Raw genomic sequence first — 57,671 nt, 5'->3', positions numbered from 1 at the left:
CATTGCTCACGCAAGGCGGGAAGGACCGAAGCCCCAGAAAACGACGGCGGCGCGGCGGTGGCGCCAGAAACCGCAAATCGGGCGACGGAATGGAGGGCGGCACGCCAGCCGAACGCACAGACGCCGAAGCGGGCCACGAAGGCTCGCACGAAGACTGACGCAGCGTTTGCTGAAGCCGTCGAACGATAGTTGCAGGAAGTTATGCCATGACGGTTGCTTATCTCGGCCTCGGCGCGAATCTCGGGGACGCGCGCCAGACCCTGAAAGACGCGGTGGTGTGTCTCGCACAACAGCACACCATCACCGTGCTCGCCAAGTCGAGCCTGTATCGCACTGCCCCGATCGACGCGGGCGGTGACGACTATTTCAACTGCGTCGTGAAGCTCGACACGACGCTTCCCGTGCGGCACCTGCTCGCGCTGTGCCACAAGATCGAACATCAGTTCGGCCGGGAGCGTCCCTTTCGCAATGCGCCGCGAACGCTGGATCTGGACATTCTGCTGTACGGCGATCAAGCGATCGACGAAGCCGATCTGATCGTTCCGCACCCACGCCTCGTCGAACGCGCCTTTGCGCTCGTTCCGCTCGTCGAAATCGACGCCGCGCTGATCATCCCGCGCCACGGGCGCGCCGATGCGTTGCTCGACGGCGTGCGCGAGCAGCGCATCGAGAAAGTGAAAGGGCCGTGTCAGTGCCCGATGCTCAATGCACTCGCCTCCGGCGGCAACACGACGGCCAAGGGTCGCTGCGAATGAATTCACCCCCGCTCACCGTCACCGCGCCGCAATTGCGGCCTCCATTCGGCTATCTCGCCATTGAAGGACCGATCGGCGTCGGCAAGACCTCGCTCGCGCGGCGGCTCGCGCAACGCTGGTCGATGCAGGAACTGTTCGAGCGCCCGCAGGACAATCCCTTTCTCGAACGCTTTTATCGCGACACCGCGCGCTATGCGTTGCCGGTGCAACTGCACTTCGCGTTGCAACGCGCGCAGCAGGCGCAGGAAGTGAACGCGGCGCAAGTGGCGGGCATGCCGCTGATCGCCGATTTCATGACGCAGAAGAACGACATCTTCGCGCGTCTCACGCTGCAGGAAGACGAGTGGCAGTTGTACCGCGCGCTCGCGGCACGGCTCGAAGTGAGCGCGCCCGCGCCGGACTTCGTCGTGTATCTGCAGGCCAGTCCCGAGGTGCTGTTCTCGCGCATCCAGAAGCGCGCGGTGCCCATGGAGCTGCAGATTTCCGACGCCTATCTGCACGCGCTATGCGACGCGTACAACGAATTCTTCTATCACTACGACAGCACGCCGGTGCTGACCGTCAACGCCGAACATCTGAATCCGCTCGACTCCGACGCGGACCTTGCGCTGCTCGCCGAACGCATCGAAACCATGCGCGGCCGCAAGGAATTCTTTGTCAAAGGCACGTCGCTTTAAGCGGCGCGCGCCCTTCTCTTTTCAACGGATCGACCCATGAGCTATTTGCAGGAAACAAGCCGGAACGCCATCACCGTGCCGAAACTGCAGGCAATGCGCGACGCCGGCGAGAAAATCGCCATGCTGACCTGCTACGACGCGAGCTTCGCCGCGCTGCTGGATCGCGCGGGCGTCGACGTTCTGCTGATCGGCGATTCGCTCGGCAATGTGCTGCAAGGGCAAGCCACTACGCTGCCGGTTTCGCTCGCCGACATCGCGTATCACACGGCTAGCGTGGCGCGCGCGCGGCCGTCGGCGCTGATCGTCGCGGACCTGCCGTTCGGCACGTATGGCACGCCGGAAGAAGCCTACAAAAGCTCAGTCGAATTGATGCGCGCCGGCGCGCAGATGGTGAAGCTCGAAGGCGGCGAGTGGCTCGCGGACACGGTGCGCTTTCTGGTCGAACGCTCCATTCCCGTGTGCGCGCACGTGGGGCTGACGCCGCAGTCGGTGCATGCGTTCGGCGGCTTCAAGGTGCAAGGCAAGACCGAGGCAGGCGCGAGCCAGTTGCTGCGCGACTCGCTCGCCATGCAAAGCGCAGGCGCGCAACTGATCGTGATAGAAGCTATTCCCACGCTCCTCGCTAGCGAAGTCACGAAGCAGTTGCGTATTCCGACGATCGGCATCGGCGCGGGACTCGATTGCTCGGGGCAGGTGCTGGTGCTGCACGACATGCTGGGCATTTTTCCCGGCAAGCGCCCGCGCTTCGTGAAGGATTTCATGCAGGGACAGCCGAGCATTCTGGCTGCCGTGGAAACGTATGTGCGCGCAATAAAGGACGGCCTGTTTCCCGGTCCTGAGCACACCTTTTGAGCGTGCGGGAAGCGCGCGATCTCTCAATGCGCGCCCGCGTCTTCTAGCGAACCACCCGCGCCGGGAGCGCGCCGCGCAACGCGTTGCAGATCATCAGCGCGTCGGCATTCAACACGTCAGCCTGCGTCAGCACTTTCTCAGCCGCTTGCAGGCTCGCGTTCTCCTCCAGCAGAACGCTGCGCATCACACCGGGCAGCACGCCCGACGCGAGCGGCGGCGTCCACCACCGTCCCGCCAGCTTCACGAATACGTTAGACCGCCCGCCTTCCGTCAGCTCGCCTCGTTCGTTGAAGAACAACGTGTCGAAGGCGCCTTTCGCCTCGGCTTCGCGCCAGCCACGGTCGAATTCGGCGCGGCGCGTAGTCTTGTGGCGCAGCAGCGGGTCGTCGGCTTGTGTGGTCGCGAAATCGCGATCCGTGGCGAGCAGCACACCGACCGTCGAGTCGGCCAGCGGCGTCAATACGGCGGCCGTGATGTGTGTCGCGCCGCTCTTGCCTAGCGCGACGCGCATGCGGTGCGGCGTCTGCGCGGGCAGCGACGCGCATTGCGCCAAGAGTTGCGCGCGGAGGACGTTGGTATCGAAAGAAAAGCCTAGCGTCGCGGCACTGGCCGACAGTCTCGCGAGATGCCGCGACAGATGACGCACGCCCTCCTCCCGCGTCGCGTACATCGTTTCGAAAAGCTCGAAGCCGGGCTCAGCGGCGGTCAGAAAGCGGGCTTTCAATCGACATTCCTCGAATTCGTCGGCCGCGACGCTGTCGAGCACGATGCCCGCGCCGACGCCCATCGTGCCGCGCAAGCCGCCCGATTGCGGCGAGGACGTCAACGTCAGCGTGCGAATCGCCACCGACATGCAGAAGTCGCCACACGCGTTGTCGGTCGCGGACGGCGCGGGCGCGTCCAGCCAGCCGATCGCGCCGGTGTACAGACCGCGCGGCGTGGACTCCAGTTCGTCGATCAATTGCATCGTGCGATGCTTCGGCGCGCCGGTGATCGAGCCGCACGGAAAAAGCGCGCGCAGTATCGCGGCGAACGGCGTGCCGGGCCGCAAAGCCGCTTCCACCGTCGAGGTCATTTGCCAAACCGACGCATACGGCTCGACCGAGAACAGCGCGGGCACTTTGACGGAGCCCGTTTGCGCGACGCGCGACAGATCGTTGCGCAACAGATCGACGATCATCACGTTCTCGGCACGATTCTTCGGATCGCTGCCGAGGAATTCGGCTGCGCCTCGATCCACCGCCGGATTCGCCGAGCGCGGCGCAGTGCCTTTCATCGGCCTGGCGCGAAGCGTGGCGCTCTCTTTCTCGACGAAAAGCTCCGGCGAGCACGACAGCACCCAGTTGCCGCCGGGCATCGCAATCAACGCGCCGTACGGAACCGGCTGACGCGCCCTCAACCGCCGATACAACGCGGTGGACGTGCCGAACACGTCGAAACCGAGCCGGTAGGTGTAATTCACCTGATACGAATCGCCCGCGCGCAGGGCCGCGTGGATTGCGTCGATGGCCGCGTTGAACTGCGCTGGCCCGACGCTCTCGCGCACGTTGGCCGTGCCCGCCACCGACGGCTCCGTCGCGCCGCCGTCCTGCTCGATCAGCCACGCGTCGACCTCGTCGCGCGAAAGTTTCTCGCAGCGCTCGAACAATAAAAAACGCAGCGTGGCAGAGCCATGCTGCGTTTTGAAGGACGGATGTGACGCCGTGTCGAGAAGGTGGTGGCCGAACTCGTAGTCGGCGAGCACGACGGCATGCAGACCGAGCCGCGCGTCCGCTGCCGCCGCCTCGCACACGGCTTCGAGTTGCGCGGCGTCCGCACACACCCGTTCATGCACCCAACCCGTGTACAGACGGCTTGAGCGCCGCGCCGCCGACGCGCCGCAATCGTCGAGCAATGCAAAAACAGCGCCGCGCGCCTCTGCCGTCATGCTGACCGCCAAAACGAACTGCCGTTAATCGAAGAAGCTCTTCACCCGGTCGAACCAGCTTTTGCTTTGCGGGCTATGCCGCGAGCCGCCTTCCACCAGAGCCTTCTCGAACTGCTTGAGCAAGTCGCGCTGCGGCTCGGTGAGCTTGACCGGCGTTTCGACTTGCACGTGCACGTACAGATCGCCGGCAATGCTCGAACGCAACCCCTTGATGCCCTTGCCGCGCAACCGGAAGGTCTTGCCCGACTGCGTGCCCTCGGGCACCGTGAAGCTCGCGCGACCGGCAAGCGTCGGCACTTCGATCTCGCCGCCGAGCGCCGCCGTGGTGAACGGAATCGGCATCTGGCAATGCAGGTCGTCGCCGTCGCGCTCGAACACCGAGTGCTGCTTGATATGAATCTCGACGTACAGGTCGCCCGACGGTCCTCCGTTGATACCCGGCTCGCCATTGCCGGCGGAACGGATACGCATGCCGTCGTCGATACCGGCCGGGATCTTCACTTCCAGCGTCTTGGTTTCCTTCACCTTGCCCGCGCCGTGGCAGTGGCCGCACGGGTCGGGAATGTAGGTGCCGGTGCCGTGGCACTTCGGGCAGGTTTGCTGGATGCTGAAAAAGCCTTGCGACATGCGCACCGAGCCCGAACCGCTGCAGGTCGGGCAGGTTTCCGGCTTGGTGCCGGGCTTCGCGCCCGAACCGTGACAGACTTCGCACGACACCCAGCTCGGCACGCGAATCTGCGTGTCGTAGCCGTGCGCGGCCTGCTCCAGCGTGATTTCCATGCTGTAGCGCAAGTCCGCGCCGCGATAAACCTGCGGGCCTGCACGGCCGCCGCCGCGCGCCGCGCCACCGGCCGCCTGACCGAAGATGTCGCCGAAAATATCGCCGAAGGCATCGGCAAAACCGCCAAAGCCCTGCGCGCCGGCTCCGCCCATGTTCGGATCGACGCCTGCGTGGCCATACTGATCGTACGCGGCACGCTTTTGCGAGTCCGAGAGCATTTCGTAGGCTTCCTTCACCTCCTTGAAATGCTCTTCCGCATCCTTGTTGCCCGGATTGCGGTCGGGGTGGTGCTTCATCGCCAGCTTGCGATAAGCCTTCTTGATTTCGTCGTCGCTCGCGTTCTTTGCGACGCCCAGAACCTCGTAGTAATCCCGTTTCGCCATGTCGGTTCAACGCCACTCGCGCAATGCCGCGCGGTGGCTCCTCTTGAATGCTGGAGTCTCACGACTCGTCCGGCCGCTGTTTCATGCCAGCTGAATATGGCTCGAAACAACGCCCTCCATAAAACAAATGTGCCCGGAGAGCCTAAAAGGCTCGCCAGGCGCGATAACCGCTCTTGCACGTTGCCGCGTCCGGAAGGCCGCGATCCCTTATGCAGCCGGGCCGCACACGAAACCGTGTGCGGCTTTACGGTCGGAATACGACCTGGCTTTAGTCTTTCTTGACTTCCTTGAACTCCGCGTCGACCACGTCGTCGTGCTGCTGGCTCGCGCCACCAGCCGATGCGCCCGGACCTGCCGCGCCCGCTGCCGCTGCTTCGGCACCTTGCGCTGCCTGCATCTCGGCGTACATCTTCTCGCCCATTTTCTGCGACGCAGTGGCCACGGCTTCGATCTTGGCATCGATCGCGGCCTTGTCGCTCGAACCGCTCTTCAGCGTTTCTTCGAGGTCCTTCAGCGCGGCTTCGATCTTTTCCTTCTCACCGGATTCCAGCTTGTCGCCGTATTCGGTGAGCGCCTTCTTCGTGCTGTGGACCAGCGCGTCGCCCTGGTTGCGGGCGTCGGCCAGTTCGCGCAGCTTGTGATCTTCTTCCGCGTTCGCTTCGGCGTCCTTCACCATCTTCTCGATTTCGGCTTCGGACAGACCCGAGTTCGCCTTGATCGTGATGCGGTTTTCCTTGCCAGTCGCCTTGTCTTTCGCGCCGACGTGCAGAATGCCGTTCGCGTCGATGTCGAAGCTCACCTCGATCTGCGGCGTGCCGCGCGGTGCCGGCGGAATGCCTTCCAGATTGAACTCGCCCAGCAGCTTATTGCCCGCCGCCATTTCGCGCTCGCCCTGGAACACCTTGATCGTCACGGCGCTCTGATTGTCGTCAGCCGTCGAATAGACCTGCGAATGCTTGGTCGGGATCGTGGTGTTCTTGTTGATCATCTTGGTCATCACGCCGCCGAGCGTTTCGATGCCGAGCGACAGCGGCGTCACGTCGAGCAGCAGAACGTCCTTGCGGTCGCCCGACAGAACCTGGCCTTGAATCGCGGCGCCCACGGCCACGGCTTCATCGGGGTTCACGTCACGGCGCGGGTCCTTACCGAAGAATTCCTTGACCTTTTCCTGCACCTTCGGCATGCGGGTCATACCGCCGACCAGAATCACGTCGTCGATTTCGCCGACCTTCACGCCCGCGTCCTTGATCGCGACACGGCACGGCTCGATGGTGCGCGCGATCAGCTCTTCAACCAGCGCTTCCAGCTTCGCGCGGGTGATCTTCAGGTTCAGGTGCTTCGGACCCGACGCGTCGGCCGTGATGTACGGCAGGTTGATTTCGGTTTGCTGGCTCGACGACAGTTCGATCTTCGCCTTTTCAGCCGATTCCTTCAGGCGCTGCAGCGCGAGCACGTCTTTCGACAGATCGACGCCCTGTTCCTTCTTGAACTCGCCAATGATGTAGTCGATGATGCGCTGGTCGAAGTCTTCACCGCCCAGGAACGTATCGCCGTTCGTGGACAGCACTTCGAATTGCATTTCTCCGTCGACGTCAGCGATTTCGATGATCGAGATGTCGAACGTGCCGCCGCCCAGGTCATACACCGCAATCTTGCGGTCGCCCTTTTCAGCCTTGTCCAGACCAAATGCCAGCGCAGCCGCAGTCGGTTCGTTGATGATGCGCTTGACTTCCAGACCGGCGATGCGGCCCGCGTCTTTGGTAGCTTGACGCTGGCTGTCGTTGAAGTACGCGGGAACCGTGATCACGGCTTCGGTGACCGGCTCGCCGAGATAGTCTTCAGCGGTCTTCTTCATCTTGCGCAGCACTTCCGCGGAGATTTGCGGCGGAGCCAGCTTCTGGTCGCGCACTTCGATCCATGCGTCGCCGTTGTCGGCCTTCATGATCTTGTACGGCATGAGACCGATGTCCTTCTGGACTTCTTTCTCTTCAAAACGGCGGCCGATCAGGCGCTTGACCGCATACAGCGTGTTCTTCGGGTTCGTGACCGACTGACGCTTGGCAGGCGCGCCGACGAGAATCTCGCCGTCTTCCATGTACGCGATGATCGACGGCGTGGTGCGCGCGCCTTCCGAGTTCTCGATCACCTTGACCGAATTGCCTTCCATGATCGCCACGCACGAGTTGGTCGTGCCGAGGTCGATGCCGATGATTTTGCCCATTTTTACAAATCTCCTGACTTTGATCGCTGCGGGAAGCGCCTGGTTTGCCGTTTCGCGGCAAGGCGATCCGCCCTGAATTCATACCTGCACCCAACATGAGTGCTTCCGCATCGTTTTCAAGACCTCTTTTGCGATGCGGTCTTTAATTTTTTTCAATCGACGGGGGTTTTGCCCGAAGGCTGACCGCCCGCCAGGCCTGAAGCGACCCGCACCTTCTCCCGCGCGGCGGCGACCGCGGCCTGGAACTGCCCGAGCCCGTGCCAGCCGGTTGCCCGGCCAAGCCGTTTGCCGCGATGGAAGAAGAACCAGGTCGGCACGCCGTGAAGCATGAAGCGCCGCCCCAGTTCGCGATGCTCATAGACATTGCTGTGAAACCACCGCAGGCCGAGCGCCCGAATCGCCTCGGGCTGCGCGAGCATGGCCTTTTTCGCGATCTCGCAGTTGAAACAGTCGAGGCCCCAGAAGAACACCACGGCGAGTTCGTCCCCGGCTTCGGCAAGGCTGGCGTCGATTGAATCGGCGCTCAGCTCTTTCATGTCGAATGCCGCGAACGCGGTGGCGTCGACGGGAATATTGGCCATGGCTGTGGCGTCCAGCGATTGGCTAACGGCTGATCACAAGGCGAACTACAGACGAAACGCCTTACAGACGCTTGCCGCCTTACTTCGGCGCCGCGACCGTCACGAGCGCCGGACGCAGCACGCGGTCCGCGATCACAAAGCCCTTTTGCAGCACGGCGACCACCGTGTTCGGCTCCTGGTCGGCCGGCACCATGGAAATAGCCTGATGGCGATGCGGGTCGAACTTCTCGCCGACCGGATTCAGGGCGACGACGCGCCCCTTCTCCAACGCGCCCGTCAGCTGGCGCAGCGTGAGTTCGACGCCTTCGCGCACTTTCTGCAAATCGTCGGACGAGTGGGCGACGGCGGCTTCCAGGCTGTCGATCACCGGCAGCAAATGCTCGGCGAAACTCTCGATGGCGAACTTATGCGCCTTCGCCACGTCTTCCTGCCCGCGGCGGCGCACGTTTTCCGTCTCGGCCTTGGCGCGCAAAAAGCTCTCCTGCAATTCGGCGATCTTCGCCTGCGCGTCGGCCAACGCCGCTTCTGCGCCGGTTGCCGGCGCGTCGGTGGCGACGCTTGCAGCGGCTCCTTGCTCGGGAGTGGCCGCCTCGGCGGCCTGGCGCGCGGTTTCGTCCGCGGGCGTGGGATTCTGGCTCGTCGGGTTCTCTTGCGTGTTTTCCATGTCGCTGAAAGTCGTAAAAAATTTAAAAGCCAACGGTGAGGGCGACGCGTAACCCCTGCTGCGATTTGTGCGTTGCAAAATCGCGACAGTTATTCAGGCGCACCACCACGTATCGAAGCGGCAGATGGGGCTGGAGACGCCCATTTCAAGCGCCCTCGCCGAAAATTTCAAAGTGGCCGCGAGCGGCGGAAATGCGCCGTTACAACCATTAAAGCCGCGCAATCAGATTGAGATTGAGCGCTGCGCACAAGTGACCTATGCTCCAGTTACGCAGCGGAAAAACCTCGTTAACCCTAATCTGACGTAATGCTTTCCGCTTTTTTTGCAATTTTCACCTGACCAGCTCGTTTCCTTTCTGCACCATCCCAAAAGGGGGTACCGTGAAACTGACCTTGGCAATCTCGGTGGTCGCACTGGTACTCGTTGCAGGCACCACGACCATCTGTATGTCTGGCGCGGTCAACGATCACACCACCGAATACGGCGGCGTGCACGCGACCATGGAACAACTGTTCAATCCCCACCTGAAAATCTGTCGATAGTGCGGCGGTCGCGCTTGGTCGGCCGCCCGTGCAATGCGGCGGCCGGCTCGCGATATGTCTTGCGACGCTCCTGCTCAACCTGGCGCTTTTCCCGGCTCCGGTCGGTTTCCGCATAAAGGGTCTGCGCGACGCTCGCCGGCCCGCGTACGTCGCACACGCCCAGCACCTGCACCTGCCATACGAACGTCTCGATCTCGACCTCCACCAGGTCGCCGACTCGCACCTCCTTCGCCGGTTTGACGCTCGCCCCGCCGATCCGCACGCGCCCTTTCTCCACGGCGTCCGCGGCAAGCGAGCGCGTCTTGAAGAAGCGCGCCGCCCAAAGCCATTTGTCGATGCGCAGCTTCGCGCCCGGCTCGGTTGAAATCCTGTAATTCATAGTCTCATCGAGCCACTGTGTTGTGCGGTACGGGGACCGCCTGCACCGGCCAGCCTTGCAGATTCTGCGCGACGATTTCGCCAAGCGCGGCAATCCACGCCTGCGATGCGTTCACGCACGGAATGCGGTGAAATTCCTTGCCGCCGGCGTGCAGGAACTCGTCGCGCACTTCCATGCCGATTTCCTCGATCGTCTCGAGGCAGTCGGCGGTAAAGCCTGGACAAAACACGTCAGCACGCCGCACGCCTGCCGCGCCGAGTTCCTTCAGCGTGGGCGCCGTGTAGGGCTGCAGCCACTCCGCCTTGCCGAACCGCGACTGGAACGTGATGCGGCATTCCACCGGCGTCAGCGCGAGCGCCTGCATCAGAAGCGCGCCGGTCGACTGACACTGATCGTGGTACGGATCGCCAAGGTCGAGCGTGCGCTTGGGCACACCATGAAAACTCAGCACGAGCTTGTCGCCCGCCGCGAAATCCGGCCGGCCGTGATGATGCCAATACTGATGCACCTGCGCGGCAAGCGCGGTGATATACGCGGGATGGTCGGCGTACTGGCGCACCGTGCGAATCTCTGGCTGGTTGCGCATGCGCTTGAGGGCGGAGAAAGCGTCGTCGAAAGCGGTGGCGGTGGTCGACGACGAGTATTGCGGATACATCGGCATCAGCAATATCCGCTCGGCGCCGGCGAGCTTGAGCTGATTCAGCATGGCCGGAATGCCGGGCGTGCCGTAGCGCATCGCGTATTCGACGAGCACCGTGTAGTCGTTCAATTGCAGCAGATGGCGCAAGCCTTCCACCTGCTTCTCCGTGTACACGCGCAGCGGCGAGCCTTCCGGCATCCACACCGCTGCATATTTCCGGGCCGACGCCCGGCCCCGGAACGGCAGGATCACGAGCCGCAGAATGATCTGCCAGAGCAGCGCCGGAATTTCGACCACGCGAGGGTCCGACAGAAATTGCGCGAGATAGCGGCGAACCGCACGAGGCGTAGGCGCGTCGGGCGTGCCGAGATTGATCAGCAGCACGGCAACGCGGTGCGACGTGGCGTTCTGCGAGGGCCGCTCGAGATCGAAGCGCATAGGCAGCAGGAGTCACCGCTCAAAGCGGAGAGTGGATACAGGTGAGATTCATTATAGCGGCGCGCTTCGCGGCCGCGATCCCCGGCGCCCCCTGGCCGTTCGGCCAATTGGCAAGCTGCCCGCCGTCGCGCATGATGAGCGGATCGAGCACGCGACGGTGAGCCGCTATTGCTGGCTGAGGGTCAGCGAAAGCAGCCGCGCGGTGATGTCGACAATCGGGATCACGCGGTTGTAGGCCATGCGGGTCGGGCCGATCACGCCCAGCGTGCCGACAATCTTGCCGTTCACTTCGTAGGGCGCGGTGACGACGCTCATTTCCTCGATAGGCACGAGATTCGACTCGCCGCCTATGAAGATCTGCACGCCCGCCGCATGACTCGACACATCCAGCAATTGAAGGAGACTGGTTTTTTGGTCGAACACGTCGAACAGCTTGCGCAGGCGCGCCATGTCCGAGGAAAGATCCGCCACCTCGAGCAGCTTGCGCTCGCCCGAAATCAGCACGGTCTCGCCGGTGTCCGATTCGTCGGTGCTCGCGGTGACGGCCGCGTGCATGAGCGTGGTCATGTCGCCGCGCAGTTGGTCGATTTCCTCGCGCAGGCGGCGTCGCACTTCGTCGAAAGAAAGGCCGGCGAAGTGCGCGTTGATGTAGTTGGACGCTTCCACCAGCTCCGACGGAGAAAAGTCACGCTGGGTCGCCATCATGCGGTTCTGCACGTCGCCTTCCGGCGTCACGATGATGAGCAAAATGCGCTTGTCGGACAGGCGCATGAATTCGACCTGCTTGAATACGTGGCTGCGCCGCGGCGTGAGCACCACTCCGGCGAACTGCGACAGATTCGAGAGCACGCTCGCCGCCGCGGCGACGATTTTCTGCGGCTCGCCCGCCTGCAGCGTAGTCTTGACTGTGCGCGTGACCGCTTCTTCGTCTGCGGCGGACTCGACGGTCAGCATGGTGTCCACGAAAAGCCGGTAGCCGCGCGGCGTGGGAATGCGTCCCGCCGACGTATGCGGGCTGATCACAAGCCCCAGGTCCTCGAGATCCGACATGACGTTGCGGATGGTTGCCGGACTCAGCTCAAGGCCGGAATAGCGCGACAACGTGCGCGAGCCGACCGGCTGACCTTCGGCAATGTAGCGCTCGATCAGGGTTTTAAGGAGGGTTTGTGCGCGAGGATCTAGCATGACGAAAAATTTTAGCTCAATGACGCGACTCCTGCGAGCGCCAACGGCACCCGAGGCCCACGGCCCGGCCCGCAGCGCGCCATGGCAATCTGCCCGTCGCGCATGTCATCAAGGCATCACCATTCTAACGACAATCCCGGACTACGCCGGCAGCCTCTGTTTGCCGGCCGGCCGCCGCATTCGCGCGCGGTTCTTTTCGAGCCCTACCTATGGTGTAATGCCGGCATGCAAGTGACCAGCCAGTTCAAGACCGTCGCGCTCGTCGGGCGCAACAACACGCCGGGCATCGGTGAGCCCCTGACCGCGCTCGCCTCGTGCATCGCGAAGCGCGGCTTTGACGTCGTTTTCGAAGCCGACACCGCGGCGGAAATCGGCGTCACCGAATACCCGGCGCTGCGTCCCGCCGAGATCGGCGCGCGCGCCGACGTGGCGATCGTGCTCGGCGGCGACGGCACGATGCTCGGCATCGGCCGTCAGCTTGCGCCTTACCGCACGCCGCTCATCGGCATCAATCATGGGCGGCTCGGCTTCATTACCGACATCCCGATTTCACATATGAGTGAGATCGTGCCGCAAATGTTGTCGGGCAATTTCGAACGCGAAGAACGGGTGCTGCTCGAAGCGCGCATCATGCGCCAGGGCAACCCGATCTATCACGCGCTGGCCTTCAACGACGTCGTGGTCAACCGCAGCGGCTTCTCGGGCATGGCGGAGCTGCATGTCTCCGTGGACGGCCGCTTCATGTACAACCAGCGTTCGGACGGCCTGATCGTCGCCACGCCCACCGGCTCGACGGCTTATGCGCTGTCGTCGCAGGGACCGATTCTGCATCCGCAATTGCAGGGCATCGTGCTGGTGCCGATCGCGCCGCACGCGCTGTCGAACCGTCCTATCGTGCTGCCGGACGATTCCAAGGTCAGTATTCAGATCGTTTCAGGGCGCGAAGTGAATGTGAATTTCGACATGCAGTCGTTCACGTCGCTGGAACTAGGCGATGCGATCGAAGTGCGGCGCTCGCGTCATACGGTGCCGATGCTGCATCCGGTCGGCTACAGCTATTACGCGACGCTGCGCAAGAAGCTGCACTGGAACGAGTACCCGTCGCACGAAGAAGACACCAAACCCTGACCGGCCAGGAATGCCGGAGCGCACACGCCGCTGCTGAATCCGCGCTGCCGCAAGCGGGCCCTTTGAAACCGCGCCGTTCAAACCGACCACAAGCTCACACACGACTTCCATGCTTCGCCACCTCTCGATACGCGACTTCGTCATCGTCGCCGCGCTCGACCTCGAATTCGACAGCGGCTTCACTGTTTTCTCCGGCGAAACCGGCGCCGGCAAGTCGATTCTGATCGACGCGCTGGCGCTCGCGCTCGGCGCGCGTGCCGATGCGAGCGTCGTTCGCACCGGCGAGAGCCGCGCCGACATCACCGCGGAATTCGACACGCACGCGCAAGTCGACCAGTGGCTCGACGAGCAGGCGTTCGGCGCGAGCGCCGCCGACGGCCAGCACGGCGGCACGGTGATGCTGCGCCGCGTAGTAGACGCCAATGGGCGCTCGCGGGCGTTCATCAACGGAACGGCGGCGACGCTTGCGCAACTGCGCGAGGTCGGCGAAATGCTGGTGGATATTCACGGCCAGCACGCCCACCAGTTGCTGATGCGTCCCGACGCGCAGCGCGAATTGTTCGACACGCACGCGGGTCTCACGGAGCTGTCCACGAACGTCACGCGCGCATGGCGCACGTGGCGCGAAAAGGTTCAGGCAGTCGAACACGCGCAAACGCGCGACCGCGAACTGCAACTCGAACGCGAACGTCTCGCGTGGCAGCTCGCGGAGCTGGACAAGCTCGCGCCGCAGCCAGGCGAGTGGGAAGAGGTCAATACCGAGCATCGGCGGCTGTCGCATTCGGCCAATCTGATCGACGGCGTGCAAGGCGCGCTCGGCGCGCTCTCCGAATCCGACGAGGCGATGATCACGCATCTTTCGTCGATCGTCTCGAAGGTGCGCGACCTCGCGGAAATCGACCCGGCTCTGAACGACGTGCTGGCCGCGCTCGAACCCGCCGAAATCCAGTTGCAGGAAGCCGCGTATTCGCTGAGCCATTACGCCCAGAAGCTCGAACTCGATCCCGACCGGCTCGCGCAAGTCGAAAAGCGCCTCGACGCGTTGCATTCGGCCGCGCGCAAGTTCCGCCTGCAGCCCGAAACGCTGCCCGAGGAGCACGAGGCGCGCCGCGCGCAACTCGCCGCGCTCGACGCCGCCGCCGATCTCGACAGCCTGCACGCCGCCGAAGCCAGAACGCGCGAGGACTTCCTCGCAGAGGCGAAAAAGCTCTCGAAGGCGCGCGCGAAGGCCGGCAAGGCGCTGGGCGCCGCGGTCACCACGGGCATGCAGGAACTGTCCATGAAAGGCGGCAGCTTCGAAGTGGCGCTCGTGCCGTTGCCGGAAGGCGGCGCGCACGGACTGGAACAGGTGGAGTTTCGCGTCGCCGGTCATGCGGGCGTGCCGTTGCGCCCGCTCGCCAAGGTCGCGTCAGGCGGCGAACTGGCGCGTATCAGCCTCGCGCTCGCGGTGATCGCCAGCGCCGCGAGCCCAACGCCCACGCTGATTTTCGACGAAGTGGATACCGGAATCGGCGGCGCCGTCGCCGAAGTGGTCGGGCGGCTCCTGCATCAGCTCGGGCAAGCACGCCAGGTGCTCTGCGTGACGCACTTGCCGCAGGTCGCCGCGCGCGGCGACCATCACTTCCAGGTAGCGAAAGCGGGCAACGGCAAAGGCGGCACCGTGAGCAGCGTCGTTTCGCTCGACAAGGCGAGCCGCGTCGAAGAAGTCGCGCGGATGCTCGGCGGCCTGGAAATCACGCCGACCACCCGCAAGCACGCGAAGGAAATGCTGGCGGCGTAGTCCCCAACCCTCTGCCGCGGTGGGCGCTCACCGCGCACACCGCGCCCGCCTCAACCTTCGCCGAACACCCGCTCCCACAGGCCGAGCACGGCATCGCGAGCGGCCGCAACCAGAGCCGGCTCGACCCGCGCCTTTTCCATTCCGTCCAGCCGCAGCGTGTGCTGCAACTTCCGGTACGTGCGGTACGCCGCGCCGACGGTTTCAGCTTCCGCCTCGCTCATCAACCCGAGACGCGACACTTCGCGCAACAGCGCAATGTTGCCGGTATTGCGGATCAGCTCGGGATCGCGCGCGGCGTGCAGCAGCACCCAGTACTGCACGGTGAATTCGATATCGACCATACCGCCGCGATCGTGCTTCAGGTCGAACAGCGTCGTATGGTTCGGATGTCCGGCACCGACGCGCTCGCGCATCTCCACGATCTCGCCCGCGAGTTGCGAGGCGTCGCGCGGCGTGGTCAGCACCTGTTCGCGGATCGTCTCGAACTGAGCGCCGATCTGCGCGTCGCCTGCGCAATAACGCGCGCGAGTCAGCGCCTGATGCTCCCACACCCACGCCGTGTTGGCCGCATCGCCCTCGCGCAGCTGATAACGGCGGAACGCGTCGAGATCCGTGACGAGCAGGCCTGATTCTCCGTTCGGCCGCAGGCGCAGATCGATGTCGAACAAGGTGCCCGCGCCGGTCGCGGTGGTGAGCCAGGTGATCAGGCGGCGCGTGTAGGTGGAATAGATGTCGGCGGCCGCGTCGTCGGGATCGTCGTAGAGAAAGATCACGTCGAGATCCGACGCGTAGCCCAGTTCCTTGCCGCCGAGCTTGCCGTAGGCGATCACCGCGAAACGCGGCGCGTCGCGATGGCGCTTCGGCAACTGGTTCCAGACGGCTTCGAGCGTGACGTCGAGCACGGCGTCGGCGAGTTCGGACAGGCGGTCGCTCACATGCTCGACGCTCAGCTTGCCCGCCAGGTCGATCAGCAGAATGCGGAATACCTCGGCCTGGTGCGCGTGCCGCAGCAGATCCATCTGCTGCTCGACGCCGTCCGCGGCGGCGAGGCGCAAGCGCAGCGTGCGCTTGAATTCGGGCCAGTCGAACGGACTGTTGATCGCTTCGTCGTCGAGCAGTTCGTCGAGCAGTTGTGGATGGCGGATCAGATAGCCGGCCGCCCAGCGCGACGCGCCGAGCACCGACAGAACCCGATGCAGCGCCTGTGGATATTCCGTCAGCAGCGCGAGATAGGCGCCGCGCCGGCTCACCGCTTCGAGCAGATCGAACAGGCGCGCGACGGTATCGCCGCGCCGCTCGGGCGGCTCCAGCGTGCGCGCGGCTTCGAGCGCACGCTGCGCGACGATGTCGAAGCGCTGCCGGCTGCGCTCGGCGAGTCCGGCATAACGCGACGATTGCCACACGCCGCGCAGCCGCGCGAGCAGGCCGCCCGGCTCGGCCACGCCCAGTTCGACGAGGCGCGCGTGCAAGGCTTCCTCGGCGCTGTCGTCCGCGAGCGCGCTGCTCCAGACCCAGGCCGCCGCGCCGTCTTCGGGCGCGCCGCAGCCGTCGCGGCCGCTCACTTTATCGGCGAAAATCTGGTCGAACTGTTGCTCGACAAGTTCGCGATGCGCGTCGAGCCGTTCCATCAGCATCGGATAGCCGTCGCAGCCCATCGCGTGCGCGAGCGCCGCGCGCTCGTCGGGATCGACGGGCATGGCATGCGTTTGCGCGTCGTTGCGGTATTGCAGACGATGTTCGAGTTCGCGCAGAAAGAGATACGCCGCCGAAAGCTTCGCGCACACCGACGGGTCGATCAGCCCGTGCGTCGCCGCGTGGCGCAAGACGGTCAAAGTGGGACGCACGCGAAAGCCCGCGTCCTGGCCGCCGCGAATCAGCTGGAACACCTGCGCGCTGAATTCGATTTCGCGGATGCCGCCGCGCCCGAGCTTGATGTCGTCGGCCTTGTCGGGCCGCATCGACGCGCGGCGCTGCGCTTCCTGGCGAATCTGCAGATGCAGCGCGCGGATCGCGCTGATTACGCCGAAGTCGAGATAGCGGCGATAGACGAACGGCGTCACGATCGCGTCGAGCTGCCTCGACAGACGCCGCGCCGCCTCGCTCGCGCCTTCGGAGACGAGCCGGCCCTTGATCCACGCATAGCGCTCCCACTCGCGGCCCTGCACATAAAAATATTCCTCGAGCATGCCGAGACTGCACACGAGCGGCCCCGAATCGCCATTCGGCCGCAGACGCATATCGACGCGAAACACGTAGCCGTCGGCGGTCACTTCGGCCAGCGCGCCGATCAGGCGCTTGCCGAGGCGCGTGAAAAACTCCTGCGTGGCGAGCGGCGAGCGCTGCCCGCCGGCGGTCTCGCCATCTTCTTCATAAACGAAGATCAGGTCGATATCCGACGACACATTCAGCTCGCGCCCGCCGAGCTTGCCCATGCCGACGACACCGAGCGCGAGCCGCTCGCCTTGCGGCCCGCGCGGCTCGCCGAACAGCACTTCGAGTTCGGCGGAAAGCACGGCGAGCGAGCGCTGGATCGTCGTCTCGGCGAGATCGGTCATCGCTGCCGTGACTTCCGCGACGTCCGCCTTGCCGGCCAGGTCGCGCTCCATCACCGCGCAGAACACCTCGGTTCGCAACTGACGCAACGCTTTTTTCAGCGTGTCTTCGGTGAGCGCAACGCCGGTCGCGCCGGCCGCTTCGGCGCACAACGCGTCGAAGCGCGCGTCGATGCGCTCGCGCGTCAGGGGCGCCGACGCAAGCGCCTCGACATGCGCGCGAAGTTGCGGGCGCGCCGCCATCGCGCGCGCCGCGTAATGTGAATAGTCGGAACTCAGAAGAGTGGCGTGAGTCATGAAATGTCTGGCTCGCTCGTTGCTTGATAGGTTCTTACCGGGCATTCACTCGTGCTTGCCTGGCATTTGCCTGACGTTAATCTGCCATTAACCGGCTCATTGCAGCACAGGTTCCGACACGCCGATGCAAGGCGCGAGGCGCGCGCCGACAGGGTTTGCAGAAGTCCTGCCGACGCTTTCCCGTGTGTTACATTTCGTCGTTAATTCGCAAAACTACCATACGCCCACCCGCCGCAGCATGTCCGAGCGAAACGAATCCGCCGAGCCGCACGAAACCGGGCAGATCCGGCCCGTGAGCGGCAGCGAGCACATCGTGCTGCGTCGGACTCTTCACGTCGTTCTGGCGCTCGCGCTCGTCCTGTATTTCATCGTGGCGGGACTGTTTCTCGGCTTGCGTTATGTGGTGCTGCCGCACGTCGACTCGTTCCGTCCGCGCATCGAAGCCGCCGTCTCCGCCAAGCTGCACACGCAATTCACCATCGGCAAGCTGGCGCCGCACTGGAACAGCTTTCAGCCCGGTCTCGACATTACGAATCTCGTGATCCGCGATCAGGAAGGCAAACCCGCGCTGACTGTCCCGCACGCCACCGCCACGCTGTCGTGGCGCTCGCTCTGGCAGTTTCATCCGGCGCTCTCCAGCCTGATCGTCGATCAGCCCGACGTGCAGATCGCGCGCGGCAGCGACGGCGCGCTCTCGGTCGCGGGCGTGCCGGTGCCGACGAGCCACAGCGGCAACGACACACTCTCGACGTGGCTCGTGCGCCAGGAGGCGATCGTCGTGCGCGGCGGCGTGCTGCGCTGGCGCGACGCCCAGCGCAATGCGCCGGAACTGGCGCTGCGCAACATCCGCATCGCGATTCTCAACGACGGCTACGACCACCGCCTCGCGCTTCAGGCGCCGCCGGACGGTCAACTGCTGCACGGGCCGGTCGATTTCCGCACGCATTTCAGACACGCGCCGCTTGCCCCGATCGGCAAGCCGGCCAACTGGAAGGGCCAGGCGTATGTATCGACCGGACCGGTCGATTTGCCGACCCTCGCGCGCTACGTCAAATTCCCGATCGAGACGTTCGCCGGCCGCATCGACAATGCAATCTGGATCGACTTCGCCGACGGCCACATGAAGTCGGCGAGCGGGCAAATGACCGGCGCGGATGTCGCCCTGCGCGTGCGGCCCACGCAACCGAAACTGCTGTTGCCGGTCGCGAGTTTCGGCTGGCGCGTGCAAGCCGAGCAAGGCGACTACCTGCTGCAACTGAACGACCTGCGCGCCGAACTCGGCCAGCCGCCACTCGACGACGGCACGCCGCTCACGCGCACGCTCTCGTTCACGACGCTCAACGGTCATTACCGGATGGCCACGCAGCAGCACGGGCAACTCATCAGCGTGTCGGGCGACCGCGTGGACCTCGGCATTCTCGCGGAATTCAGCCGCGCTCTGCCGCTGCCGCGGCGTCTTCTGAACAATCTCGTGCGCTATAACCCGCGAGGCCTCGTCGCCAATTACGTGATCGAAGTGGAGCGCGCGCGGCCGGAATCCGGCGAGGCCGGCAGCGACCGTCATGCGGTGGGCGCGGAGCCGGTCGAGCACTATCGCTTCAAGGGCGATCTGCAAGGCATCAGCGTCGCCGCGCAGGAACCGCCGCCGGGGCTGACCGCGCGCAATCACCCGCGCGCCGGCATTCCGGGTATCGAGAATCTGTGGGGCCGTGTCGATGCCGACGAACGCCGCGGCACCGCGACGCTCGACACGTCGAACGTGGCGATCACGCTGCCTGGCGTGTTCGACGATCCGCGCCTGCTGCTCGACCGTCTGCATGGCCGCGCCGACTGGACCATCGCGAAGAAGGCGCCGGGCGACACTCATCCGCCGTTCACGGTGAAACTCGCCGATTTCGGCGTCTCGAACGCGGACGTCGCGGCCACCGCCACCGCCGACTACAGCAACCCCGGCCACGGCCGCGGCGCGCTCGACCTGAAGGCGGATTTCGAGCGCGCGCAAGTGGCGCGCATCGTCCGCTATCTGCCGACCAGCATCAGCGAAAAGCTGCGCATCTATCTCGGCCACGGCTTGCAGGCCGGCGTGTCGCGCGGCGCCACGATCGAGGTGCACGGCGATCTGACGGAATTCCCCTACTCGCGCAATCCGGACGCGGGCATTTTCCATATCGTCGCCCCGTTCAAGGGCGGCAAGTTCGACCCGTCGCCGTATCCGCCGCGCAATATGCGCAACGGCACGCCGAACGTGTGGCCGCCGCTCGACGGCATCGACGGCGTGTTCGAAATCCGGCAGAACGTGCTGCATTTCGACATCGACCGCGCGCGCTACAAGCGCGTCGCGCTGCACGGTGTCAACGGCAGAATCGACGACCTCGGCACGCGCGAGTCGAACCTCGTCATCAAGGGCGACGGGCTCGGGCCGCTCGCCGACATGCTCGACTACGTGAACGAAAGCTCGCTCGGCATCATGGCGCGGCACCAGACCGAGAAGATTCGCGCCGAAGGACCGGCGTCGCTCGCGCTCAAGCTGACGGTGCCGCGCACGCCCAAGCCGCACGTCGGCGTGGAAGGCGCCGTGGGCTTCGAGAACAATCGTCTGACGGTGGAAAACGTGCCGCCGCTGTCGCAACTGAACGGCAAGGTGCGCTTCACGGAACACACCGCGCAGACCGACCGGCTCACCGCGCAGTTCCTCGGCGGCGACGTGCATGCGAAAGGCGGGCTGAAGCAGGACGGCACCTACGCGCTCGACCTGGGCGGCCATATTGCCGTCGATGCCGCGCGCGGCCTCGATCTGCAGGGTCCCGCCGCCCAGATTCTCACGCGCATGAGCGGCAGCGCGCCCTATGCGCTGACTTTGCGCGGCGCGAAAGGCGGGCTGCCGCAGTTCACGGCCAACTCCGATCTGACCGGTCTCGCGCTCGATTTCCCGGCGCCGTTCAACAAGCCGGTCGGCGCGCCGATGCCGCTGCGCCTCAGCGCGAGCCCTTCGACGGCAACCGACGAAAGCGGACTGGAGCGCGCCGAACTCAATTTCGGCCCGATCGCCGCGACATATCTGCTGCACTACGAACCGAAAACGCCGCCGACGGTCGTGCGCGGCGCAATCGGTGTGAACCGGCCGGCCGACTTGCCGTCCGAAGGTGTGATCGCCGCCGTCGATCTCGAAGCATTCGACGCCGACGCATGGCGCGCACTGGTCGCGCAAATGCGCAGCAAGGAAGCGCCGGGCGCGCCTCTCGCGGCCGGCGCGCCCGCGTCGCTGAATCCGGCTGTCATGCAGTTTCTGCCGAGCCGGTTCGCGCTGCACATCGGTACCTTGACGCTGCTCAAGCGTCATTGGGAGAGTGTGATCGTCGGCGCGTCGGACGCTGACGGCAAGTGGCAGGCGAACATCGCGTCCAATCAGGTGTCGGGCCATGTCTCATGGCTGCCGGGCGTCGACAAAACCTCGCCCGGCACGCTGCAGGCGCGGTTCGCGCGCGTCGTGATTCCGTCGGTCGCGGACAAGGATCTGCTCGGCGAGGCGATCTCCGCGCCGGCGCAAAACATGCCGTCGATCGATCTCGTGGTCAACGAACTGATCGTGCGCGACCGCAATATCGGCCGGCTCGAAGTGGACGCTCACAACTTCAACGAAGACGGCGCGCCGGTCTGGCAACTCGACAAACTCGACATCACGAATCCCTCGGCCACGCTGACCGCGACGGCGAACTGGCGCACCTCGGCACAGCCCGGCAATGCCGCCGCCGACGAAACCACGCCGCGGCGCACCGTGTTCGATTTCAAGCTCGACATCAAGGACGCGGGCGGACTGCTCGAACGCTTCGGCCAGCCGCGCACGCTGAAGGCCGGCAGCGGCACGCTCGCGGGCAAAGTCGTGTGGCGCGGCGGCCCGACCGCCATCGACTATCCGACGCTCAACGGGAATGTCGCCGTCGATCTGCGTCACGGGCAGATTCTCAAGGTCGATCCGGGCGTCGCCAAACTGCTCGGCGTGCTGAGCCTGCAAAGCCTAGCGCGCTTCGCCACGCTGAATTTCCGCGATGTGATCGGCGAAGGTCTGCCCTTCGAGCATGTCACCGGGACGGCGCAAATCCACAATGGCATCGGCCGCACGGAGAATTTCGAAATGGTGACCGCGCCGGCTCGCGCCGCGATGAAAGGCTCCGTCGATCTGGCTCAGGAAACTCAGGATTTGCACGTGCAGATCGTGCCGACGGTGAGCGCGGGCGCGGCGGTCGTCGCGGCCGCGGTGGTCAATCCGCTGCTCGGCCTCGGCGCGCTGGTGGCGGATCTCGCGTTCAGCAAGTCGGTGTCGCACGCGTTCGCGCGGGAGTACGCGATCACCGGCTCGTGGTCGAAACCGCACATCGAGCGGGTGAAGAGCGATCGAGGTAAGATGGACGCTCCAGCTTCGGCCGTGGGCGCGAACTGAGCGCGAACCGGGCGCGAACCGGCCACTTTGATCTGCTCGGTCAGAACGCGTCCGGCGCGACGCCAGCGCCCCGAGCCAGCCTTGAACGACGTAGGCGGCGCCGTTTTTTCGCGCGGCCGCCTTGCCGGGAGTTTTTCGAAACGCTCATGAGCGAAACACACGTCTTCTCAACTTCTTCCTCCGCAGCGTCCGCCACGGCGCCCCGCTCTTCGCAACCGGCTCAGGCAAGCAGCTTTCGTGTCGCCGCGCTGCAAATGGTGAGCACGCCCGACAGGGAGCGCAATCTCGCGGACGCGGAGCGCCTGATCGCACAAGCCGCGGCCGACGGCGCGCAGCTTGTCCTGCTGCCCGAATATTTCTGCTTCATGGGCTTCAAGGACACGGACAAGCTCGCGATACGCGAGGCCTATCAGGACGGCCCGATCCAGCGCTTTCTCGCCGACGCCGCGCGCCGCCACGATGTCTGGGTGATCGGCGGCACGCTGCCGGTCGCGGCGCCGGAACCGTCGCGGGTATTGAACACGACACTGGTGTTCGACCCGCAAGGCAACGAAGCCGCGCGCTACGACAAGATCCATCTGTTCAACTTCGAAAAAGGCGAGGAATCGTTCGACGAGGCGCGCACCATCTGCCCCGGCGGCGAAGTCCGCACGTTCGAGGCGCCGTTCGGCCGCGTCGGTTTGTCGGTCTGCTACGATCTGCGCTTTCCGGAACTGTACCGGCGCATGGGCGATTGCGCGCTGATCGTGGTGCCGTCGGCGTTTACCTACACCACCGGCCGCGCGCATTGGGAAATGCTGCTGCGCGCGCGCGCCGTCGAAAACCAGTGTTACGTGCTGGCGGCGGCGCAAGGCGGCAAACACGAGAATGGCCGTCGCACCTGGGGCCACAGCATGCTGATCGACCCGTGGGGCGAGATCGTCGCGGTGCGCGACGAGGGCGCCGGCGTGGTCGCGGGCACGCTTGAGCGCGCGCGCATCGACGAGGTGCGGCAAAGCTTGCCCGCCTGGCGTCACCGGGTGCTGAGCTAGCAACATTTGATCTTGAAACTGCGGCGCCCCTTTCTCATATCCTGACAGTGGCGCTAACCGAATCCTTCGTATCGAGCAGAACATACTTCGCATGAACATCATCGAACCCAGTATCCGTAATCTCGCGACCGCCAAGGACATCCTCCTCACGCCCTACGGTCTCGACGAAGCCCTGCTCACCCGCACGCTCGGCGAAATCTTCACGCATCGCATCGACTACGCGGACCTGTATTTCCAGGCGACGCGCAGCGAGGCGTGGAGTCTGGAAGAAGGCATCGTGAAGTCGGGCAGTTTCAGCATCGATCAGGGCGTCGGCGTACGCGCCGTGTCGGGCGACCGTACGGCTTTCGCGTATTCGGACGACTTGTCGCCCGAAGCAATCCGTCAGGCGGCCATTGCCACACGCGCCATCGCCAAGGCGGGCGGCGGCAAGCAGAAGATCAAGGTGGCGTCGTCGCTGACCGGCATTGCCGGGCGCGATCTGTACCTGCCCGCCGATCCGCTGCATTCGCTCGACGCCACCGCCAAGGTCAAGCTGCTCGAGCGCATCGAACAGATGGCGCGCGGCCGCGATCCGCGCATCCAGCAAGTCATGGCGGGCCTCGCCGGCGAATACGACGTCGTGCTGGTGGCGCGCAGCGACGGCGGCTTCGCGGCGGACATCCGTCCGCTCGTGCGCGTGTCGGTCACGGTGATCGCCGAACACAACGGCCGCCGCGAAATCGGCAGCGGCGGCGGCGGCGGCCGTTTCGACTACAGCTATTTCACCGACGAAGTGCTGTCGCGCTACGTCGACGACGCGGTGCACGCCGCCCTCGTGAACCTCGAAGCGCGTCCGGCACCGGCCGGCGCGATGACCGTCGTGCTTGGACCGGGCTGGCCCGGCGTGCTGCTGCACGAAGCGATCGGCCACGGCCTCGAAGGCGACTTCAACCGCAAGGGTTCGTCGGCGTTCGCGGGACGCATCGGCGAGCAGGTCGCGGCCAGGGGCGTGACCGTCGTCGACGACGGCACGCTGCCGAACCGCCGCGGCTCGCTCAATATCGACGACGAAGGCAACCCGACGCAGTGCACGACACTGATCGAAGACGGCATTCTGAAGGGCTACATTCAGGACACGCTCAACGCGCGCCTGATGAAGATGCCGGTCACGGGCAATGCGCGCCGCGAATCGTACGCGGCGCTGCCCATGCCGCGCATGACCAACACGTACATGCTCAATGGCGACAAGGACCCGCAGGAAATCATCGAGTCCGTGAAAAACGGCTTGTATGCGGTGAATTTCGGCGGCGGCCAGGTCGACATCACCAATGGCAAGTTCGTGTTCTCGGCTTCCGAGGCCTACATGATCGAAGACGGCAAGATCACCTATCCGGTCAAGGGCGCGACGTTGATCGGCAGCGGCCCGGAATCGCTCAAGTACGTCAGCATGATCGGCAACGACATGAAGCTCGACTCGGGTGTCGGCGTGTGCGGCAAGGAAGGTCAGAGCGTGCCGGTCGGCGTGGGTCAGCCGACGTTGCGAATCGACCGGATGACGGTTGGCGGCACGGCCTAAATCATCGGAATCCGCACATTTCGTGCATGCAATAGCCGAAGTGTGCGGGTTTTCCGCATTTTTCGAAGGCACAGCTTGTCAGTCGAGCTTGCCCGGGTTATAAAGTCACTCACCCTTTTTTGACCAGCGACTTCATTTCGCCATGTCCGCCAAGTTTTACTTTTACTTTTTTTGGCATCTCAGACCGCTGGCGGATCGAGAGGGGTGTTAGTGCACGCAGAACACCGAGAATTCCCGAAAAACCGCCAGCAAGCCTGGCGGTTTTTTTTCGCCCTATGTCTTTGAACTTTTTGTTTTGCACGCGCCGCCCGCGCGAACACGCTACGAACCGATTCAGGAGAACAACATGCCCCCGCACAATACCGACGATGTCCGCATCCGCGAATTGAAAGAACTCACGCCGCCCGCTCACCTGATCCGCGAATTTGCCTGCGACGAAGCGGTGTCCGATCTGATCTATAACTCGCGCACGGCCATGCATCGCATTCTGCACGGCATGGACGACCGCCTGATCGTGATCGTCGGGCCATGCTCGATTCACGACACGAAGGCGGCCATGGAATACGCCGGGCGTCTCATCGAGCAGCGCAAGCGCTTCGCGGGCGAACTCGAAATCGTGATGCGCGTGTACTTCGAAAAGCCGCGCACGACGGTGGGCTGGAAAGGCCTCATCAACGACCCGCACATGGACAACAGCTTCAAGATCAACGAGGGTCTGCGCACCGCGCGCGAACTGCTGTTGCGCATCAACGAACTCGGTTTGCCGGCCGGCACCGAGTATCTCGACATGATCAGCCCGCAATACATCGCCGATCTGATCTCGTGGGGCGCGATCGGCGCGCGCACGACCGAGTCGCAGGTGCACCGCGAACTCGCTTCGGGACTGTCGTGTCCGGTCGGCTTCAAGAACGGCACGGACGGCAACGTCAAGATCGCCGTCGACGCGATCAAGGCCGCGTCGCAGCCGCACCATTTCCTGTCGGTCACGAAGGGCGGCCACTCGGCGATTGTCTCGACCGCCGGCAACGAGGATTGCCATATCATCCTGCGCGGCGGCAAAGCGCCGAACTACGACGCGGAGAGCGTGAATGTCGCGTGCTCGGACATCGGCAAGGCAGGTCTCGCCGCGCGGCTGATGATCGACGCGAGCCACGCGAACAGCTCGAAGAAACACGAGAACCAGATTCCGGTGTGCGCGGACATCGGCCGCCAGATTGCTTCGGGTGACGAACGAATTGTCGGCGTGATGGTGGAATCGAACCTGGTGGCGGGCCGCCAGGATCTGCAGGAAGGCCGCGCATTGACGTACGGCCAGAGCGTCACCGACGCCTGCATCGGCTGGGACGAAAGCGTGACGGTGCTGGAAGGTCTCGCCGAGGCGGTCAGGCAGCGGCGCGTGGCGCGTGGCAGCGGTAACTGATTACGCTTTCGCGCATTGCCCGTTGCAGTTTTTGCACGTAAAAAGCCCGGCTTTTCGAGCCGGGTTTTTTATTTGGTTGGCCGAACGGATGAATGGTGCCAGGAAGGCCGCCTCTGTACCGTAACAGTTCACGCCGGGTCGCGAATGACTTGATCAGGTGGAACGCGTCGCAGAAGCAGATTAACGACACCCGGCTCCTGAAAGAGCAGCTCATGACCGAACTGTCTGGCTGGATCGAGCAGCATCACCTGAAGCAGGCTGAGGCCGCTCACATTCTCATGGTGTCGCGCCCGCGCGTGTCCGACGTGGTCAACAAGAAGACCACCAAGTTCACCATCGACACGCTGGTGGAAATGTTGAGCCGGATCGGCAAGCCAGTCACGCTCGCGGTCGGATAGTGCGCATGGCTCGCCGCGCTTTGCGCATCGGTGCACTCAACTCACTGCCCTCGCTGCAGTCGTTGTGGGAGTTGCGCGGACTGCCATGCGTGGCTGGGGCCTTACGCTACCGCGCCCGAACCGAATACTTCGGTGTGAATCCGCGCCGGGTCCACGCCGAGCGCGGTCAGCGCATCGCATTGCGCGCGCATGAACGGCACCGGTCCGCAAATGTAGTAGTCGGCATCCGGCACGATGATGCGCTCGGCGATTTTCGCCACGTCAAGGCGGCCTTCGAAATCGTAGTCCACGCCTTGTCGGTCGTTTGCGCCCACGGTTTCGTAGAACACGGCGCGCGCTACGTTGGCGTGCGACGCGACGACCTCGTCGAGCCACTCGCGGAACGCATGCACCTGGCTGTTGCGGCAAGCGTGCACGAAGGTGACGCTGCGCTCACTGCCGTCGGCGAGCAGGGTGGAGAGCATGGAGGTCATCGGCGTCACGCCTACGCCGCCGCTCATCAACACCACCGGTGTGGCTTTCTTGCGGTCGAGCGTGAAGTCGCCCATCGGCGCGCTGACGTGCACGATCGCGCCCTCTTCAACGCCGGCGTGCATGAGGTTCGACACGTGGCCAGGCGCCGTGTCCTCGCGGCCGTCCTCGCGCTTCACCGAAATGCGCAGCCACTTGCCATGCGGCGCATCCGACATGCTGTACTGACGCGGCTGGTCCACGCCCAGTTTGTCGACGAAGCGCGTCACGCTCACGTACTGACCCGGTTCGAAGCCACATGCCGCGGAGCCGTCGGCGGGTGTCAGGTAGAACGAGGTGATTTCGTCGCTCTCGATGTGCTTGCGCGCAACCTTGAACGGACGGAAGCCGCTCCATGCCGCGCCTTCGTACAGCTTCGACTCGGTGCCGACGAAAATATTGGCGAGTTGGCCGTACGCGACTTCCCAGGCGTCAAGCGTGGGCTGATCGACCGCGTCGCCGAGCACATCGACGATCGCGCCCAACAGGTGGCGGCCCACAATCGGATAGTGCTCGGGCCGAATGTTCAGGCTGGCGTGCTTATTGGCGATCCGCGAAACGGTCGGGCCAAGCGCGCCGAGATTGTCGATGTTCGCCGCATACGCATACACCGCGCGGGCGAGCGTTTCAGGCTGGTTGCCGCTTTGCTGATGCGTCTGGTTGAACAGATTCTTCAACTCGGGATGGTGCGCGAACATGCGCTTGTAGAAATGCTGGGTGATCGTGGTGCCGTGTTCGGCGAGTACGGGAACGGTGGCTTTGACGCGGGCAATCTGATCAGCGGTAAGGGCGGTCATCTGTACTTCTCCTCAAAGAGGTATATACGATACATCTTAACTGATACGCCTTACCTCAGACAGATTGTCGCAGTCTCATTGACGCAACAGGAGAAAGGCCGCGCGTCTAGTCGCGGCTGCGGTCGTGCTGCCAGAGTACGTCCGTTCCGCCGTCAGCGCGGTTCAACACGCGTGCGAGTACGAACAGCAAATCTGACAGTCGATTCACATACTGACGCGGCGCTGCGTTGAGCGTCTCCAGCTCGCCTAGCGCGACTATCGCCCGTTCAGCGCGACGGCAAACGGTGCGGCACACGTGTGCGAGCGACGCCGCCCGCGAGCCGCCCGGCAAAATGAATTCCTTCAGCGGCGGCAGCGTCGCGTTGTAGTCGGCGAGCCAGCCGTCGAGTTGGGCGAGATGACGGTCGGTGATCATCGTGTGGCCGGGAATGCAAAGTTCGCCGCCCAGATCGAACAGGTCGTGCTGGATCGCCACCAGCGCGGCCCGCACGTTCTCCGGCAGCGTTTCGCACAACAGCACGCCGAGATTCGAGTTGAGTTCGTCCACGTCGCCGATTGCCGCGATGCGCGCGCTGTCCTTGCGAACGCGGCGGCCGTCGCCGAGGCCGGTGGTGCCGTCGTCGCCGGTACGGGTGGCGATTTTGCTCAGGCGATTACCCATGATGTCTCCATGCATTCATTGACGAGGCGCGGACAAGCACGCGGAAGCGCCGCGCCGACCGTGTGTCGGCCACCGCATTAATCCATATTGCGCGCATCGCGAGGTCGCCGCCATTATAGAAGCGATGGCCGGCTCGACGCCGACGAAAGCTGTCCAGGAGGCGATCGGCGTAGAATGAAATACGTGCTGCAAAACAGCTTCGCCTCAGAATTATCAGCAATCGTTTTTGATGGGGCCTAAGTAAGCGCTGAAGCGCTAACTTAGGCCGACATCGTTTGATGGGGCCTAGGTAAGCGCTGAAGCGCTAACTTAGGCCGACATCGTTTGATGGGGCCTAAGTAAGCGCTGAAGCGCTAACTTAGGCCGACATCGTTTGATGGGGCCTAAGTAAGCGCTGAAGCGCTAACTTAGGCCGACACAGGAGACATGCGTGAATCATCCCGTTCCGCCAGCGCCGCTGCGCCGGCCGTTCCCCGCCGAACTGCTGAGCGCGCTCACTAACGCCTTCGGCCAGCGCGTGTCAGTCGCGCAAGCCGTGCGCGCCCATCATGGCCGCGACGAGTCGCCGTTCGACCCCCAACTGCCCGACGCCGTCGTCTTCGCCCGCAATACCGAAGAAGTGCAAACGGTCATCAAGCTCTGCGGCCAGTACAACGTGCCGATCATTCCGTACGGCAATGGCTCGTCGCTCGAAGGACATCTGCTCGCCGTGCAAGGCGGCGTGTCCATCGATCTGTCGGAAATGAACCGCGTGCTGTCAGTCAACGCCGAAGATCTGACAGTCACCGTCGAACCCGGCATCTCGCGCAAGCAGTTGAACGAAGCGCTGCGCGACACAGGCCTGTTCTTCCCGATCGATCCGGGCGCGGACGCAAGCATCGGCGGCATGTCGGCCACGCGTGCGTCGGGCACGAATGCGGTGCGCTACGGCACGATGCGCGAGAACGTGCTCGGCCTGACCGTCGTGCTGGCCGATGGCCGCGTCATCAAAACCGGCACCCGGGCGCGCAAGTCGTCCGCCGGTTATGACCTCACGCGCCTTTTTGTCGGCTCCGAAGGCACGCTCGGCGTGATCACGGAAATCACCGTGCGCCTTTATCCGCAGCCGGAAGCCGTATCGGCCGCCGTCTGCGCGTTCCCGTCGATGGGCGACGCCGTGCGCGCCGTCATCGAAACGATTCAGATCGGCGTGCCGATCGCACGCGTGGAATTCGTCGACGCGCTCGCGATCCGCTCGATCAATCGCCATTCGAACCTGACGCTGCGCGAGGCGCCCACGCTATTCTTCGAATTCCATGGCACCGAAGCCGGCGTCAAGGAACAGGCCGAACTCGTGCAGGAAATCGCCACGCAAAACGCCGGCGAAGGGTTCGAATGGGCAACGCGGCCGGAGGATCGCAGCCGTCTGTGGAACGCGCGCCACAATGCCTATTTTGCGATGCTGCAACTGAAGCCCGGCTGCCGCGCCGTCACGACCGACGTCTGCGTGCCGATCTCGCGTCTCGCGGAATGCGTCGTGGAAACGGAGCAGGATCTGGTGGCGTCGCCGCTGCCCTGCCCGATCGTCGGCCATGTCGGCGACGGCAACTTCCACGTCGCAATCCTGATCGATCCGGACAAACCGGAAGAGCTGGTCGAGGCCGAGCGTCTGAACCATCGCATCGTGCAGCGCGCGCTGCGCATGGACGGCACGTGCACGGGCGAGCATGGTGTGGGACTGCACAAGATGGGCTTCCTGCTCGAAGAACATGGCGACGTCGCCATCGACACCATGCGCTCGATCAAGCATGCGCTCGATCCGCACAATCTCATGAACCCAGGCAAGATTTTCAGCTGGGCAGCTTGAGGCGTTGCGAAGCGCGGCATCGTGCGCGGCCGGCCGGAATCGGCAAAAAATGGCCGCGCCCAAAGCCCTGCACAACGCATGCGCAAAATGGCACGATGGCTGAAAGCCACGAGGAGACGACTCACATGAACGCGCCCGCCGAACTGTCGGCCGAAGTTCTCGCCGAGCGCCAGCGCGAAGTCGTGCAGGCGCTGATGGCAGTCCTGCCGAACCACTGTCTGCTGTATCGCGAGGAAGATACCGTCGCGTACGACTGCGACGGTCTTGCCGCCTACCGCCGCCTGCCGCTCGCGGTCGCGCTGCCGGAAACGGAGTCGCAGGTGCAGCGTATCGTGCAGATCTGCCATCGTCTGAGTGTGCCGATCGTGCCGCGCGGTGCGGGCACCGGCCTGTCGGGCGGCGCAATGCCGATCCGTCACGGCGTGGTGGTTTCACTCGCGCGCTTCAGAAAAATCATCGAAGTCGATTCGTATGCGCGGACCGCCACGGTGCAGCCGGGCGTGCGCAATCTCTCTATTTCCGACGCCGCCGCGCCGTACGGCCTCTACTACGCGCCCGACCCGTCATCGCAGATTGCGTGCACGATCGGCGGCAACGTGTCGGAAAATTCCGGTGGCGTGCATTGCCTGAAATACGGCCTTACCGTGCACAACGTGCTGCGCGTGCGCGCGGTGACGATGGAAGGCGAGATCGTCGAGTTCGGCTCGCTCGGGCCCGACGCGCCCGGCCTCGATCTGCTCGCCGTGCTGGTCGGCAGCGAGGGCATGTTCGCGATCGTCACCGAAGTCACGGTCCGGCTGATTCCGAAACCGCAAATGGCGCAGGTCATCATGGCCAGTTTCGACGACGTCGTGAAAGGCGGCGACGCCGTCGCCGGCATTATCGCGGCGGGCATCATTCCGGCGGGTCTCGAAATGATGGACAAGCCGGCCACGCGCGCCGTCGAGGAATTCGTCCACGCGGGCTACGATCTGGACGCGGCGGCCATCCTGCTGTGTGAATCCGACGGCACGCCGGAAGAAGTCGCCGACGAAATCGTGCGCATGACCGCGGTGCTGCGCGAGCACGGCGCGACTCGCATCCAGATTTCGCGCACGGAAAACGAGCGGCTGCGCTTCTGGTCCGGGCGCAAGAATGCGTTTCCGGCCGCCGGCCGCATTTCGCCGGATTACTACTGCATGGACGGCACGGTGCCGCGCCGCAGTATAGGGCCGCTGCTGTCGCGCATCGAAGAGATGGAGCAGAAATACCGGCTGCGCTGCATCAACGTGTTCCATGCCGGCGACGGCAACATGCATCCGCTCATCCTCTTCAACGGCAATGACAAGGACGAATGGCATCGCGCCGAAGCGTTCGGCGCCGACATCCTCGAAACCTGCGTCGAGCTGGGCGGCACGGTGACGGGCGAGCACGGCGTCGGCATCGAAAAGATCAACTCGATGTGCGTGCAGTTTTCACCGGAAGAGCGCGATGCGTTTCACGCGGTCAAGCGCGCTTTCGACGCGCCCGGGCTGCTCAATCCGGACAAGGGCATTCCCACGCGCGCACGCTGCGCCGAGTACGGCAAGCTGCATGTGCGTGGCGGTTTGCTGCCGCATCCCGAGCTGCCGCGCTTCTAGATGAAGCAGCGCGCATAGTCCGTCGCGGAGGCGTTTCTCTCCCTGCCCAACTGATTACCCGATGCGGGTCCGCTCCTGGTTGCCAGCGAGCGCCCGCCCGGTACAATCAATCGAAACACAACGAAGCAGGACACCATGGAAGAGGACGACATCGTCGCCATGTGGTCGGAACGCGTGCGTTCGGCCAGCGCCGGGGGAAGCGCGTTGCGCATCCGTGGCGGCGGCACGAAAGACTGGTACGGTCAGACGCTGGAAGGCGAGATCCTCGACACGCGCGCTTATCGCGGCATCATCGCGTACGACCCGGCGGAACTGGTGATCACCGCGCGCGCCGGCACGCCGCTGCTCGAAATCGAGGCCGCGCTCGCCGAACACAATCAGATGCTCGCATTCGAGCCGCCGCACTTCGGGCCGCAAGCCACCTTCGGCGGCTGCGTGGCCGCGGGCATCGCCGGTCCGCGCCGCCCGTCGGCGGGCGCGGCGCGCGACTTCGTGCTCGGCGCGGTCATCATGAACGGCCAGGGGCAGACGTTGCATTTCGGCGGCCAGGTGGTGAAGAACGTTGCCGGCTACGACGTCTCGCGTCTGATGGCGGGCTCGCTCGGCACGCTCGGGCTAATCCTCGAACTGTCGCTGAAGGTGCTTCCGCAGCCTCAGGCGGAAGCCACGCTCAAATTCGACATGAACGGCACCGACGCCGTCCGCAAGCTCAACGAATGGGGCGGCCGGCCGCTGCCCATCACGGCGAGCGCCTGGCGCCACGGCACGCTGGCGGTGCGTCTCGCGGGCGCGGAAAGCGCGGTGAAATCGGCGCGCGCGTCGCTCGGCGGCGAAGTGGTCGACGCGGTCGAAGCCGAACGCTTCTGGGCGGGCCTGCGCGAGCAGACCGACACGTTCTTCTCCGCGATTCCGCCGAAAGCCGCGTTGTGGCGGCTCGCGCTGCCGTCCATCACGGAGCCGCTGCAACTGCCCGGCGCGCAGCTGATGGAATGGGGCGGCGCGCAACGCTGGTGGATCACCGACGCCGACGCGCAAACGGTGCGCATCAGCGCGAAGCAAGCCGGCGGTCATGCCACCATCTTCCGCGCGGGCCTCGGCTACGACCGCGGCGCCGGCGTGTTCACTCCGCTTCCCGCGCCGCTCATGAAAATTCATCGCGGCCTGAAAACCGCATTCGACCCGGCCCGCATCTTCAATCGCGGCCGTCTCTACCCCGACTTCTGAGCGCGCGATGCAAACCAATCTCGCGGACTTCATTCGCAATACGCCCGATGGCGACGAAGCCGACGCCATCCTGCGCAATTGCGTGCACTGCGGTTTCTGCACGGCCACGTGCCCGACCTATCAACTGCTCGGCGACGAACTCGACGGTCCGCGCGGCCGCATCTATCTGATCAAGCAGATGGTGGAAGGCGCGCCCGTGACGCGCAGCACGCAGCTTCACCTCGACCGCTGCCTGACTTGCCGCAATTGCGAATCGACCTGCCCGTCGGGCGTGCAGTACGGCAAGCTGGTGGAAATCGGCCGCAAGATCACCGAGCAGAAAGTGACGCGGCCGCTCGGCCAGCGCCTCACACGACGGCTGCTCGCGAGCTTCGTGCCGAACCCGGCGCTGTTCACGCCGGCCATGCGCGTCGGCCAGCATTTCCGCGCGTTGCTGCCGAGAAAACTCCGCGACAAGGTGCCCGCGCGGCAACGTCCGCTCGAATGGCCGAGCGCGAAACATGCGCGCAAGATGCTGATGCTCGCGGGCTGCGTGCAACCGTCGATGATGCCCAACGTCAATATCGCCACCGCGCGCGTGCTCGACGCGCTCGGCGTCGAGACGCTGGTCGCGCCGGACGCAGGCTGCTGCGGCGCGGTCCGGCTGCATCTCGGCTACAACGACGAAGCGCTCGACGACATGCGCGCGAACATCGACGCATGGTGGCCGTATGTCGAACAGGGCGTGGAGGCGATCGTGATGAACGCGTCGGGCTGCGGCGCGACCGTGAAGGAATACGGGCACCTGTTGCGCCACGATCCCGCGTATGCGGAAAAAGCGCACCGCATTGTCGAATTGACACGCGACATCGCCGAAATCCTGCCGGAATTCGAAGAAGAACTCGTGCCGCTCACGCGCCGCCGCGCGATTCACACGGTCGCGTTTCACCCGCCTTGCACGTTGCAGCATGGGCAGCAGGTGCGCGGCAAGGTCGAACATCTGTTGTCGAAGCTCGGCGTCGAAGTGCGCCTGCCCGCCGACAGTCACCTATGCTGCGGCTCAGCCGGCACTTACTCGCTCACGCAGCCGAAGCTGTCGTACGCGCTGCGCGACCAGAAGCTCGAACGGCTGCGCGCACAGGAACCGCAACTGATCGTGTCGGCCAACGTCGGGTGCATCTCGCATCTGCAAAGCGGCACGTCAACGCCGGTTGCGCACTGGATCGAACTGGTCGAGCACATGCTGTCCGTATAATCGGGGCATCGACTTCTGTCCGTTCCCGTTCGTTCCATGCCCGATCTGATTCATAACCTCGAAGCGGTGCGGCAGCGCATCGCAAGGGCCGCGCACGTGGCCGGGCGCGATGCGCGCTCCATCGCGCTGCTCGCGGTCTCGAAGACGTTTCCCGCCGAAGACGTGCGCGCCGCGCACGCCGCCGGTCAACGCGCGTTCGGCGAAAACTACGTGCAGGAAGCCATCACGAAAATCGAAGCGCTCGCCGGTTTGCGCGAGACGCTCGAATGGCATTTCATCGGCCCGTTGCAGTCGAACAAGACGCGACCGGTCGCGGAAAACTTCGACTGGGTGCATTCCGTCGACCGCCTGAAAATCGCCCAGCGGCTTTCCGAGCAGCGGCCGGAGAATCTGCCGCCGCTGAACGTGTGCCTGCAAGTGAACATCAGCGGCGAGGCGTCGAAAAGCGGCGTGAACATTGCCGAAGCCGATGAAGTCGCCCGCGAAATCGCCGCGCTGCCGCGTCTCAGATTGCGTGGCCTGATGGCGATTCCCGAGCCGGCCGGCACTATCGACGAACAACGCGTGCCGCATCGCCACTTGCGTGAGCTGTTCGAGCGCCTGCGCGAAAGCGGCCTCGAACTTGATACGCTGTCAATCGGCATGTCGAGCGACCTGGAAGCCGCCGTGCTCGAAGGCGCGACGATCGTGCGCGTGGGCACCGCGATCTTCGGCGCGCGCGACTATTCGAACTGACGCGCGAACTAATGCGCGAACTCTCCCGCGAAACAACGCGAAGCAACCGTTTCAGACGCTCAACCCAACCTTCCGGACCATCATGAAAATTGCTTTTATCGGCGGCGGCAACATGGCTGCGGCGTTGATCGGCGGCCTTATCAAGCGTGGCGTGGCGCCCGCCGATCTGTATGCGATCGATCCCAACGAAGACGCGCGCAAACGCAATGAGCAGCAGTTCGGCATCAAGACCGGCGCGGCCGCCGACGCCGCGCTGGCCGCGTACGACGCCGTCGTGCTCGCGGTGAAACCGCAAATTCTGAAGAGCGTCGCGCAATCGCTGGCGCCGCATCTGAAGGCATCGCAACTGGCGATCAGCATCGTCGCCGGCATTCGCATGGACGACATGTCGCGCTGGCTGAACGGCCACGCGCGCATCGTGCGCGTCATGCCGAATACGCCCGCGCTGATCGGCATGGGCGTCGCGGGCTTGAGCGCGACCGGCAACGTGGACGAAGCGGGCCGCGCGCTGGCCTCGCAGGTGCTGGGCGCGGTGGGCGAAACCGTCTGGTTCGACGACGAAGCGAAGATCGACGCCGTCACCGCGATCTCGGGCAGCGGCCCGGCCTACGTGTTCTACTTTATCGAGGCGTTGCAGGAAGCCGCGCGCCAACTCGGCATGGATGAAGCACAAGGCCGCGCGCTCGCCGTCGCGACCTTCACCGGCGCCGCGCAACTGGCCGCGAATTCCGACGAGCCGCCGAGCGTATTGCGCGAACGCGTGACCTCGAAGGGCGGCACGACCGCCGCGGCGCTCGCCTCGTTCGACGCGAGCGGCATCAAGGACGCGATCGTGCGCGGCGCGCTCGCCGCCGACGCGCGCGCAAAAGAAATGGGCGACGAGTTCGGCAAGCAGTAAGCGAGCCGCATCGGGCTCAAGACCAGCCGTAGGACGCGAAGCTTTTATTCAACCCGGCCCGCGCCTACGGCAAAAACAAAATCAGAACAAAGCCGCTGCATAATGCGCGGCAATGCCGACGAACAACGCGCCGCCCAGCCAGTTGTTATGGCGGAACGCCGCGAAGCAGGCCATCCGCTCGCGGTTGCGAATCAGCGCGTAGTGATAGATCGCGCAGCCCACGGCGGCCGCCCATCCCAGCCAGTACAGCACGCCGAAGCCGAGCATCACGCCGATGCCCACGTAGATGCCGAGCGTCACCGCATAGCAGAGCATGATCGCGACCACGTCGAAGCGGCCAAACGTCAGCGCCGACGTGCGAATGCCGATCTTGATGTCGTCGTCGCGATCGACCATCGCGTATTCGGTGTCGTACGCGACCGACCAGAACACGTTGGCGAGCAGCATCACCCATGCGAGCATCGGCACGTGGTTTTGCACGGCCGCGAACGCCATCGGAATGCCGAAGCCGAACGCAATGCCGAGATACGCCTGCGGAATCGCGAAGAAGCGCTTGGTGAACGGATACGAACCCGCGACAAACAGCGCCGCCACCGAAAGCTCCTTGGTCAGCGCGTTCAGAGGCAGGATCAGCAGAAAGGCCAGCAGAGACAAACCCGCCGCGAGCGCCACCGCTTCCCATGCCTTGATCTTGCCCGAGGTGATCGGCCGATTCTCGGTGCGCTTCACGTAGCGGTCGAAATCGCGATCCGCGTAGTCGTTGATCGCGCAGCCCGCCGAGCGCATCAGCACCGTGCCGACCGCGAAGATCACGAGCAGCGGCCAGGACGGATGACCGTCGGACGCAATCCACAGCGCGTTGAGCGTCGGCCACAGCAGCAACAGGCTGCCAATAGGCTTGTCCATACGCACGAGGCGCAGATACAGAGGAAGTCGGGCGAACATGGCGGACTCAGTGAAGGCGAGTGGAATGCAAAGGCGCGTCGTTATTTTACGGGATGCCGCCGGCCTCACGTGCGCGCGCCGGTCGAGGCGGGAAGCGCGTGCAAGAACGCGCCATGAAAAAAAGCCTCCCGCGCATGGGAGGCTTTTCCATATCCGGTTGCATCCGGCCGATTCTGTTTCAACCTGCTCCGCGCGGGATCAGGCCGGCGATCAGGCCAGCAATCAGGCCAGCATCGAGCGCAACATCCACGCGGTCTTTTCGTGCGTCTGCATGCGCTGCGTCAGCAGGTCGGCGGTCGGCTCGTCGTTGGCGGCTTCCGTGGACGGGAAAATGGCGCGCGCGGTGCGCACCACGGCTTCCTGACCCTCCACCAGCTGACGGATCATGTCTTCCGCGGACGGCACGCCGTCGGCTTCCGGAATGGACGAGAGCTTCGCGAAATCCTTGTAGCTGCCCGGTGCATGCACGCCCAGCGCGCGAATCCGTTCAGCGATCGAATCGACGGCGAGCGCCAGTTCGTTGTATTGCGTTTCGAACATCAGATGCAGCGTGTTGAACATCGGACCCGTCACGTTCCAGTGGAAATTATGGGTCTTCAGATACAGCGTGTAGGTGTCCGCGAGCAAACGCGACAGACCTTCCGCGATCTTCTTGCGATCCTTGTCGCTGATTCCGATATTGACGTGCTGTACAGCTTCTTTTTTGGCCATGACGACTCCTTGAAAGAGTGATACGAACCGGTGGCAAAGCAACGGCCTGCGAAGGACAAACCCGGCACAACAAGCGCTCGACAGTTTATCTTAGAACGGCGAAATGCTTGCGCGGCGCATGGTCATCACGAGGCGCCACGCCCGCGCGCTTCAGCCGCCCAACGCATGCTGCAGCGCTTGCGCGGCGATCACCGCGAGGCCGCTCGTGACGATCGCGAAACCCACGGCTTTCTGCATCCTCTGCGCATGCTCGTGTTGCGCGCGATGCTCGCGGCGTGTGTTCCGCGAGCGGCTTGCGGTGGCTTTCATCATGCCGATCATCGATGTGCTCCCTGGTTCGTATCGGCACTCGCGGGACGCCCACGCGCCCCGCTCTGCCTTGCTGCTTACTTCTTGCTGCCTTCGGCGAGTTTCGCGATCGCGGCGCTCACGCCTTGCGCGTACGCCGGATCGATGCGGCCGAAATGCTCGATCGCCCGCGCGACGATGTCCTGCGGCACGCCGTTGATATGACGCGCGATGTTGCCGAACAGACGCTCGCGCTGCGCCGCGTCGAAGAGGGCAAACAGCATGCCCGGCTGCGTGTAGTAGTCGTCGTCCGCGCGATGGTCGTAGCGATCGACCGCACCCGCCGCGAGCGCCGGCTCCGACGCATTGGCGTCCTGCGCAAAGTCGCCGAAACGGTTCGGCTCATAGTTCACGTTGCCGCCGAGGTTGCCGTCCGTGCGCATCGCGCCGTCGCGATGGAACGCATGCGGGCTCGGCACGCGCGGCGCGTTCACCGGAATCTGATGGTGATTGATGCCGAGGCGATAGCGCTGCGTGTCGCCGTACGAGAACAAACGGCCTTGCAACAGGCGGTCCGGCGAGAAGCCGATGCCCGGCACCACATTCGCCGGCGTGAACGCCGCCTGCTCGACGTCCGCGAAATAATTGGCCGCGTTGCGGTTCAACTCGATCGTGCCCACGTCGATCAGCGGATAGTCTTTCTGCGACCACACTTTCGTGATGTCGAACGGATTGAAGCGATAGGCCGCGGCTTCCGCTTCCGGCATGACCTGAATCGCGAAGCGCCACTTCGGGAAATTGCCCGAGTCGATGTTGCCAACCAGATCGCGCTGAGCGCTCTCGCGGTCGCGCGCGATCACGTCGGCCGATTCGGCATCGGTGAAATTTTCAATGCCTTGCTGCGACTTGAAATGGAATTTCACCCAGAAGCGCTCGTTGTTCGCGTTGATGAACGAGTACGTGTGCGAGCCGAAGCCGTGCATCTGACGGTAATTTCTCGGAATGCCGCGATCGCTCATCAGAATCGTGACTTGATGCATCGACTCAGGATGACGCGTCCAGAAATCCCACGCGGCGATGTTGTTGCGCAGGTTCGTGTACGGGTCGCGCTTTTGCGTGTGGATGAAGTCCGGAAACTTCAACGGATCGCGGATGAAAAACACCGGCGTGTTGTTGCCCACGACGTCCCAGTTGCCTTCTTCCGTGTAGAACTTGATCGAGAAGCCGCGCACGTCGCGTTCGGCGTCGGCCGCGCCGCGCTCGCCCGCCACCGTCGAAAAACGCATGAAGAGCGGCGTTTCCTTGCCAACTTGTGCGAACACTTTCGCCTTCGTGTAGCGCGAGATGTCGTGCGTGACCTTGAGCGTGCCGAAAGCGCCCGAACCTTTGGCGTGAACGCGGCGCTCCGGAATCACTTCGCGGTCGAAGTGAGCGAGCTTTTCGAGCAGCCACACGTCTTGCAGGACGACGGGGCCGCGCACGCCGGCGGTCGCCGAATTCTGGTTGTCGGCAACGGGCGCGCCGGCGGCATTGGTGAGCTTACGTTCGGACATGCGTGACTCCTGAATGGTTTCGCTGAAACGGATTGTGGGAGAAGCGCGGCAAGTCAATGCCAGAAGCTTGTTGGGACAGCTTGTTGGGACAGCTTGTGTGGACAGATCAGTGAACAGTTTGTGTCGCGCGGTCAGGCCGACAAGGCCCGATCGACCAGCATCGAAAATGCGACCGTGCGCATGCCGAGCATGGCCGTCGCGATGCTGGCTTCCCGCGCGGCCGCGGGCGCGCCGGCGGGTTCGGCGGCGAACGTCTGAGTGTGCTGCAAGTTCGGTTGGGTCATGATGTCCTCCGGGCTGGTGGATCGGGCGATCCATGGAGAAAACTATATCAAGACTATCGAATAATTGCGGTTGATATATTTAATCTATTCGATAGAGGCGCACCGGACGCGCGCCTCATTGTGCCGTTCAGTTCACGGCAACGGGCAAATCCAGCTTCTTCACGCCGGGCAGATCGCAGGCGCTGATTGCGTCGCAGATTGCGTCGATGGCGGGCATCCGCGTAAAACTCTTGCGCCACGCCAGCACGACGCGGCGATCCGGCACGGGTTCGTCGAATGCGACGTACGACAGCAGTCCCGAATCGATGCCGCCCGCATGCGGCTTCACCTCGTGCACCGACATACGCGGCAACACCGTAATGCCGACGCCGCTCGCCACCATGTGCCGGATGGTTTCCAGCGACGACCCTTCGAACGTCTTCTGGATGCCGTCGGCGTTCTGCGAAAAACGCATCAGTTCCGGGCACACGCCCAGCACGTGATCGCGGAAGCAGTGGCCGCTGCCGAGCAGCAGCATGGTTTCCTGCTTGAGGTCGTCCGCGTCGATTTTCTGGCGGTTTTCCCACGCATGGCCCGACGGCAACGCGACGACGAACGGCTCGTCATAGAGCGGGCGCAGCATCAGACCGGTTTCCGGAAACGGCAGCGCCATGATGGCGACGTCGATCTCGCCTTGCTTCAGCAACTCGATCAGCTTGAGCGTGTAGTTTTCCTGCAGCATCAACGGCATCTGCGGAACGCGCTTGATCATCTGCTTGACGAGCGTGGGCAGCAGATACGGTCCGATCGTATAGATCACGCCGAGGCGCAGCGGCCCGACGAGCGGATCTTTGCCCTGCTTGGCGATTTCCTTGATGGCGAGCGTTTGCTCAAGCACGCGCTGAGCTTGCGTGACGATCTGCTCGCCGATCGGCGTGACGCTCACTTCGCTCGTGCCGCGCTCGAAAATCTGCACATTCAGCTCGTCCTCGAGCTTCTTGATGGCCACCGACAACGTCGGCTGGCTGACGAAGCACGCTTCGGCGGCCCGGCCGAAATGCCGCTCGCGGGCCACGGCGACGATGTACTTCAGTTCGGTGAGCGTCATTGGGGGACCAATCAGGGCAGTGAGTTCGATAGGTTCTAGTTATACACCCATAGGGTCGGTTCGCCAACTTTTTGGTGTCGGCGAGCGCCGCGAAGTCTGTGCGCTTCGCGGGCTTTGCAAATGCTCACGCCTTCAGATAGTGCTCGCGCGCGCCGAGCCAACGCGCCAGATGCTGCGTGACGACCTCGGGATATTTTTCGAGCAGCGCCGCGGCCGCTTCGCGCGCGGGCTCGATCAGGTACTGGTCGTTTTGCAGGTCGGCGAATCTCAGCATCGCCGCGCCGGACTGACGCGCGCCGAGGAACTCGCCCGGACCGCGAATTTCCAGATCCCTGCGCGCGATTTCGAAGCCGTCGGTGGTCTCGCGCATGGTCTGCAAGCGCGCGCGCGCCGTCATGGAGAGCGGTCCGGTGTAGAGCAGCACGCACACCGACGCCGCGCTGCCGCGCCCCACGCGCCCGCGCAACTGATGCAATTGCGCGAGGCCGAAGCGCTCGGCGTGCTCGATCACCATCAGCGACGCGTTGGGCACGTCGACGCCCACTTCGATCACCGTGGTCGCGACCAGCAACTGCACCTCGTTGCGGGTGAACGCGTCCATTACGGCGGCCTTTTCAGCCGGCGCGAGGCGACCGTGCACGAGTCCGACGTTCAGCTCGGGCAGCGCCGCGACGAGCGTCTCGTAGGTCTCGACCGCGGTCTGCAATTGCAGCGTCTCGCTTTCCTCGATCAGCGGACAGACCCAGTACACCTGACGCCCCGTGAGCGCCGCCTCGCGCACCCGGCCGATCACCTCCTCGCGGCGCGCGTCGGACACGAGCCTGGTCAGGATCGGCGTGCGGCCCGGCGGCAATTCGTCGATGGTCGATACGTCGAGGTCCGCGTAATACGTCATGGCGAGCGTGCGCGGAATCGGCGTGGCCGACATCATCAGTTGATGCGGCTGGAAATCGCGCGCGCCGTCGGCGGCGTTCTGCGCCTTGGCGCGCAGCGCGAGCCGTTGCGCGACGCCGAAGCGGTGCTGTTCGTCGACGATCACGAGCCCGAGGCGCGCAAACTCGACCGCGTCCTGAATGATCGCGTGCGTGCCGATCACGAGTTGCGCGGTGCCGAGCGCCGCGGCTTCGATCGCGGCGCGCTTTTCCTTCGCCTTCAGACTGCCCGCGAGCCACGCGACGCTCACGCCGAGCGGCTCCAGCCAGCCGCGCAGCTTGCGCGCGTGCTGCTCGGCGAGGATTTCGGTCGGCGCCATCAGCGCGGCCTGGTAGCCGGCGTCGATAGCCTGCGCGGCGGCCAGCGCCGCCACGATCGTCTTGCCGCTGCCGACGTCGCCCTGCAACAGCCGCTGCATCGGATGCGGCTGCGTGAGATCGAGCGCGATTTCACCGCCGACGCGCTCCTGCGCCTTCGTCAGCGAAAACGGCAGTGCCTTCAGCAAACGCGCAACGAGCGCGGCTTCGTCGCCGAGCTTGCGGCGCGGCATGGCGGGCGCGGCGCGCGTGCGGCGCTCTTCGTGCGCGCGCTTGAGCGACATCTGCTGCGCGAGCAATTCCTCGAACTTGATGCGCACCCACGCGGGATGCGTGCCGTCGATCAGCGCGGTTTCATCCGACTGCGCGCCCGGATGATGCAGCGTGCGCACCGCTTCCATCAGCGGCGGCACGCCGAGCGGCTGCATCCATTCGCGCGCGACCGGCTCCGGCAGCAATTCGGGCAACGACGCGCGCGACAACGCGTTGTCGATCGATTTGCGCAGATACGCCTGCGTCACGCCCGCGGTGCTCGGATAGACCGGCGTGAGGGCCTGCGGCAGCGGCGTGTCTTCGTCGACGACGCGCACCGCCGGATGCACCATTTCCATGCCGAAGAAACCGCCGCGCACGTCGCCGCGCACGCGCAAGCGCGCGCCGATCGCCATCTGCTTGACCTGCGAGCCGTAGAAGTTCAGAAAGCGCAGCACGAGTTCGTTGCCGGCGTCGTCGCGCAATTTCACGAGCAGCTGACGGCGCGGCCGATAGGCGATCTCGTTGTCGAACACGAGGCCCTCGGTTTGCGAGATGCCGCCGGGCAGCAACTCGCCGATCGGCGTGAGCGAGGTTTCGTCTTCGTAGCGCATCGGCAGATGCAGCACAAGGTCGATGTCGCGCGTGAGGCCGAGCTTGGCGAGCTTGTCGGCGGGTTTGGCGGCCGCTTTTGCGGCTGGCTTTGCGCCGGATTTCGCGGCAGGTTGAGAGGACGCCGTGGCGGAGGACTTCGCGCTCCCCTTTGTGGTTGCGGAATTCCGCGCCGCATCCGGCGACTGATCGAGCGCCGCGTCCGCTTGCTCCCCGGCCCGCGCGGGCCGCCCGCGTTGCGCCGCCGCGCCGCCTTGCGCGACGCGGGGCGCGGTTTCGGCGCTCACATCGTCGGTGGCGGAAGGCAATCGGCGGTCGGACAAAGGCATGGGCTGCTTCGCAAGTACAATATCGGCTTCAAAAGTATCGACGGGTGCGCCGCTTCAAGGTGGGTGCGGGTGCGCGCGCGGACCCGCGGGCCGCCGCGGCGTCCCGCAATCATAGCCGCCCGGCTCCGGCTTCGGCTCAATTCAGTCTCAATTCGCTTCCAGTCGTTCGCATGTTTACGCTTTCCGATTTCGATTTCGATCTGCCGCCCGAGCTGATCGCGCAAGTCGCGCTGCCCGAGCGCAGCGCCAGCCGTCTGCTCGAGGTGGACAACACGGCCGGTGCCCACGGCGCCGCGCGTCTGATCGACCGGCGCTTCGCCGAATTGCCCGCGTGCGTCGCGCCCGGCGATCTGCTGGTCTTCAACGATACCAAAGTCCTGAAGGCGCGCTTCCTCGGCCAGAAGGCCAGTGGCGGCAAGATCGAGGTGCTGGTGGAGCGCCTCACCGGCGAGCGCACGGCGCTCGCGCAGATCCGCGCGAGCAAGAGCCCGCAACCGGGCACCACGATCCGTCTGGCCGACGCGTTCGACGTAACCGTCGGCGAGCGCGTCGAGCCGTTCTACACGCTGCATTTTCCGGACGACTGTCTCACGCTCATCGAGCAGTTCGGGCGCTTGCCGCTGCCGCCGTATATCGAGCACGATCCCGACTCGATCGACGAAACCCGCTATCAAACCGTGTACGCGCAAAATCCCGGCGCGGTCGCGGCGCCCACGGCGGGCCTGCATTTCGACGACGCGCTGTTCGCGCAACTCGACGCCCGCGGCGTGGAACGCGCGACGCTCACGCTGCACGTCGGCGCGGGCACGTTCCAGCCGGTGCGCGTCGAGAACCTCGCCGAACACAAGATGCACAGCGAGTGGTATCACCTGCCGCAATCGCTCGCCGACAGGATCGCGGCGACCAAAGCGCGCGGCAATCGCGTGATCGCGGTGGGCACCACGTCGATGCGCGCGCTCGAAGCCGCCGCGCGCGACGCCGAAGCCGCCGGCCGTCCGCTCGCCGCCGCCAGCACCGAAACCGATATTTTCATTACGCCGGGCTACCGGTTCCGCGTGGTCGACCGGCTCGTGACCAACTTCCATTTGCCGAAGTCCACGTTGCTGATGCTGGTGTCGGCGTTCGCGGGCGTGGAGACGATTCGCGCGGCCTATCGTCACGCGATCGACGAGCGTTACCGGTTTTTCAGTTACGGCGATGCGATGCTGCTGACGCGGCTCGATGGTTGATCTGACACAACGCTTCTTGCTTTCGTAGTTCCTCAAGCCGCCGCGCTGACATACTGCGACGGCGTTTCGTCATTCGCGCCGGACGTGTCGATCCGGAGTTGGCGCTTTAGCGACTACTCCGGTTCCATGCAAGGCATTTCCGGTAGCACAGGAGTTATCTCAATGACCATCGGTCATCAATTGCAACAATCCGCTCACGAGCGCCCCGCCAACGGCCTCGAATTCGAACTGCTCGGCACCGACGGCCAGGCGCGCCGCGGGCGCGTCAAGCTGAATCACGGCGTGGTGGAAACGCCGATCTTCATGCCGGTCGGCACCTACGGCACGGTGAAAGCCGTGCAGCCGCGCGAGCTGGAGGAAATGCACGCGCAGATCATTCTCGGCAACACGTTTCACCTGTGGCTGCGCCCGGGGCTCGAAGCCATCGGAGCGCACGGCGGCCTGCACGGCTTCATGGGCTGGAAAAAGCCGATCCTGACCGACTCCGGCGGCTTCCAGGTGTTCTCGCTCGGCGACCTGCGCAAGATCACTGAAGACGGCGTGACGTTCGCGTCGCCGATCAATGGCGACAAGCTGTTCCTGTCACCGGAAGTGTCGATGCAGATCCAGAAAGTGCTGAACTCGGACATCGTCATGCAGTTCGACGAATGCACGCCGTACGCGACCAACAACGTACCGACCTCGCACCAGGAAGCAGCCGACTCCATGCGCATGTCGATGCGCTGGGCGCAGCGCTCGATCGACGAATTCCAGCGGCTCGGCAATCCCAACGCGCTCTTCGGCATCGTTCAGGGCGGCATGTTCGAGGACCTGCGCGACGAGTCGCTCGCGGGTCTCGCGGAGAAGGACTTTCACGGTCTCGCAATCGGCGGCCTCTCGGTCGGCGAGCCGAAAGAAGACATGATGCGCGTGCTGAACCACATCGGCCCGAAGCTGCCGGCCAACAAGCCGCACTATCTGATGGGCGTCGGCACGCCGGAAGATCTGGTGGCGGGCGTCGCGGCCGGCGTCGACATGTTCGACTGCGTGATGCCCACGCGCAACGCGCGCAACGGCTGGCTCTTCACGCGTTTTGGCGACATCAAGATCCGCAACGCCACGCACAAGAATTCGCTGCGCCCGCTCGATGAGCAATGCGGCTGCTATACCTGCCGAAATTTCACTCGTGGCTATCTCCATCATCTGCATCGCGTGGGGGAAATTCTCGGCGCGCAGCTGAATACGATTCACAACCTGCACTATTACCTCGAACTCATGCAGGAAATGCGCGACGCGATCGACGCGAAAATGTTCGAGCCGTTTCGCAAACGCTTTCACGAGAACCGCGCGCGCGGCGTGGACGAGGCGCCATGAGTTCACGCACTGTCGGATTGCACGGAAGAATCCGTCAGACCCTTGCAGAAAACCTTACAATTAACTTTCGCCAAAAGCAGGAAACGGCTTTAAACGATTGATCGCAAAGCCGATTCCCCGCGCCGACGCGCGCCACGCCGGTGGTAGAATAACCGGCTGATTTTTTTGATTGATTTGATCTATAACGGAGAGACCAACGTGTCGTTCATTTCCAATGCCTTCGCCCAAGGCACCGCAGCAGGTGGCGTTGAGTCGAATCTGATGAGCTTCCTGCCGCTGATTCTGATGTTCGGCGTGCTGTACTTCATCATGATTCGCCCGCAAATGAAGCGCCAGAAGGAACATCGCAACATGCTCGCCGCAATGGCCAAGGGCGATGAAGTGGTGACGAATGGCGGCATCGTCGGCAAGGTGACCAAGGTGGGCGAAGCTTACGTCGGCGTCGAAATCTCGGAAGGCACGGAAATCACCGTGCAGAAAGCGTCGGTCACGACGATTCTCCCGAAGGGCACGATCAAGTCGCTGTAAGGCCTGCTCTCCCGCGTCCGGCGCGGCCTCGCAGGCGGTCCAGCGGCCGGACGACCCGGCAAGCTGCATAGGACCGCCGGACCGCCAGACTGCCAGATCGTCCGCGCGCATCGCCGGGCGCATCGCTTTCAAGCCAACCTCCCGTTGGACTACTCATGAATCGTTACCCCCTCTGGAAATATGCCGTGATGCTGGTGGCTCTCGTCATCGGCCTCGTGTACACGCTGCCCAATCTGTTCGGCGAAGCGCCGGCGGTGCAGGTGTCGAGCGGCAAGGCAACGGTCAAGCTCGACTCGACCACGCTGTCGGCAGTCGAAGCCGCCCTCGCAGCCAGTCAGATCAAGCCCGAAGACGTCACGTTCGACAACTCGTCGACCAACGCGAACATCCGCGTGCGCCTGCTCGACACCGACACGCAATTGCGCGTGAAAGACCTGCTGCAGAAGTCGCTGAACAGCGACCCGACGGACCCGCAGTTCGTCGTCGCGCTGAATCTGCAAAGTGCTTCGCCGCGCTGGCTGACCGCCTTGCACGCGCTGCCCATGTACCTCGGTCTCGACTTGCGCGGCGGCGTGCACTTCCTGTTGCAGGTCGACATGGCGGGCGCGCTGAACAAGAAGCTCGACTCCGACGCGTCCGACGCCCGCACGCTCCTGCGCGACAACAATATTCGCGACGGCGGCGTGAACCGCGTGAACCAGACGGTGGTGATCAATTTCGCCGATCAGGCCACGGCGGACGCGGCGTCGAAGCAACTGAGCCGCAGCATCGCCGAATTGCAATGGGCGTCGCAGACCGGCCCGGACGGCTCCGTGCAGCTCGTCGGCACGTTCACGCCGACGGTGCAGAAAACCGTGCAGGACGCCGCGCTCAAGCAGAACATCACCACGCTGCATAACCGCGTGAACGAACTCGGCGTGGCCGAGCCGGTGATCCAGCAACAGGGCGCCGACCGCATCGTGGTCGAGTTGCCGGGCGTGCAGGACACGGCGAAGGCGAAGGACATCATCGGCCGCACGGCGACGCTCGAAGCGCGCCTCGCCGATCCGGTCAACACGCATCCGAATCCGTCCGATCCGGTGCCGCCGGGCGACGAACTGTTCACGCAAGGCAACCAGACGCCGGTGCTGCTGCGAAAGCAGATCATTTTCACGGGCGACCGGATTATCGACGCGTCGGCGGGCTTCGACGAACATCAACGGCCGTCCGTCAACATTCGCCTCGACTCGGCCGGCGGCCGCGCGGTGCGCAGTGTTTCGCGCGACAACATCGGCAAACCGATGGCCATGGTGCTGTTCGAGAAGAACAAGGGCGAAGTGCTGACGGTGGCGACCATCCAGTCGGAACTGGGCGATCGCTTCCAGATCACGGGCCAGCCCACGCCGCAAGCCGCCGCCGACCTCGCGCTGCTGCTGCGCGCCGGTTCGCTCGCCGCACCGATGGACATCATCGAGGAACGCACCATCGGCCCGAGCCTCGGCGCCGACAACATCAAGAAGGGCTTCCACTCGGTCGTGTGGGGCTTCGCGGCCATTGCCGTCTTCATGATCGCGTACTACATGCTGTTCGGCGTGGTCTCGGTGATCGGCCTGTCCGTGAACCTGCTCCTGCTGATCGCGGTTCTGTCGATGCTGCAAGCCACGCTCACGTTGCCGGGCATCGCGGCTATCGCGCTCGCGCTCGGCATGGCGATCGACTCGAACGTGCTGATCAACGAGCGCGTGCGTGAAGAACTGCGCAACGGCGCGCCGCCGCAACTCGCCATCCAGAACGGCTACGACCATGCATGGGCCACGATTCTCGACTCGAACGTGACCACGCTGATCGCCGGCCTCGCCCTGCTCGCATTCGGCTCGGGCCCGGTGCGCGGCTTCGCAATGGTTCACTGTATCGGCATTCTCACGTCGATGTTCTCGGCCGTGTTCTTCTCGCGCGGCATCGTCAACTTCTGGTACGGCGGCAAGAAGAAGCTGAAGTCGCTGGCCATCGGCCAGGTGTGGCGTCCGGAAACGGCGGCCGCGGGCTCCGCGGCCTATCTCGGTAACGACGACGCCGCAACCGACACCGCGCAGGCCATGCGCGCGGCAAGCGCGGCCGCCGCCAAGCCGAAAGCGCCGGCCGCCGGCGCGCAGCCGCGCGCGGGCAAACCGACCGTGCGCCGCCGCAATGCGCCGGGCACGCCCAGCTCGCCGCAGAAACCGGGTTCATCCCGCTGAGTCCCGGAGAACAAGACCATGGAATTTTTCCGCTTTCGTAAAGACGTTCCGTTCATGCAGCGTGCGTTGATCTTCAACGCAATCTCGCTGCTGACGTTCCTCGCCGCCGTGTTCTTTCTCGTGCATCGCGGGCTGCATCTGTCGGTGGAGTTCACCGGCGGCACCGTGATCGAAGTGCAGTATCCGGGCGCCGCGCCGCTCGACCCGGTGCGTGGCACGCTCAACAAGCTCGGTTATGCCGACGCGCAGGTGCAGAACTTCGGCACCTCGCGCGACGTGCTGATCCGTCTGCCGCTCAAGCACGGCCTCACGTCCGCGCAGCAGAGCGACCAGGTGATGAGCGCGCTGAAGTCCGACACGCCGCAGGTGCAGTTGCAGCGCGTCGAGTTCGTCGGCCCGCAGGTCGGCAAGGAACTCGCCACCGACGGCCTCCTCGCGCTCGCGTGCGTGGTGGTCGGCATCGTGATCTATCTGTCGTTCCGCTTCGAATGGAAGTACGCGGTGGCCGGCGTGATCGCGAACTTGCACGACGTCGTGATCATTCTCGGCTTCTTCGCGTTCTTCCAGTGGGAGTTCTCGCTGTCGGTGCTGGCCGCCGTGCTCGCGGTGCTCGGCTATTCGGTGAACGAATCGGTGGTGATCTTCGACCGGATTCGCGAAACCTTCCGCCGCGAACGCAAGATGACGGTGATCCAGGTCATCAACCACGCGATCACGAGCACCATGTCGCGAACCATCATCACGCACGGCTGTACGCAGATGATGGTGCTGTCGATGTTCCTGTTCGGCGGCCCGACACTGCATTACTTCGCTCTGGCGCTGACGGTCGGCATTCTGTTCGGCATCTACTCGTCGGTGTTCGTCGCCGCGGCGCTCGCCATGTGGTTCGGCGTGAAGCGCGAAGATCTGCTGAAGGACAAGAAGGAACGCACCGATCCGAACGATCCGAACGCGGGCGCGCAAGTCTGATGCTTTAAGGTCAGGCAAGCCGCAGTCAGTCGTTGCAAAGCAAGAGGCCGGTTCATCGCGAACCGGCCTTTTGCGTTTTCGTCGTGACTTTCGCGCCTTACCGGAAACCCAGTTTGCGTCGCGCCGCAATCAGCGCCGCAATGCTCAGCAGCGCGGCGAAAATCAGGTAGTAACTCGGAGCGGTCTTCGAACCGGTCGCGCCGATCAGCCACGCGATGATGAACGGCCCAAAGCCGCCGAACACCGTCACCGCAATGTTATAGGCGAGCGACATGCCGGTCGTGCGCGTTTGCACCGGAAACATCTCCGAAAGCAGGCCGGGCAGCGCGCCGAAATAGCCGGTCATCAGAAAACCGAGTACGACTTGCAGCGCGATCAGCGTGCCGAAGGTCGGATGCGCGACGAGATAGGCGAACGCCGGATAGATCAGCACGAGCAGCAGCAGCGCCGAGATCAGCATGATCGTGGTGCGCCCGTGCCGGTCCGACAGATGGCCGACCAGCGGTGCGAACACCATCTGGATCACACCGGTCAGCGCAATGGCCGAGAACGCGACCGAAGGCGCGAGCCCCAGTTGCTTCACGCCGAAGGTCGGCATGAACAGCACGAGATAGGTGGACACGGTGCCGAGCACCACGGCGCCGATCGCGATCACGAGCCGCAGCTTCTGGCTCGCGAAGGTATCGCGCAGCGGCGTCGTCGTGGTTTCGGCGGCGAGAAACTCGGGCGTTTCGTCGAGCTTCGTACGGATGTACCAGGCAACCGGCCCAATCAGGAGCCCGAAAAAGAACGGCACGCGCCATCCCCATGACGTCATCTGCTCCGGCGTCAGATTGCCCGTCAGCAGCACGCCGAAGCCCGCCGCGAGCAACGTGGTCAGCCCTTGGCTCGCGACCTGCCAGCTCGCGAAAAAGCCGCGTCGCCCCGGCACGTGCTCCGCAAGAAAAGCAGTGGCACTGCCGAATTCCCCGCCCGCCGAGAAACCCTGCATCAAACGCGCGACCACGAGAATCACCGGCGCCGCGAGGCCGATGCGCTGATAAGTCGGCAACACCGCGATGATCAAGGTGCCGCCCATCATCAACAGGATGGAGAGCGTGAGCGCCGCCTTGCGCCCCGCGCGGTCCGCGTAGGCGCCGATCACGATCGCGCCGAGCGGCCGCATGAAGAACGACACGCCGAACGTGCCGAGCGTCAGCAGCAGCGAGACCGTGTCGTTGCCGGCCGGGAAAAACAGCTTCGCGATCACCACCGCGAAAAAACCGTAGACCACCAGATCGAACCACTCCAGCGCGTTGCCGATCGACGCGGCGATCACCGCCCGCCACGAATCCCCCCGGCTTCCCGCAAGGCTTGCTGCTGTCGTTGCGTTCATGCAGATCTCCATTTCGCGCGACAATTTGTCGATGCAGGCGCGAGACCTTCGTTGTGGCCGGGCCTCGCCGCGTTGGATGCGCGCGCAACCAACGCGACCCCAGCGCTCTATGTACCCGAAAAAATAAAGCGGCGCGAGCGGCAAATTGCGCGCCAGCGTCGCCATGAAAAAACCGCTTCGTCGACAGCGCGAACGAAGCGGTTCTTTTGCTGCATTGCAGCGGCGGCGTTTGGATGCGCGCACCGAACGCGCGCTCACATGCGCATTTATTGCTTGATGCCTTCAGCCTGAATGTGCAGTTTGGTGTCCATGTTAAAGCCGTATTTGCTGCCGAAATCCATGCCGTAATCCGCGCGACTGAAATGCGCGCTCGCCTCCACGCCGCACACTTCGCGCTTGAGCACCGGGTGCTGCATGCACTTGAACGACTCCACTTTCAGGTTCAGCGGCTTCGTCACGCCGTGCATCGTCAGGCTGCCGACCACTTCCGAGGGCTTGTCGCCATCGAATTTGATGTCGGTGCCTTTGTATGTCACGGTGGAAAACCGGGCGACATCGAAAAACTCGGCGGTTTTCAGATGATCGTCGAGCTTGCTGTTGCCCGTGGTGATGGACGCGGGATCGACGTTCACTTCAACGGTACCTGTTTTCGCCGCGCGGTCGAGCGTGACGGTGCCCGAGCTTTTGGTGAACTTGCCGCGCCACACCGACAGACCGCCGAAGTGGTCCGCCTCGAAACTCGGATAGGTGTGAGTCGGGTCGAGTTGATAGGTGTCGGCGGCGAATGCGCCGAGCGAAACACAGGAAGCCAGCGCGCCGGCGGCGATCAGGATGGATGTCTTCAATTCTTGCTCCGAGTCAGGAAAAACGGCTGCGCGCAACCTCGCAGCGCGCGCTTATTGATGGGCGGCGACGATATGAAATTTGATGACGACGTCGTCGGCAACGACCGAGGTGTCTTTCCACTCGCCCGTGCCGATGTCGAATTGCGAGCGCTTGATCGGCAGCGAGCCGTCGAACGTTTGCATGGCGCCCTGCTGCGTGACGGTGACCGGAACCACGACCGTCTGCGATTTGCCCTTGATGGTCAGCTTGCCCGTCACCTTGAACTGGTTGCCGCCGGCCGGCGCGATCGCACTGGAGACGAACGTCGCGCTCGGATAGGTTTTCGCGTCGAACCATTCCTTGCCGCGCACCTGATCGTTATAGCTTTCGTCGCCGAGATCGTAGCTCGCGACGTCGATGCTCAACTGCGCGCTGCCTTCGGCGGGTTTGGCCGGATCGAACCTGACCTGCGCGGTGAATTTGCCGAACTTGCCTTCCACGGGCACGTTCATCTGTTTCGAGGTGGCCGTCACCGAACTCTTCGCGCTGTCGACCTGGGCCAGCGCGCCGCCGGCCGCGGTCAGCGAGGCAGCGGCAAAAGCCGCGAGCATGTAGCGATAAAACGAAACCTTCATGGTTGTCCTTATTTGAGGAAGGGAAGCATGCGCGACAGCAGGCCGTCGCGGTCCAGCCACTGGTGCTTGAGCGCCGCCGCGACGTGCACCGCGACCATCACCAGCAAGGTGTAATTCAGCACGATATGCACATTCTTGAGCAACTCCTTCAGATGCGGGTCCGGCGCAATCAGACGCGGCAGCGGAATCAGCCCGAGATAGACGACCGGCACATTCGCCGCCGAGCTATACAGATAGCCGGAGACGGGAATCGCGATCATCAACAGATAGAGCAGCACATGCACGAAATGCGCGGCGCCGCGCTGCCACGCGGCCATGCGGCGCGGCATGGCGGGCGCGCCGTGCGTCGCGCGCCAGAAAACACGCAGGACCGCCAGCGCGAACACCGTCACGCCGATCCATTTGTGCCACGAGAAATAGCGCAGCTTGGTCGGCGTGAAGCCCGGAATGTCGGTCATCACCCAGCCGAGCGCGAAGCCGCAAACGATCAGCAATGCGATCAGCCAATGAAAGGTGATGGCCGTCCGCGTGTACGACTCCCGGCCACCGAATGAAGGATTAAGTGCCATGACAGGTCAACGCTTGCTCAGAAAGGTTAACGGCGCAACACGCCCGGCTATTCCGCGCCGATGTCATGCACATCGTGGGACGGACAAGGCGTAACGGGCTTCAGGACGCGCCAGGCCGCCATGCTACCCGAAGCGGAAAAAGCTGGCTGTGACGAGGCCAAATTTACCGAAAGGCAAGCGACGCTCGCCGAGGTGAACAATTAGGGACCGACGCTGTCACACTTTCACACGCGGGCCGTGCATGACCGCTCCCCGCGCCAGTCCACGCGGCGCTGCAATGCCTTTTGGTACTATTGCTGCACGATTTTTGACACATCTGCCATCGTCGGCATTGCACGCTTACTTTTATTTCGTTGGCCCGCTGCCGTATGGAACATGACAACCTGATCGCGTGCCATGAGTGCGACACGCTGTTTCGCAAGCCCCGGCTTGTCGGGCGCAAGTTCGCGCGCTGTCCGCGATGCGGCGCGACGCTCTACAGCGGCATGTCCCGCAAGCTCGATGGCATCTGCGCGATGACGCTCGCCGCGCTGATCACATTTCTGATCGCGCAGGGCTTTCCTATCGTCGAACTCGAAACCAACGGCATTACCTCGCAGACCACGCTGTTCGGCGCGCTCATCGCGTTGTGGAACGAGGACATGCAGATCGTCGCCGTCATGGTGTTCTGCTCGACCATTCTCTTTCCGCTCACCGAACTCGTCGCCTTGCTGTATGTGCTGGTTCCGCTGCGCGCGGGTTATGTGCCGGGCGGCTTTAACCGCGTGTTGCGCGCAATCCAGTTCGTGCGTCCGTGGGGCATGATCGAAGTGTTCATGCTCGGCGTGCTGATCACCATCGTGAAGATGGTGAGTCTCGCGCGCGTGATTCCCGAGGCGGCGCTGTTCGCGTTCGGCGCGTTGACGCTGATGTTCGCCGTCGTCGTCACGTTCGATCCGCGCATTCTGTGGGATCTCGCCGACGAACTCGGCGCCCGCAGCCAGCGGCCGCTGCCGCGCACATCCGCCGACAGCGCGGCGGCCGTCGTCGGTTCGATGGCGGGTCCGCCCCCTCCGCCCACCCTGCAAGCCGACGACGAACCCGGCGGCGACTCACGCCCGAACCCCGGCGCGCCGTCGGCGCCGCATCGAGGATGACGCGCGCCATGAAATACGTCACCGCAAAACGCGCAGGACTGGTCGCCTGCCACGCGTGCGGACGCGTCGAACCGCGCATCCGCTCGATCACGCCGCAACACTGCGGACGGTGCGGCGCGCGCCTGCACTCGCGCAATCCCGACAGCCTGATGCGCACGTGGGCGCTGCTGATCGCCGCGGCCTTGCTGTATATTCCGGCGAATTTGCTGCCGGTCATGCACACGGCGTCGCTGCTCGGTTCGGAGGACGACACCATCATGAGCGGCGTCGTGTACTTCTGGACCTCCGGCGACTGGCCGCTCGCGATGATCGTGTTCATCGCCAGCATCATGGTGCCGATGTTGAAGCTGAGCGTGCTCGCGCTGCTCACCATCACCGTGCAGCGCGGCTCGCGCTGGCGTCCGCAGCAACGCACGACGCTCTACCGGATGGTCGAGCGGATCGGCCGCTGGTCGATGCTCGACGTGTTCGTCGTCACGTTGACCGTCGCGCTGGTGCGCTTCAAGTCGCTTGCCGTGATCACGGCCGGACCGGGCGCGATTGCGTTCGGCTCGGTGGTGATCCTGACCATGCTGGCCTCCATGCAATTCGATCCACGGCTCATCTGGGAAGACGTGGACAGCAGCACCCAAAAACCTCAGGACCTCGAACATGACTAGCCCGCCAGGACCGACGCCCGCCTCCGATGCGCCGCGCAACGATTCGAACGGACCGAAGCTGCCGCCTCAACTGCCCGACCCCGACATCGAGCCGCGCAGCCGCTGGCTGCCGTCGCTCGTCTGGGTGATTCCGCTGATCGCCGCGCTGATCGGCATTGCGCTGGTCATCAAGTCGGTGACGGAAAGAGGCCCGACCATCACGATCAGTTTCATCAGCGCGGAAGGGCTCGAGCCCGGCAAGACGAAGGTGAAATACAAGGACGTGGACGTCGGCGCGGTGAAGACCATCACGCTGTCGAAAGACCTGTCGCACGTGCTGGTTCAGGTGCAGTTGACCAAGGAAGGCGAAGACTTCGCGGTCAAGGATTCGCGCTTCTGGGTCGTGCGGCCGCGCGTGGGCGCGAGCGGCGTGTCCGGGCTCACCACGCTGCTGTCCGGCGCGTATATCGGCGCGGACGCCGGCCATTCGACGGATACCGAGAAGAACTTCGTCGGCCTCGAAACGCCGCCGCCCATTACTGGCGACCAGAAAGGCCATCAGTTCATTCTGCACGGCGACTCGCTCGGCTCGATCGACATCGGCTCGCCGATTTTCTATCGCCGCGTGCAGGTCGGCCAAGTGGTCGGCTTCTCGCTCGACAAGGACGGCACCGGCGTCACGATGCAGGTGTTCGTCTCCGCGCCGTTCGATCAGTACGTCGGCACGAATTCGCGCTGGTGGCATGCGAGCGGCGTCGATTTGCGGCTCGATTCGAGCGGCTTCAAGCTGAACACGCAATCGCTCGCGACGGTGATCGTCGGCGGATTGTCGTTCCAGTCGCCACCGGGCCAGGGCGTGGGCGCGCAGGCGCCGAACAACATGACATTCCGCCTCGCCGCCGACGAAGGCGACGCCATGCGCGAGCCGGACGGCGTGCCGCTGCGCGTCGTGATGAACTTTAACCAGTCGCTGCGCGGGCTGTCGGTCGGCGCGCCGGTCGATTTCCGCGGCATCGTGCTCGGCCAGGTGACAAACATCGGCATCGACTACGACCCGAAAACGCGCAGCTTCACAATGCCTGTGACCATGAACGTGTATCCCGACCGCCTCGGCAAGCGGTTCCGCGAAACCGCGCCGACGCCGGGCAGCCTCGCCGGTCAGCAACTGTTGCAACAGCTCGTCAGGCATGGGCTGCGCGGCCAGTTGCGCACGGGCAACCTGATCACGAGTCAGCTGTACGTGGCGCTCGATATCTTCCCGAAGGCGCCGCCGGCCAATGTCGACGTCGCGAGCGATCCGCTCGAATTGCCGACCATTCCGAACACGCTCGACGAGTTGCAGCTTCAGGTCGCCGACATTGCGAAGAAGCTCGACAAGGTGCCGTTCGATCAGATCGGCAACAACCTGAACACCGCGCTGAAGAACGCCGATCAACTCTTCACGCGTCTGGACAAGGAAGTCGTGCCGCAAGCCCGCGACACGCTCGCGGCGGCGAAGCAGACCTTCGGGTCGGCCGAGGCGACGTTGCAGCAGGACTCGCCGTTGCAGTCGGACGTGCATCAGGCGTTGCAGGAATTGACGCGCACGTTGCAGTCGCTCAATGCGTTGTCGGATTATCTGGAGCGCCATCCGGAATCGTTGTTGCGCGGTAAAGCAGGAGATAAACCATGACGTTTGCCCGACTTCCCCGCCTGCCGCGCGCTCTCGCGCGCGGCGCTGTCCATGCCGGAGCGATCGCCGGAGCGTTCGCGCTCGCCGCATGTTCGTCGCCGGCCAGCCGGTTCTACACGCTGGGCGATGTCGGCGGCGGGGCAACGGCCGCCGCGTCGAGCGTGCGTACGGCGACAGCGCCGGCATGGCTGATCGAGGTCGCGCCGATCGACGTGCCGCCGCAAGTGGCCAAGACCCAGTTGGTCGTGCAAACGGGACCGACGCAGGTGAAAGTGCTCGAAGAGGAGCGCTGGGCGTCGTTGCCGGGAGACGAGTTGCGGCGAGCGTTATCGACGAATCTCACGCAGCAGCTCAATACGATCGATGTGTATGGCACGGCCTATTCGGACACGACGCCGGTGTATCGGGTCAGCATGAATGTGCAGCGATTCGAATCGTGGCCGGGATCGCATGCGCTTATCGATGCGGTGTGGAGTGTGAGGGCTGTGCGCAGTAGTGCGGTGATGACGTGCCGGAGTGTGGTGAGCGAGCAGGTCGGGGCTGGGTATGATTCGCTCGTCGACGGGCATCGGCGGGCGTTGCAGCGGATTTCCATGCAGGTGGGGGGGGCGTTGCAGGCCATGGCTTTGAGTGTTGGCGCTGCTGGTACTGCTGGTACTGCTGGTACTGCTGGTACTGCTGGGTCTTCTGGGTCTGCTTCACAGAAGGGGAAAGGTGCGGTGCGGGTTAGTGTGCCGGCTTGTCCTTCTGTGGATTCTTCTGCTAGCTAGTTGGTGGTTTTTTGACTGCGGCAGTGGAGGTTTTTTTGGCCTTTTCTTTTGTTGATGGTCTATGAGTGCCGCCCCGCACGGGGGCAACGCCAATAGACCACAAACGAAACAAAAACCCACCAAAAAACCAGAACCCCAAAAAGCAGCCCCAACGCAACCGCGTACAATACGCCCTTACTCATCGGCCCACGGCCGCGCCCCCTCCTTATATGTCCTTCGACTTCTTCCTCCCCTGCCCCCGTGGCCTTGAAGCCTCGCTCGCCTCCGAACTCGCCGAAATCGCCGCGCAACATC

The 57,671-nt window shown here is 64.1% G+C and carries 50 protein-coding genes and 1 pseudogene (2 of these 51 running past the window's edge); 28 read left to right on the top strand and 23 right to left on the bottom strand.

The window, feature by feature from the left end:
- The 4 genes in view from pcnB to panB are tightly spaced (at most 48 nt apart) and all read left to right on the top strand, a layout consistent with a single transcriptional unit that may run on beyond the window.
- Positions 1-158: the 3' portion of a polynucleotide adenylyltransferase PcnB gene (pcnB, locus tag VOM14_RS19630; protein WP_327630401.1), read on the top strand. 1,441 nt of this gene lie to the left of the window's left edge; only the last 158 of its 1,599 coding nucleotides appear in the window; the start codon falls outside the window, past its left edge; the stop codon is at positions 156-158.
- 48 nt (positions 159-206) lie between these two features.
- Entirely contained in the window at positions 207-755 is a 549-nt protein-coding gene (gene folK, locus VOM14_RS19625) for a 2-amino-4-hydroxy-6-hydroxymethyldihydropteridine diphosphokinase (RefSeq protein ID WP_327630400.1), read from the top strand.
- Complete coding sequence (locus VOM14_RS19620; protein ID WP_327630399.1) at positions 752-1,432, top strand: deoxynucleoside kinase; 681 nt, start codon at positions 752-754, stop codon at positions 1,430-1,432. Before folK ends, VOM14_RS19620 begins: the two co-directional genes overlap by 4 nt.
- A 36-nt stretch (positions 1,433-1,468) precedes the next feature.
- Positions 1,469-2,284 carry a 3-methyl-2-oxobutanoate hydroxymethyltransferase gene (gene panB / locus VOM14_RS19615; RefSeq protein WP_327630398.1) on the top strand — a complete coding sequence of 272 codons (816 nt, stop codon included), beginning with the start codon at positions 1,469-1,471 and terminating at the stop codon, positions 2,282-2,284.
- Positions 2,285-2,327: 43 nt separating this feature from the next.
- On the opposite strand, the gene pabB is transcribed toward panB, so the two are convergent.
- The 5 genes from pabB to grpE all read right to left on the bottom strand — a co-directional run bounded on the left by pabB (position 2,328) and on the right by grpE (position 8,841).
- Positions 2,328-4,211, bottom strand: a complete 1,884-nt coding sequence (pabB, locus tag VOM14_RS19610; RefSeq protein ID WP_327630397.1) for an aminodeoxychorismate synthase component I — start codon at positions 4,209-4,211, stop codon at positions 2,328-2,330.
- 24 nt (positions 4,212-4,235) lie between these two features.
- A complete protein-coding gene (gene dnaJ / locus VOM14_RS19605) occupies positions 4,236-5,375 on the bottom strand; it encodes a molecular chaperone DnaJ (RefSeq protein WP_327630396.1) in 1,140 nt (379 codons plus the stop codon).
- A gap of 268 nt (positions 5,376-5,643) precedes the next feature.
- Complete coding sequence (gene dnaK, locus VOM14_RS19600; RefSeq protein WP_327630395.1) at positions 5,644-7,596, bottom strand: molecular chaperone DnaK; 1,953 nt, start codon at positions 7,594-7,596, stop codon at positions 5,644-5,646.
- A gap of 152 nt (positions 7,597-7,748) precedes the next feature.
- Positions 7,749-8,177 (bottom strand): thioredoxin family protein, encoded by a 429-nt coding sequence (locus VOM14_RS19595; protein WP_327630394.1) that lies wholly within the window; start codon positions 8,175-8,177, stop codon positions 7,749-7,751.
- A gap of 79 nt (positions 8,178-8,256) precedes the next feature.
- On the bottom strand, positions 8,257-8,841 hold the full coding sequence (grpE, locus tag VOM14_RS19590; protein ID WP_327630393.1) for a nucleotide exchange factor GrpE: 585 nt from the start codon (positions 8,839-8,841) through the stop codon (positions 8,257-8,259).
- Positions 8,842-9,221: 380 nt separating this feature from the next.
- Here grpE and VOM14_RS19585 point away from each other — a divergent pair, with 380 nt between their 5' ends.
- Positions 9,222-9,383, top strand: a complete 162-nt coding sequence (locus tag VOM14_RS19585) for a hypothetical protein (RefSeq protein ID WP_327630392.1) — start codon at positions 9,222-9,224, stop codon at positions 9,381-9,383.
- On the opposite strand, the gene VOM14_RS19580 is transcribed toward VOM14_RS19585, so the two are convergent.
- From VOM14_RS19580 to hrcA, 3 genes are all read right to left on the bottom strand, one after another.
- Positions 9,355-9,762, bottom strand: coding sequence for an RNA-binding S4 domain-containing protein (locus VOM14_RS19580; RefSeq protein ID WP_327630391.1), 408 nt, complete (start codon positions 9,760-9,762; stop codon positions 9,355-9,357). The two genes, VOM14_RS19585 and VOM14_RS19580, sit on opposite strands and share 29 nt — an antisense overlap.
- Positions 9,763-9,766: 4 nt before the next feature.
- Positions 9,767-10,840, bottom strand: coding sequence for a ferrochelatase (gene hemH / locus VOM14_RS19575; RefSeq protein WP_327630390.1), 1,074 nt, complete (start codon positions 10,838-10,840; stop codon positions 9,767-9,769).
- Between the two features lie 165 nt (positions 10,841-11,005).
- A complete protein-coding gene (gene hrcA / locus VOM14_RS19570; protein ID WP_327630389.1) occupies positions 11,006-12,025 on the bottom strand; it encodes a heat-inducible transcriptional repressor HrcA in 1,020 nt (339 codons plus the stop codon).
- Positions 12,026-12,250: 225 nt separating this feature from the next.
- Between hrcA and VOM14_RS19565 the strand changes: the two genes are divergently transcribed.
- Positions 12,251-13,153 (top strand): NAD kinase, encoded by a 903-nt coding sequence (locus tag VOM14_RS19565; protein WP_327630388.1) that lies wholly within the window; start codon positions 12,251-12,253, stop codon positions 13,151-13,153.
- A 109-nt stretch (positions 13,154-13,262) separates the two neighbouring features.
- A complete protein-coding gene (recN, locus tag VOM14_RS19560; RefSeq protein ID WP_327630387.1) occupies positions 13,263-14,933 on the top strand; it encodes a DNA repair protein RecN in 1,671 nt (556 codons plus the stop codon).
- 50 nt (positions 14,934-14,983) lie between these two features.
- Here the strand turns inward: recN and glnE are convergent, their stop codons facing one another.
- Positions 14,984-17,782, bottom strand: coding sequence for a bifunctional [glutamate--ammonia ligase]-adenylyl-L-tyrosine phosphorylase/[glutamate--ammonia-ligase] adenylyltransferase (gene glnE / locus VOM14_RS19555; protein ID WP_327630386.1), 2,799 nt, complete (start codon positions 17,780-17,782; stop codon positions 14,984-14,986).
- Positions 17,783-18,020: 238 nt separating this feature from the next.
- Here glnE and VOM14_RS19550 point away from each other — a divergent pair, with 238 nt between their 5' ends.
- The 3 genes from VOM14_RS19550 to tldD all read left to right on the top strand — a co-directional run bounded on the left by VOM14_RS19550 (position 18,021) and on the right by tldD (position 24,809).
- Positions 18,021-22,220 carry a YhdP family protein gene (locus VOM14_RS19550; RefSeq protein ID WP_327630385.1) on the top strand — a complete coding sequence of 1,400 codons (4,200 nt, stop codon included), beginning with the start codon at positions 18,021-18,023 and terminating at the stop codon, positions 22,218-22,220.
- A 146-nt stretch (positions 22,221-22,366) separates the two neighbouring features.
- Entirely contained in the window at positions 22,367-23,251 is an 885-nt protein-coding gene (locus VOM14_RS19545; protein ID WP_327630384.1) for a carbon-nitrogen hydrolase family protein, read from the top strand.
- Positions 23,252-23,342: 91 nt separating this feature from the next.
- Positions 23,343-24,809, top strand: coding sequence for a metalloprotease TldD (tldD, locus tag VOM14_RS19540; RefSeq protein WP_327630383.1), 1,467 nt, complete (start codon positions 23,343-23,345; stop codon positions 24,807-24,809).
- A 109-nt stretch (positions 24,810-24,918) separates the two neighbouring features.
- Here tldD and VOM14_RS19535 read toward each other — a convergent pair whose 3' ends face one another.
- Positions 24,919-25,110 (bottom strand): hypothetical protein, encoded by a 192-nt coding sequence (locus tag VOM14_RS19535; RefSeq protein ID WP_327630382.1) that lies wholly within the window; start codon positions 25,108-25,110, stop codon positions 24,919-24,921.
- A 45-nt stretch (positions 25,111-25,155) separates the two neighbouring features.
- Between VOM14_RS19535 and aroG the strand changes: the two genes are divergently transcribed.
- On the top strand, positions 25,156-26,229 hold the full coding sequence (gene aroG, locus VOM14_RS19530) for a 3-deoxy-7-phosphoheptulonate synthase AroG (protein ID WP_327630381.1): 1,074 nt from the start codon (positions 25,156-25,158) through the stop codon (positions 26,227-26,229).
- A gap of 164 nt (positions 26,230-26,393) precedes the next feature.
- Positions 26,394-26,627 (top strand): annotated as a pseudogene (locus VOM14_RS19525) (helix-turn-helix domain-containing protein); the annotation flags it as partial.
- A 101-nt stretch (positions 26,628-26,728) separates the two neighbouring features.
- Here VOM14_RS19525 and hmpA read toward each other — a convergent pair.
- Positions 26,729-27,934 carry an NO-inducible flavohemoprotein gene (gene hmpA / locus VOM14_RS19520; RefSeq protein ID WP_327630380.1) on the bottom strand — a complete coding sequence of 402 codons (1,206 nt, stop codon included), beginning with the start codon at positions 27,932-27,934 and terminating at the stop codon, positions 26,729-26,731.
- A gap of 106 nt (positions 27,935-28,040) precedes the next feature.
- On the bottom strand, positions 28,041-28,595 hold the full coding sequence (locus tag VOM14_RS19515) for a cob(I)yrinic acid a,c-diamide adenosyltransferase (protein ID WP_327630379.1): 555 nt from the start codon (positions 28,593-28,595) through the stop codon (positions 28,041-28,043).
- A 430-nt stretch (positions 28,596-29,025) separates the two neighbouring features.
- Between VOM14_RS19515 and VOM14_RS19510 the strand changes: the two genes are divergently transcribed.
- The 6 genes from VOM14_RS19510 to proC all read left to right on the top strand — a co-directional run bounded on the left by VOM14_RS19510 (position 29,026) and on the right by proC (position 36,151).
- Positions 29,026-30,441, top strand: a complete 1,416-nt coding sequence (locus VOM14_RS19510; protein ID WP_327630378.1) for an FAD-linked oxidase C-terminal domain-containing protein — start codon at positions 29,026-29,028, stop codon at positions 30,439-30,441.
- A 125-nt stretch (positions 30,442-30,566) separates the two neighbouring features.
- Positions 30,567-32,060: an FAD-linked oxidase C-terminal domain-containing protein gene (locus VOM14_RS19505; RefSeq protein WP_327630377.1), complete on the top strand. Its 1,494-nt coding sequence runs from the start codon at positions 30,567-30,569 to the stop codon at positions 32,058-32,060.
- A 135-nt stretch (positions 32,061-32,195) separates the two neighbouring features.
- Entirely contained in the window at positions 32,196-33,284 is a 1,089-nt protein-coding gene (glcE, locus tag VOM14_RS19500; RefSeq protein WP_327630376.1) for a glycolate oxidase subunit GlcE, read from the top strand.
- Between the two features lie 7 nt (positions 33,285-33,291).
- Positions 33,292-34,518 (top strand): glycolate oxidase subunit GlcF, encoded by a 1,227-nt coding sequence (gene glcF, locus VOM14_RS19495; protein ID WP_327630375.1) that lies wholly within the window; start codon positions 33,292-33,294, stop codon positions 34,516-34,518.
- Between the two features lie 36 nt (positions 34,519-34,554).
- Complete coding sequence (locus tag VOM14_RS19490) at positions 34,555-35,253, top strand: YggS family pyridoxal phosphate-dependent enzyme (RefSeq protein ID WP_327630374.1); 699 nt, start codon at positions 34,555-34,557, stop codon at positions 35,251-35,253.
- 82 nt (positions 35,254-35,335) lie between these two features.
- Positions 35,336-36,151, top strand: a complete 816-nt coding sequence (gene proC / locus VOM14_RS19485; RefSeq protein WP_327630373.1) for a pyrroline-5-carboxylate reductase — start codon at positions 35,336-35,338, stop codon at positions 36,149-36,151.
- Between the two features lie 81 nt (positions 36,152-36,232).
- Here proC and ubiA read toward each other — a convergent pair whose 3' ends face one another.
- The 7 genes from ubiA to recG form a co-directional block, all read right to left on the bottom strand.
- Positions 36,233-37,096: a 4-hydroxybenzoate octaprenyltransferase gene (gene ubiA / locus VOM14_RS19480; RefSeq protein WP_327630372.1), complete on the bottom strand. Its 864-nt coding sequence runs from the start codon at positions 37,094-37,096 to the stop codon at positions 36,233-36,235.
- 222 nt (positions 37,097-37,318) lie between these two features.
- Positions 37,319-37,807: a Dps family protein gene (locus tag VOM14_RS19475; RefSeq protein ID WP_327630371.1), complete on the bottom strand. Its 489-nt coding sequence runs from the start codon at positions 37,805-37,807 to the stop codon at positions 37,319-37,321.
- A 150-nt stretch (positions 37,808-37,957) separates the two neighbouring features.
- Positions 37,958-38,119 carry a hypothetical protein gene (locus VOM14_RS19470; RefSeq protein WP_327630542.1) on the bottom strand — a complete coding sequence of 54 codons (162 nt, stop codon included), beginning with the start codon at positions 38,117-38,119 and terminating at the stop codon, positions 37,958-37,960.
- A 74-nt stretch (positions 38,120-38,193) separates the two neighbouring features.
- Entirely contained in the window at positions 38,194-39,648 is a 1,455-nt protein-coding gene (locus tag VOM14_RS19465) for a catalase (protein ID WP_327630370.1), read from the bottom strand.
- A gap of 131 nt (positions 39,649-39,779) precedes the next feature.
- Positions 39,780-39,932: a hypothetical protein gene (locus tag VOM14_RS19460; protein WP_327630369.1), complete on the bottom strand. Its 153-nt coding sequence runs from the start codon at positions 39,930-39,932 to the stop codon at positions 39,780-39,782.
- Positions 39,933-40,059: 127 nt separating this feature from the next.
- Complete coding sequence (locus VOM14_RS19455) at positions 40,060-41,019, bottom strand: LysR substrate-binding domain-containing protein (protein ID WP_327630368.1); 960 nt, start codon at positions 41,017-41,019, stop codon at positions 40,060-40,062.
- Positions 41,020-41,143: 124 nt separating this feature from the next.
- Complete coding sequence (recG, locus tag VOM14_RS19450; RefSeq protein WP_327630367.1) at positions 41,144-43,462, bottom strand: ATP-dependent DNA helicase RecG; 2,319 nt, start codon at positions 43,460-43,462, stop codon at positions 41,144-41,146.
- Between the two features lie 170 nt (positions 43,463-43,632).
- On the opposite strand from recG, the gene queA reads away from it, so the two are divergent.
- The 5 genes from queA (at position 43,633) to secF (ending at position 49,757) form a co-directional block, all read left to right on the top strand.
- On the top strand, positions 43,633-44,691 hold the full coding sequence (gene queA, locus VOM14_RS19445; RefSeq protein ID WP_327630366.1) for a tRNA preQ1(34) S-adenosylmethionine ribosyltransferase-isomerase QueA: 1,059 nt from the start codon (positions 43,633-43,635) through the stop codon (positions 44,689-44,691).
- 162 nt (positions 44,692-44,853) lie between these two features.
- A complete protein-coding gene (tgt, locus tag VOM14_RS19440) occupies positions 44,854-46,044 on the top strand; it encodes a tRNA guanosine(34) transglycosylase Tgt (protein WP_327630365.1) in 1,191 nt (396 codons plus the stop codon).
- Between the two features lie 198 nt (positions 46,045-46,242).
- A complete protein-coding gene (yajC, locus tag VOM14_RS19435) occupies positions 46,243-46,572 on the top strand; it encodes a preprotein translocase subunit YajC (RefSeq protein WP_013587151.1) in 330 nt (109 codons plus the stop codon).
- A gap of 155 nt (positions 46,573-46,727) precedes the next feature.
- On the top strand, positions 46,728-48,788 hold the full coding sequence (secD, locus tag VOM14_RS19430) for a protein translocase subunit SecD (protein WP_327630364.1): 2,061 nt from the start codon (positions 46,728-46,730) through the stop codon (positions 48,786-48,788).
- Positions 48,789-48,806: 18 nt separating this feature from the next.
- Positions 48,807-49,757 carry a protein translocase subunit SecF gene (gene secF, locus VOM14_RS19425; RefSeq protein WP_327630363.1) on the top strand — a complete coding sequence of 317 codons (951 nt, stop codon included), beginning with the start codon at positions 48,807-48,809 and terminating at the stop codon, positions 49,755-49,757.
- A 97-nt stretch (positions 49,758-49,854) separates the two neighbouring features.
- Here the strand turns inward: secF and VOM14_RS19420 are convergent, their stop codons facing one another.
- The 4 genes from VOM14_RS19420 to VOM14_RS19405 all read right to left on the bottom strand — a co-directional run bounded on the left by VOM14_RS19420 (position 49,855) and on the right by VOM14_RS19405 (position 53,161).
- Entirely contained in the window at positions 49,855-51,132 is a 1,278-nt protein-coding gene (locus VOM14_RS19420; RefSeq protein WP_327630362.1) for an MFS transporter, read from the bottom strand.
- A 266-nt stretch (positions 51,133-51,398) separates the two neighbouring features.
- Positions 51,399-51,965, bottom strand: a complete 567-nt coding sequence (locus tag VOM14_RS19415; RefSeq protein WP_327630532.1) for a YceI family protein — start codon at positions 51,963-51,965, stop codon at positions 51,399-51,401.
- Positions 51,966-52,028: 63 nt separating this feature from the next.
- Complete coding sequence (locus VOM14_RS19410; RefSeq protein WP_327630361.1) at positions 52,029-52,592, bottom strand: YceI family protein; 564 nt, start codon at positions 52,590-52,592, stop codon at positions 52,029-52,031.
- Between the two features lie 8 nt (positions 52,593-52,600).
- Positions 52,601-53,161: a cytochrome b gene (locus tag VOM14_RS19405; RefSeq protein ID WP_327630360.1), complete on the bottom strand. Its 561-nt coding sequence runs from the start codon at positions 53,159-53,161 to the stop codon at positions 52,601-52,603.
- 368 nt (positions 53,162-53,529) lie between these two features.
- On the opposite strand from VOM14_RS19405, the gene VOM14_RS19400 reads away from it, so the two are divergent.
- The 5 genes from VOM14_RS19400 to VOM14_RS19380 form a co-directional block, all read left to right on the top strand.
- A complete protein-coding gene (locus VOM14_RS19400; protein WP_327630359.1) occupies positions 53,530-54,297 on the top strand; it encodes a paraquat-inducible protein A in 768 nt (255 codons plus the stop codon).
- An 8-nt stretch (positions 54,298-54,305) separates the two neighbouring features.
- The gene (locus VOM14_RS19395) at positions 54,306-54,956 is read left to right on the top strand and encodes a paraquat-inducible protein A (protein ID WP_327630358.1); all 651 of its coding nucleotides are present in this window, start codon (positions 54,306-54,308) and stop codon (positions 54,954-54,956) included.
- A complete protein-coding gene (locus VOM14_RS19390) occupies positions 54,949-56,607 on the top strand; it encodes a PqiB family protein (protein WP_327630357.1) in 1,659 nt (552 codons plus the stop codon). Before VOM14_RS19395 ends, VOM14_RS19390 begins: the two co-directional genes overlap by 8 nt.
- Entirely contained in the window at positions 56,604-57,377 is a 774-nt protein-coding gene (locus VOM14_RS19385; RefSeq protein ID WP_327630356.1) for a PqiC family protein, read from the top strand. Before VOM14_RS19390 ends, VOM14_RS19385 begins: the two co-directional genes overlap by 4 nt.
- Before the next feature lie 209 nt (positions 57,378-57,586).
- On the top strand, positions 57,587-57,671 hold the 5' end (the start) of the coding sequence (locus tag VOM14_RS19380; RefSeq protein WP_327630355.1) for a THUMP domain-containing class I SAM-dependent RNA methyltransferase. It continues 1,205 nt past the right edge of the window; only the first 85 of its 1,290 coding nucleotides appear in the window; it begins with the start codon at positions 57,587-57,589; the stop codon falls past the right edge of the window.

Source organism: Paraburkholderia sp. MPAMCS5 (assembly GCF_036016995.1).
Classification (GTDB): domain Bacteria; phylum Pseudomonadota; class Gammaproteobacteria; order Burkholderiales; family Burkholderiaceae; genus Paraburkholderia.
This window is presented reverse-complemented; position numbering and strand designations above follow the sequence as displayed.

Bases quoted from the DNA above. Each gene is read 5' to 3' on its own strand.
- hrcA (WP_327630389.1), bottom strand. From the start codon at position 12,025: ATGCTAGATCCTCGCGCACAAACCCTCCTTAAAACCCTGATCGAGCGC.
- proC (WP_327630373.1), top strand. From the start codon at position 35,336: ATGAAAATTGCTTTTATCGGCGGCGGCAACATGGCTGCGGCGTTGATC.
- tgt (WP_327630365.1), top strand. From the start codon at position 44,854: ATGACCATCGGTCATCAATTGCAACAATCCGCTCACGAGCGCCCCGCC.
- secD (WP_327630364.1), top strand. From the start codon at position 46,728: ATGAATCGTTACCCCCTCTGGAAATATGCCGTGATGCTGGTGGCTCTC.
- VOM14_RS19475 (WP_327630371.1), bottom strand. From the start codon at position 37,807: ATGGCCAAAAAAGAAGCTGTACAGCACGTCAATATCGGAATCAGCGAC.
- VOM14_RS19565 (WP_327630388.1), top strand. From the start codon at position 12,251: ATGCAAGTGACCAGCCAGTTCAAGACCGTCGCGCTCGTCGGGCGCAAC.
- VOM14_RS19405 (WP_327630360.1), bottom strand. From the start codon at position 53,161: ATGGCACTTAATCCTTCATTCGGTGGCCGGGAGTCGTACACGCGGACG.
- VOM14_RS19465 (WP_327630370.1), bottom strand. From the start codon at position 39,648: ATGTCCGAACGTAAGCTCACCAATGCCGCCGGCGCGCCCGTTGCCGAC.
- recN (WP_327630387.1), top strand. From the start codon at position 13,263: ATGCTTCGCCACCTCTCGATACGCGACTTCGTCATCGTCGCCGCGCTC.
- VOM14_RS19455 (WP_327630368.1), bottom strand. From the start codon at position 41,019: ATGACGCTCACCGAACTGAAGTACATCGTCGCCGTGGCCCGCGAGCGG.
- recG (WP_327630367.1), bottom strand. From the start codon at position 43,462: ATGCCTTTGTCCGACCGCCGATTGCCTTCCGCCACCGACGATGTGAGC.
- ubiA (WP_327630372.1), bottom strand. From the start codon at position 37,096: ATGTTCGCCCGACTTCCTCTGTATCTGCGCCTCGTGCGTATGGACAAG.
- panB (WP_327630398.1), top strand. From the start codon at position 1,469: ATGAGCTATTTGCAGGAAACAAGCCGGAACGCCATCACCGTGCCGAAA.
- aroG (WP_327630381.1), top strand. From the start codon at position 25,156: ATGCCCCCGCACAATACCGACGATGTCCGCATCCGCGAATTGAAAGAA.
- queA (WP_327630366.1), top strand. From the start codon at position 43,633: ATGTTTACGCTTTCCGATTTCGATTTCGATCTGCCGCCCGAGCTGATC.
- VOM14_RS19395 (WP_327630358.1), top strand. From the start codon at position 54,306: ATGAAATACGTCACCGCAAAACGCGCAGGACTGGTCGCCTGCCACGCG.
- dnaK (WP_327630395.1), bottom strand. From the start codon at position 7,596: ATGGGCAAAATCATCGGCATCGACCTCGGCACGACCAACTCGTGCGTG.
- VOM14_RS19515 (WP_327630379.1), bottom strand. From the start codon at position 28,595: ATGGGTAATCGCCTGAGCAAAATCGCCACCCGTACCGGCGACGACGGC.
- VOM14_RS19390 (WP_327630357.1), top strand. From the start codon at position 54,949: ATGACTAGCCCGCCAGGACCGACGCCCGCCTCCGATGCGCCGCGCAAC.
- VOM14_RS19545 (WP_327630384.1), top strand. From the start codon at position 22,367: ATGAGCGAAACACACGTCTTCTCAACTTCTTCCTCCGCAGCGTCCGCC.
- VOM14_RS19550 (WP_327630385.1), top strand. From the start codon at position 18,021: ATGTCCGAGCGAAACGAATCCGCCGAGCCGCACGAAACCGGGCAGATC.
- glcE (WP_327630376.1), top strand. From the start codon at position 32,196: ATGGAAGAGGACGACATCGTCGCCATGTGGTCGGAACGCGTGCGTTCG.
- VOM14_RS19580 (WP_327630391.1), bottom strand. From the start codon at position 9,762: ATGAATTACAGGATTTCAACCGAGCCGGGCGCGAAGCTGCGCATCGAC.
- VOM14_RS19595 (WP_327630394.1), bottom strand. From the start codon at position 8,177: ATGGCCAATATTCCCGTCGACGCCACCGCGTTCGCGGCATTCGACATG.
- VOM14_RS19385 (WP_327630356.1), top strand. From the start codon at position 56,604: ATGACGTTTGCCCGACTTCCCCGCCTGCCGCGCGCTCTCGCGCGCGGC.
- hemH (WP_327630390.1), bottom strand. From the start codon at position 10,840: ATGCGCTTCGATCTCGAGCGGCCCTCGCAGAACGCCACGTCGCACCGC.
- VOM14_RS19460 (WP_327630369.1), bottom strand. From the start codon at position 39,932: ATGACCCAACCGAACTTGCAGCACACTCAGACGTTCGCCGCCGAACCC.
- grpE (WP_327630393.1), bottom strand. From the start codon at position 8,841: ATGGAAAACACGCAAGAGAACCCGACGAGCCAGAATCCCACGCCCGCG.
- secF (WP_327630363.1), top strand. From the start codon at position 48,807: ATGGAATTTTTCCGCTTTCGTAAAGACGTTCCGTTCATGCAGCGTGCG.
- pabB (WP_327630397.1), bottom strand. From the start codon at position 4,211: ATGACGGCAGAGGCGCGCGGCGCTGTTTTTGCATTGCTCGACGATTGC.
- glcF (WP_327630375.1), top strand. From the start codon at position 33,292: ATGCAAACCAATCTCGCGGACTTCATTCGCAATACGCCCGATGGCGAC.
- VOM14_RS19400 (WP_327630359.1), top strand. From the start codon at position 53,530: ATGGAACATGACAACCTGATCGCGTGCCATGAGTGCGACACGCTGTTT.
- dnaJ (WP_327630396.1), bottom strand. From the start codon at position 5,375: ATGGCGAAACGGGATTACTACGAGGTTCTGGGCGTCGCAAAGAACGCG.
- VOM14_RS19490 (WP_327630374.1), top strand. From the start codon at position 34,555: ATGCCCGATCTGATTCATAACCTCGAAGCGGTGCGGCAGCGCATCGCA.
- tldD (WP_327630383.1), top strand. From the start codon at position 23,343: ATGAACATCATCGAACCCAGTATCCGTAATCTCGCGACCGCCAAGGAC.
- VOM14_RS19410 (WP_327630361.1), bottom strand. From the start codon at position 52,592: ATGAAGGTTTCGTTTTATCGCTACATGCTCGCGGCTTTTGCCGCTGCC.
- VOM14_RS19505 (WP_327630377.1), top strand. From the start codon at position 30,567: ATGAACGCGCCCGCCGAACTGTCGGCCGAAGTTCTCGCCGAGCGCCAG.
- hmpA (WP_327630380.1), bottom strand. From the start codon at position 27,934: ATGACCGCCCTTACCGCTGATCAGATTGCCCGCGTCAAAGCCACCGTT.
- VOM14_RS19620 (WP_327630399.1), top strand. From the start codon at position 752: ATGAATTCACCCCCGCTCACCGTCACCGCGCCGCAATTGCGGCCTCCA.
- glnE (WP_327630386.1), bottom strand. From the start codon at position 17,782: ATGACTCACGCCACTCTTCTGAGTTCCGACTATTCACATTACGCGGCG.
- VOM14_RS19470 (WP_327630542.1), bottom strand. From the start codon at position 38,119: ATGATGAAAGCCACCGCAAGCCGCTCGCGGAACACACGCCGCGAGCAT.
- VOM14_RS19420 (WP_327630362.1), bottom strand. From the start codon at position 51,132: ATGAACGCAACGACAGCAGCAAGCCTTGCGGGAAGCCGGGGGGATTCG.
- folK (WP_327630400.1), top strand. From the start codon at position 207: ATGACGGTTGCTTATCTCGGCCTCGGCGCGAATCTCGGGGACGCGCGC.